Here is a 57671-nt window from a genome sequence, read left to right on the forward strand (position 1 = left end):
TGAGATGATAATCGTCACTTTATCTCCTTCTTTTAACGGCGTTCCTGGTTTTGGAGATTGCGAAATTACAAGTCCTTTATCAACAGTATCGGAGTACTCTCGTTTTATATCTGGAGTTAGTTTTCTCTCATTCAAATAACCATTTACACTATTTTCAGTCCATCCTGAAAAATCACCTGGTCTAATTTGATAAGGACCTTTACTTACCCAAATTTTCAGTTCTTGTTCCGCTTCTACTACCATTTGATCCGGCGTCGGAATTTGCTCAACGATTTCACCTTTTGGTCTATCATTTTCAATATAATTTATTGTAACTTGTTTATATTTTTCTTCTAATTCAGACCTTATGCTCTCAAAATCTTTTCCTGTGAAATCACTCATCTTACTTTTCTTTTTTCCACCTGATTGATAGATAGTAATTTTAGAGTTTTCTTTCACGACTCTTCCTGCCACAGGGTCTGTTTTTATCACATCACCGGTTTCAACATCATCAGTATATACAATATTAGGTTCCGTAACCTCAAAACCCTTTTCAACTAATGTATTTACTGCTGTCGTATATTTCATTCCAGCCACATCAGGAACCTTCACATCTTTTGGAATAAAGAATCCCGGAATAACAGTAAGCGCTAACGTTATTCCAATCGCTAAAAGTAAAAATGTCGTAATTAAAACTTTAAGCCATTTATTACTTCGTTTTTTCTTCTTATTTAAATCAGTTTCTTCTTTTCTTTTCTGTTCATCCACTTTACTTCCTTTTAAAACAATTGTTTCATCAGTTACATTTTCGAATAATTGTTCCTGTTGAATAATCGGAATCGCTTTTGTCGCTTCCATATCTTCCGGTATGTAAAATGGCTGCTCATTTATCCTCTCTGGATATAGCGCAGTTTCAATATCTCGTTTCATCGCATTGGCAGATTGATATCGATGAAACGGATCTTTCGCAGTTGCCTTTAATATAATATTTTCGACACTTTGCGGAATATTTTCATTCCATCTTTTTGGAGACGGAATTTCACTTTGTAAATGTTTTAAAGCTATAGCAACAGCAGATTCGCCAGAAAACGGTTGTCTTCCTGTTAACAACTCAAACATAACAATCCCTAGGGAATAAATATCTGATTGTTTATTTGCTATCCCGCCGCGTGCTTGTTCTGGTGATAAGTAATGCACCGAACCGAGTACCGAATTTGTATGTGTAATTGTTGTTGCACTTGTAGCTGTCGCAATTCCAAAATCTGTTACTTTTATTACTCCATCAGCTCGAATTAAAATATTGTGCGGTTTAATATCACGATGCACAATTTCAAAATGATGGGCGTGCGCCATGGCGGATGTTAACTGCTCCATTATATCAAGAGCTTCTCCTATCGGTAACATCCCTCGCTCAATTATGTATTGCTTCAATGTTTGTCCTGGTACATACTCCATTACAAGATAATATATACCATCTTCTTCTCCGACATCATACATATTCACAATATTTGGATGCGACAACGTTGTAACAGACTGCGCTTCTCGATGGAAACGTTTAATAAACTCTTCGTTATTTGAATAGTCGAGTCTTAATATTTTTACCGCTACATCCCGGCCCAGTATATCATCATGAGCTAAATACACATTGGCCATTCCACCGCCACCTATCATTTTCAGCAGCTTATAACGGTCATTTAAGCGTTTTCCAATCAGCACGTTGACTTCACCTACTTTCGTTTGTCGAACCCGCATAATCAATAAGAACAAGGGTGATATTATCTTCCCCGCCACGATCATTCGCCAATTGAATGAGACGTTGTCCCTTAGTTTCAAGCTGTTCATTTAACTGTAAAATTTGTTGCATATCAGCGATAGAAACTTTGTTAGATAATCCATCAGAGCAAAGAAGTAACTGATCATCTTCCTCAAGCACCAACGTTTTAACATCTAATCCGACTTTCTCTTCTGTTCCTAATGCTCTTAACAAAACATTCTTTTTGGGGTGATATTCTGCGTCTTCTTTTGAAATTTCACCATGTCTCACAAGTTCATTCACAAGTGAGTGATCTTCCGTCACAAGCGAGATTGCCCCCTCTGACACCATATAACAACGACTATCTCCTATATGACCTATTGTCACAAAATTTGGCGTACAAATCGCTATTATAAGTGTTGTTCCCATGCCATTACATTCTACATGTTGCTTAGAGTACTCATATATACGCTCATTAATAATCCCAACACTAGTATGTAACCACTCTTCTACTTTTTTCGGTTCATTCATATTATGCGTTTGCTTCCAATAATCATGGAATAATTGAATGGTCATCGAGCTAGCTACATCACCAGCTCGATGACCTCCCATTCCATCTGCTACTACCGCTAAAATATTTCCATCTAAATTGTGAAAAACTCCTGCACTATCTTCATTATGTTGACGAACTTTTCCTTTATCTGATAGAAACACGGCCTTCATCTCGTCACCTCGTCTCTTCTTTGCGCTCCTTCGCACGCAACTGACCGCAGGCTGCATCAATATCATGACCTTGTTCACGGCGAATTGTTACATTCACTCCACGATCTTTTAACGTTTTTTCAAATAAGAAAATTTGTTCACGTGGGGTACGTACATAATCACGTTCAGGTACGTAGTTTACCGGAATTAAGTTCACATGACATTTTACACCTTTTAAGAGCGCAGCAAGCTCTTCAGCATGCTCAACTTGGTCATTTTCGCCTCCAAATAGTCCATATTCAAAAGTAATACGACGCCCTGTTCTATTTACATAGTATTTAATAGCTTCCATTAAATCAGGTAGCTTATAAGCACGGTTAATCGGCATTAATTTTGAACGTAATTCTGAGTTTGGAGCATGCAATGAAATCGCAAAATTAATTTGTAAGTCTTCTTCAGCGAACTTATAAATTTTCGGGATAATTCCACTCGTCGAAACTGTCATATGTCTTGCACCAATATGAAGTCCTTTCTCATGGTTAATGATGCGTAAGAATCCCATTAAATTATCGTAGTTATCAAATGGTTCTCCAATTCCCATAACAACAAGAGAACTTACACGTTCTTCTGATTCATCAAGTGCACGCTGCACTTCTACTACTTGCGCTACAATTTCTCCAGCTTCTAGGTTTCGTTTTAAACCGCCAAGCGTCGAAGCACAGAACGTACAGCCAATACGGCAACCCACTTGCGTTGTTACACAAATGGAATTTCCATATTCATGTCGCATTAATACCGTTTCAATAGAATATCCATCATATAATTGGAATAAGAATTTAATTGTTCCATCCGAAGACGTTTGTTTTACTAACGTGTTTAAAGTAGTAATATCAAAGGAATTCGACAATTTATCACGCAATCCTTTAGAAAGGTTTGACATATCCTCATAATTTTTTACACGTTTTTTATATAACCAGTCAAAAATTTGTCCAGCACGGAATTTTGGTTCTCCTTGCTCCTTTAACCAATCTTGCATTTCATGAAGTTGTAAAGAGTAAATTGATGGTTTTTTCGTTTCTAAATTTTTCTTTTGTTTTCTCACAGTCGTTTCCACGATGCTACACCTTCTTCCTTAAACAAGCAATATAAAAGCCATCTGTTGCAAAATAATGCGGTAAAATTTGTAATTGACCTTTATCCATATACGGACTTAGCTTTTCTGGCATACGATCTTTTATCGTAGTATCCCACTCAAACTCAGGATGCTCTTGTAAAAATCGTGCTATTACTTGTTCATTTTCTATTTTTTCAATTGTACACGTACTATAAACAAGGCGACCACCTTGTTTTAATAACGGTGCGATTTTTTCTAGTATTGCAAGTTGAATCGTCGATAATCTTTCACTATCGCCTTTATCTTTACCTAACTTAATATCAGGCTTACGTCTAATTACACCAAATCCAGAACATGGGGCATCTACTAATATTTTATCAAACGTTTCATTTGCAAAGTGTTCTTGCACTTTTCGAGCATCTAATGCCTTTGTTTCGATATTTTCTAGACCGAGTCGCTCTGCTTGTTGTTTAATTAAACGTACTTTGTGTGCATGTAAATCAAGGGACATGACTTGACCAGTTCCTTTTAATCGCTCTGCAATATGCGTTGTTTTTCCGCCTGGAGCAGCACAGCTATCAAGAACTACATCTCCCTCATTCGGTCCCAAGGCACGTGCTACCAGCATAGAACTTTCATCTTGAATAGAAAGAAAACCTTTTTTAAACGCATCTGTGTGCGCTATATTCCCTTTTTCAATTTGAATTGCATCATCTGATAAATCGCCACGCTTCGCTTCTATACCTTCACTAGCCAATAATTTAATTGCTTCTTCTATTGTTATTTTATCAACATTTACACGCGCTGTTGGTACAGGTGGTAACATGTTAACTTCACAGATTTTCTCGGCTGTCTCTAAACCATATTCAGAGGCCCAATCTTGTACAAGCCACCTTGGATGACTTGTTGCAATCGCCAGACGTTCTACTGGATCCTTGATTTCATCTACAGAAGGTACACCTTCTCTTTGAATCGAACGTAATACACCGTTTACCATACCAGCAATTCCTTTATGCCCGCGACGCTTTGCAATCTCAACTGCTTCATGAATAGCCGCTCTTTCGGGCACTCGGTCTAAATAAATCATTTGATATAAAGATAAGCGAAGCAATACTCTTACCCACGCCTCAACCTTCTTTTTTAAAAAAGGCTGTAAATAATAATCTAATGTGTCACGACGTTGAATCGTTCCATATACAATTTCAGTTAATAAACCAATATCTTTTCTATCAATTGTACTTTTTTCAATTAGATTATTTAAAAGTAAGTTACTATATGCACCACTTTTTTCTACTTGAATTAAACCATCAAGAGCTAATTCACGAACATTTTGTCTCATGCATTTTCTCCTAACTTCGTTCCAATTTCAGGTTTTGTACCACGTAAAAATTGTGAACAACTCATACGCTTTTTACCAGAAGGTTGCAACTCAGTAATTTTAACACCTGTTTCATTGCCAGTTGCTACAACAAAACCATCTTCTTCGATCGCAATAATCGTACCTGCTTCAGCCGCTTCGGTTACGGGTACTTTTTCTCCCCACCATACTTTAACAACTTGTCCTGCTAAAGTTGTATAAGCAACTGGCCATGGATTCAATCCGCGAATGTGATTGTATACTTCTTCACCTGTTTTTGTCCAATCAATTTTCTCTTGCTCACGTTTTATATTATATGCAAACGTTACTTCTTCTTCGTTTTGTTTAATTGGTTCTAACTTACCTTGTATTAGTAAAGGTACTGTTTTAGATAGAAGATGTGCCCCTGCTTCGCTTAACTTATCAAATAATAAGCCTGTCGTTTCACGCTCTTCAATCTCCACTTCTACTTGCGTTAAGATATCTCCAGCATCCAATTTTTCTACCATATACATAATTGTAATACCTGTTTTTTCTTTCCCTTCCATAATTGCATAATGGATTGGTGCACCGCCACGAAGTTCAGGAAGTAAAGAAGCGTGGACGTTAATACATCCATACTTCGGTGCTTCTAAAATTTCATTTGGTACAATTTGACCAAACGCAGCTGTTACAATTAAATCTGGCTCTAATGCCAATACTTTTTCATATTCGTCTTTTTCACGAATTCTTAACGGCTGTAACACCGGAATACCATGTTTTTCTGCTTCAACTTTAACAGGTGTAGGTGTTAATACTTTTTTTCTACCTACCGGACGATCCGGTTGCGTCACAACACCTATTACATCATAGCCATCTTCAATAAGACGACGAAGCACCGGCACTGAAAAGTCCGGTGTTCCCATAAATACTACTTTTATCATTTAAAAACCGCTCCTTTTAACACCTATTCTAATTCGTTTTCCTCATAATATCTTGTCACTTTCGATGTAAATAACACACCATGTAAATGATCGATTTCATGTTGAATTGCACGCGCTAAAAACCCTTCTGCTTCTAGTAAAAATACTTTACCTCGGCGATTTTGCGCGCGTACTTTAATATAATCCGCACGTTCCACTTCACCATAAAGTCCCGGGAAGCTTAAACAGCCTTCGGGACCTACTTGTTCACCACGTTTTTCTAGTATCGATGGATTAATTAACTCGATTTTTCCCGTATCATCACCGATATCAACTACCGCCACTTGCAAGCTTACCCCGACTTGAGGCGCAGCTAAACCGACTCCGTCCGCAATTAACATTGTTTCATGCATATCTTTCAACAATTTCACTAACTTTTTATCAAAGTTAATTACTCTTTCACACGGTGCTTCTAACACTTCATTTGGATGCTTTACTATTTCTAAAACTGCCATATTTCCCTCCGCTACATTAACATTGTTGGATTAAAATCAATTGAGATTTGTAGCTCTTTTTGCATTTCTGCTTGATAATGTTCATTTACCATTTTGAGCACGTTCTTTAAGTTTGGTTCCCGTTTGTATTTTATCATGCATTGATAACGATATCTATCTTTTATCCTTGGAATTGCTGAAGCAACCGGTCCTAACACCATTGTTTGCTCTGTGCAGTGCGACCGTAAATGACCGACAATTTTTTCCGTCACTTGTACTGCTTTTAATAATTCCGGGTGAGATACCGTCACAAGTACAACATAGTAATAAGGTGGATATTGTCTCGTTCGTCTCATCAGCATTTCTTGGTCAAAAAACACATCATATTGTTGGTTCTTTGCTAACTCTATACTGTAATGTTCTGGCGTATACGTTTGAATTATAACTTCCCCGGGCAATTCATGTCTGCCTGCTCGTCCACTTACTTGCGTCAATAACTGATAAGTCTTTTCGCTCGCCCGAAAATCAGGTAAGTGAAGCATCGTATCTGCAGTTAAAACCCCAACAAGTGTTACTTTAGGAAAATCTAATCCTTTCGCAATCATTTGTGTTCCAAGTAATATATCTGCTTTTTCTTCCCCGAACGCCTTTAATAATTTTTCATGCATTCCTTTGCGACTTGTCGTATCTACATCCATCCGAATGACTCGTGCCTCTGGAAATAGTTTTGTAATTTCTTCTTCTACCTTTTGTGTACCTGTACCAAAGAAACGAATATATGTACTTTGACAAGCAGGACACGCATTCGGCATATTCTCTTCGTAACTACAATAATGACATTTTAAACGATGGTTCATTTTATGATATGTCAACGATATATCACAATGCGGACATTGTACAACGTACCCGCAATCCCGGCACATTACAAATGTAGAATGACCTCTTCTATTCAAAAAGAGCACCATTTGTTCTTTCTTTTCTAATCGATCTGCTATTTTTTCATGCAGTGCCTTCGAAAACATGGAACGATTTCCATCACGAAGTTCTTCACGCATATCAACAATTTCTACTGTTGGTAAAGCTTGTTCGTTCATACGCTTTTCCATCGTTAGTAATTCGTACACACCTTTTTTTGCTCTTGCAAACGATTCAAGTGTTGGTGTTGCACTACCAAGAACGATAGGACATTTATGATACTGTCCCCTCCACACAGCTACATCCCTTGCATGATACCTCGGATTATCTTCTTGCTTATAGCTCGATTCATGCTCCTCATCAATAATAATAATCCCTAAATTTTCAAAAGGAGCAAATACAGCTGAACGTGCACCAACTACAACTTTCACTTCTTTTCTTAAAATCTTACGCCATTCATCATATTTTTCTCCAACAGACAACGCACTATGAAGAACCGCAACTTGCGAGCCAAATCTACCTTTAAAACGATCTACCATCTGAGGCGTTAATGCAATTTCAGGAACAAGCACAATCGCTTCTTTTCCTTTCTCGAGCACCGCTGCTATAGATTGTAAATATACTTCTGTTTTTCCGCTTCCTGTAACACCATATAGTAAAAATGGATTGTAAGTTTCATTTGTAATTGATGATAAGATCGGTGCAATAACTTGCTGTTGTTCCTCCGTAAGCGGGAATGGTTTCGTTTGTTCAAAATCATCATCGTCATACGGATTTCGGTACACTTCCACATACTTTTCTGAGAGTAGCCCCTTTTTAACAAGAGCTTTAATCGGAGCCTCTGTTATTTGCAACTCTTCTGTTATCACTTTCAACGGCACGCTTTTATAATTTTCCACAAAATAATAGAGTACATCTTGTTGTTTTTTACTTTTCAGTTCAAATGCTGCTAATTCCAATTTATCTTCTGGCAATTCCGGTAGGACAACTCTTTGTTTCTTCTTTTGCACTTTATCTTTCACCTGATAAACAACTTCAATCGTACCATTTTTAATTTCTTGTTGAATAGTACGGTATAGATGTGGCTGCGTCTCAATCGCTTCCCAATCTATTGCTTCTTTGCCTTGAAATAAAAACGGTAGTTCAGGTGCTACTTCTTCTTGTTTACGAAGTTGAAGACGCTTTTTATACGTTGCTTTTATTGCTGTTGGAAGCATGACTTGAAAAGCTGAAATCATATAACATAACGTTTCACCTGTAAGCCAATATCCAAGCTTTAATAATTCCTCGTTTAGAACCGGCGTTACATCTAATATTTCATGGATTGTCTTTAACTTCTTGCTTTCTACTTCAGCCGAATCTTTGATCCCAATAATAAAACCTTGCAATTTCCTTGGGCCAAATGGAACTACTACACGCATGCCTGTCTGGACAATATCTTCCCATTTTTTAGGGATAATATAATCAAATGGTCGATCTGTCTGACGTGCAGGTACATCAACAATTACACTTGCAAATTTCATAGACGACCATCTTCTAACATCATTTCAATTTGCTTTAATATTTCACGAGCAACTTCTTTCTTCGTTAAAAGTGGTAACTCGATAATCTCTCCATCTTTTTTATACATTGTTACAATATTCGTATCTGTACCAAATCCAGCTCCTTGCGCTTTTACATCATTCGCAACAATCATATTTGCATTTTTTTCACGCAATTTTCTCGTTGCGTATTCTTCTACATTTGTCGTTTCAGCCGCAAAGCCGATAAGTAACTGTTGGTCTTTCTTTTCACCTAACGTTTTTAAAATATCTACTGTTCTCTCTAGTTCAATTACAGCATCACCATTTTTCTTTTTCATTTTATTATCATGAACATATTTCGGGCGATAATCTGCAACTGCTGCTGTTTTAATGACAACATCTACGTCTTGATAATGTTGAAGTACTGCCTCTAACATATCTTGTGCAGACTCCACTTGCACTGTTGTTACATGTACTGGTGGATTTAATGCTGTCGGTCCCGAAACGAGTATGACATCAGCACCTAAGTTCGCTGCCACTTCTGCAAGTGCATATCCCATTTTTCCAGAAGAAAAATTCGTCATAAAACGAACTGGATCAATCTTTTCACGAGTTGGACCAGCAGTTATTAATATCTTTTTTCCTTGCAATGGTTTTTTTTCTGAAAAGGCCTCTTCTAACCGTGCAATAATCGCTTCTGGTTCTTCTAATCTTCCCTTCGCTACATAACCACAAGCTAAAAAACCTTCTCCAGGCTCAATAAATGTATATCCTAACGTTTTTAACGTCATCATATTTTTGTGAACAATTTTATTTTCATACATATGCACATTCATAGCAGGTGCAATCCACACTGGGGCTGTAGTAGCTAACAAAGTAGTTGTAATCATATCATCTGCAATACCGTTAGCTAACTTTCCAATACAATTAGCTGTAGCAGGTGCAACAAGTACAACATCTGCCCAATCTGCTAAATCGATATGAGCAATAACAGCTGAGTCTTTCTCATCGAATGTATCTGTATATACATCATGGCGAGAAAGCGCTTGGAATGTAAGAGGTGTAACAAACTTCATTGCCGACTCACTCATCATTACTTTTACAATAGCACCAGCTTGTGTCAATTTACTCGTTAATGCAGCCCCTTTAAAGACTGCAATGCCTCCTGTTACACATAAAAGTATCTTTTTCCCTTTTAGCATATGGCTCGTCCTCTTTCTTTTTCAAACTTATAATACTGAAACAAAATTCTCAGCTCGTCAGTACCAATATTTCTTCCCTACCGTAAAAAAATAACAACCTACTTGTAAATAGGTTGTTACCGTTACATAGAAAATTATAAAGTCTATGTTTTAATTTGTCGAAAAGAAGGTCTTAATCAATTATTTTGCCTTCACTTGGTACATATTTTAATACTTCTGCATCGATTTCTTCTAATGATTTACCCACACATTTATGAGAAACAGGCTTTTCAATAACACAATTGTCCGCAAGTTGCATTTCACGTGCACGCTTTGCAGCTACTGTTACAAGTGTATATTTAGAATCGATTTTTGTTAATAATGAATCAATTGATGGATTTAACATAATTATAGACCCTCCGTCATTTCTTTATAATATTTTGCTACTCTTTCGCGGCGGCAATGTTCACCAACCACAATTGCTTTAATTCTTTCACAAGCTAATTCAACTTGATCGTTTTCTACAACATAGTCGTAAGCGTCCATCATTTCGATTTCTTCTTTCGCTACCGTTAAACGATTTTCAATAACATCTTCAGTTTCTGTACCACGGCCGACAATACGGTTCTTTAGTTCAGATAAACTTGGGGGTGCTAAGAAAATAAATACACCTTCTGGGAAAGCTTTCTTAACTTGAATTGCTCCTTGCACTTCAATTTCTAAGAATACATCTTTTCCTTCTTGTAATGTTTTTTCAACATAGTCAATCGGTGTTCCGTAATAATTACCTACGAACTCAGCCCACTCAAGTAATTTTTCATTACGAATCATTTCCTCAAATTCTTCTCTCTCTTTAAAGAAATAATCCACACCATCCACTTCACCTTCACGTGGCTTACGTGTCGTTACTGAAATGGAGTACTGAAAACGTGTATCCTCATGACTAAACAGCTCTTTTCGAACCGTTCCTTTACCAACCCCAGAAGGTCCTGAAAGAACGATGAGCAATCCTCTTCTACTTCTCATAAATATGTAAAACCTACCCTTCCTCACTTAAATCTTCTTTATTATTCAAACGATGTGCAATCGTCTCTGGCTGAATTGGACTTAATACAACATGCCCATCATCCATAACAATAACCGCCCTTGTTTTTCTCCCATACGTAGCATCAAGTAAAGCATTATGTTCGCGTGCTTCCTGTACTGTTCGTTTAATAGGAGCTGACTCCGGACTTACAATAGCAATAATTCGATGAGCAGATACAATATTTCCGTATCCAATATTTAAAAACCGCATGGCCATAGTTTGCGCCTCCTAGTAAGTCTATCCGATTTCTCCACCACGTATAACTTTATATATTTTTTGAAAGCTACTCAATATTTTGTACTTGTTCACGAATTTTTTCAAGGTTATTTTTCATTTCTACAACATATTTTGAAATTGTTAAGTCATTTGCCTTAGAACCAATCGTATTAATTTCTCTATGCATCTCTTGCACGATGAAATCCATTTTTCTTCCAACAGGTTCTTCAATCTGCAGTGTTTCACGAAATTGCTCTAAATGACTTTGCAAACGAACTAACTCTTCGTGAATATCACAACGTTCTGCAAAGATTGCGACTTCTGTTAACAATCTTTGTTCATCTAGATCTTGATTATGTAATTCTTTTAAGCGATTTTCTAATCGTTCACGATATTTTTGTGTAACAATCGGTGCATGCGGAATAACTGCATTTACACAATTGTGAATCTCTTGTAAACGATACGCTATATCTTTATGTAATCGTTCTCCTTCGCCATCTCTCATCATTTTTAACATATGAGCAGCTTGGTGAACAGCCTCATATAAACTGTTCTCAAATTGTTCATTTACATTTTCAGCTTCTTCAATCGCTGTTACTTCTGGCATTGTCATTAATTGCGCCAGTGTAATAGAATCTTGTAATTGAAATTTTCCTTTTATATCTTCCATAATTGATTGGTACTGCTCAAGAAGCGACCAATTCACACTTAATTTTCTTTCAACAAGCCCTTCACCCGTTATACTAATAGACACTTCAATGCGTCCACGTCGAACTTGCTGTGCAATTATTTTACGAATTTTGTCTTCAAATACCATCATTTGCTTCGGAAGTCGAATACTCATCTCTAGAAAACGGTGGTTCACTGATTTCATTTCTACTGTAATTTGAAAAGCATCATTTTCCACTTTTGACCTTCCAAATCCTGTCATACTACAAATCATTTTTATCACATCCAAGCCATGAAATAACTCAATGAAAAAGGTAATAGAGACAAGGCTCTACTACCTTCTGTAAATTATATCACATTTTCATATCATTGACTATTTCAAGTTTAATCCCTTCTTATATAATATTGGCTTTTCCTTTTTCCCTTTTTTCCCTGTTAATAAAGAACCTACTAATAAGAAGGTCGGAATTGATGACAAACCTCCAATTAACAACCAATCTCTTGCTTGTATTGGCATCGTGCTAAAAATCGGTTGTAACGGTGGGTAATATATAACGACGAGCATTAGTAGTAATGAAATGATAACCGCCCCTACTAAATACACATTTCCAAACGGATTGCGGTGAAAAACAGAATGCTCACTTCGGCAATCAAATACATGAATAAGCTGAGCAAGTACTAACGTTGCGAATGCTACAGTTTGTGCATATTTCAGCTCATTTGGATGTTGATTATATGCAATAATAAACGCCACTAACGTCACTGCTCCAATTAGAAAGCCACGGCTTAAAATTTTCCACGCAAGCCCTCTAGCAAATACCCCTTCTTTCGGATGACGCGGCGTCCTCTTCATCACGTCTCCTTCAGCTTTATCCAAACCTAGTGCCATCGCTGGTAAACCGTCTGTAACTAAGTTCACCCATAAAATTTGGATTGGAACCATCGGCAGCGGTAATGCAAGTAACATCGCAAATAACATGACTAAAATTTCTCCTACGTTCGATGCTAATAAATAACGAATAAACTTACGTATATTCTCGTATATATTTCTACCTTCTTTAATTGCCGATTTAATCGTAGCAAAATTATCGTCCAACAAAACAAGAGATGAAGCTTCTTTCGCAACGTCTGTCCCTGTAATTCCCATCGCTATTCCAATATCCGCTGTTTTTATAGCTGGAGCATCGTTCACTCCATCACCTGTCATCGCTACTATATGTCCTTTATTTTGCAACGCCTTAACAATTTTCAATTTATGTTCTGGTGATACACGAGCAAATACATACGTATCTTCTACAACATTTTCTAGTTCTTCTACATCCATATTTGCGAGTTCTACTCCTTCAACAACGCGTCCTCCTTGTGGTAAAACCCCTAATTGTTCCGCAATCGCCATTGCTGTAACTTTATGGTCACCTGTAATCATCACTGTTCGAATACCAGCTTCTCTGCACTCTTTTACAGCCTGCTCTACCTCTGGTCTTGGCGGATCAATCATACCTTGTATCCCAACTAACATAAAATCCTTTTCAACGTCTCTTTCATGTTCAATAGAGTCCGTTGCTTTTAATGGCTTAAATGCAACTGCAATTGTTCGCAGCGCTTGACTACCTAAACTATGAATAGCCGCCTGTACTTCTTTTCTATACAACTCACTTAGTGGTTGCTGCTTATCTCCCCATAAAATCGTTTGACTCATTTGCAGGAGGACATCTGGTGCTCCCTTCGTAACGACAAACTTTTTCCCTTCTCTATCTCGTACAATAACACTCATCATTTTCCGAGTTGAATCAAACGGAAATTCACGAATAATTTCAAATTTCCCTTTCAGTGCCTCACGCGTTATCCCCGCTTTCATTGCTGCAGCTACAAGTGCTCCCTCAGTTGGATCTCCATCTAATACATACGCCTTTTTCTTTTGAATAATATTTGCATTATTACATAGTGAACCAAATGTGAGTAGTTGATAAAGTGCTTTCGTCTTAGCTGGATTAACTTCTTTTTCACCTTTCAGAAAAGATCCATTAGGTTCATACCCTTGACCTGTCACTTTCCACAACTCTCCACCTGACCACATATGTGTTACCATCATTTTGTTTTGCGTCATCGTTCCTGTTTTATCAGAGCATATAACAGAAGCACAACCTAACGTTTCTACCGCTGGTAACTTTCTTACAATCGCTCTCTTTTTTATCATACGCTGTACACCAAGCGATAAAGCTACTGTAACAATTGCTGGCAACCCTTCTGGAATAGCAGCAACAGCTAGCGACACGCCAGCTAAAAACATATGATACACTTCATTTCCTTGATACACCCCGGCTAATACGACAAGCGCTGTCAAAACAAGAGCCACAATAATTAATATTTTTCCGAGTTGCTCTAATCTTCTTTGCAGTGGTGTTTCCATTTGCTCTGCATTTTGTAACATGTTTGCAATTTGGCCCATCGCTGTATTCATACCAGTTGCTACAACGACTCCTGCTCCAGAGCCTCGCGTAATCATCGTACCCATGAAAGCCATATTTTTTTGATCACCAATTGAAACATCTTGCACTTGCAATGCTTCTACCTTTTTCTGCACCGGTACGGACTCTCCTGTCAAAGCTGATTCTTCGATATATAAACTCGATGCCTCAACAAGACGTACATCAGCTCCAATACGATCGCCACTAGAAAATTTAATAACATCACCTAAAACGAGTGCTTTAGACGGTACCTTTACCCACTTTCCATTCCGCAGTACAGTAACTTGCGGGGCGGCTAGCTCTTTTAAAGCTTCTAATGACTTTTCAGCCTTTCTTTCTTGAAAAAAGCCAAGAATACCATTGATAATAACAATTGCTACAATCGCAATAGAATCAATGTATTCCCCTAAAAAAGCAGAAACTATTGTTGCACCAAACAAAACAAGTACCATAAAATCTTTAAATTGTGCCAAAAATACCATCAGCGCAGAAGGCCTTTTTGCTTCATCTAATTCATTTGTACCAAATTTTTTTATTCGCCCCTCTGCTTCTTTCTCTGTAAGTCCAACCTTCACATTCGTATTCGTTCTTTCTTCCACTTCATTTGCGCGCATTCCATACCAGTTCATCCCGCTATCGACCTCCTGATTCCAGACATACTCTATTGAAAGCTTATTCAGCCTCGTCCAAAAAAATGCTATAATTAACTTTTAGTTAGAAAGGAGTGTTCATTTATGGCATTCGATGGATTATTTACAAGAGCAATTACACATGAAATTGCAAATTCTCTTTACACGGGACGAATTTCCAAAATATACCAACCTTCAAAATACGAGATTTTATTACATATTCGAGCAAACGGAAAAAATCAAAAACTGATTCTTTCCGCTCATCCGACATATGCACGTTTACACTTAACAAATCAAAATTACGATTCACCTGCACTTCCGCCAATGTTTTGTATGCTTCTCCGTAAACATCTAGAAGGTGGATTCATTGAAAAAATTGAACAAATTGATTTAGAGCGTATTATTCAAATCACAGTTCGTAGCAGAAATGAAATTGGTGATGAATCGCTAAAAACATTAGTAATTGAAATAATGGGACGACATAGTAACATCATTTTAGTAGACACAAAAACAAATAATATTTTAGATAGCTTAAAACACGTTTCTTTAGCAGTAAACCGACATCGAACTGTATACGCTGGAGCTGAATATATTGCACCACCAGCACAACATAAGATTAACCCACTTCAGATTGGAACAAATGATGAATTTATTAGACCGCTAGACTTTCTATCTGGAAACATGGATAAACAGCTTGTTGGCACCTTTACGGGAATATCGCCGTTATTCGCAAAAGAGGTAGTGAAAAAGGCAGGTATGGTAAATGAAAAAGCATTAGCTGATGCATTTTTCTCCATACAAAAACCATTATTAACTCATACATATTCACCAACAATGACTACTTCAAATGGGAAAGAATTCTTTTATCTTTTCCCTCTTGCACACTTGCAAGGAGAAAACAAAACATTCTCATCTGTTAGTGAATTGCTAGACCGATTCTTTTTTGGAAAAGCAGAGCGCGACCGCGTAAAACAACAAGCTCATGATTTAGAACGCTTTATGCAAAACGAAAAAAATAAAAATGAGAAAAAACTCATTAAACTAGAAAAAACATTACAAGATGCCGGAAAAGCAGATAAATATCAACTATTTGGAGAATTACTTACAGCCAATATGTACGCTTTGAAAAAAGGGGATAAAGATATTGAAGTCGTTAACTATTACGACAAAAATAGCGGAACTGTAAAAATCACATTAGATCCTTTAAAAACACCATCTGACAATGCGCAACGTTATTTCCAAAAGTACCAAAAAGCGAAAAATTCAGTTGTTGTTGTAGAAGAACAAATCAAAAAAACAAATGAAGAAATTCTTTATTTTGATAGCTTACTTCAACAAATGGAAGCTGCTTCTTCAAAAGATATTGAAGAAATTCGTGAGGAATTAGCTGAAGAAGGTTATATGCGCAATCGTAAAACGAAAAACGCAAAGAAAAAGCCTACTAAACCAGTATTAGATAAATATGTAGCTAGTGATGGCACAGAAATTTTCGTCGGTAAAAACAACAAGCAAAATGATTATTTAACAACGAAATTTGCCCGACGTGATGAAATTTGGTTACATACGAAAGACATACCTGGTTCTCACGTTGTCATTCGTTCTTTAGAACCTGCTGAAGAAACTTTACTAGAAGCTGCCAAAATTGCTGCTTATTACAGTAAAGCAAAAGAGTCTAGCTCTGTACCTGTTGATTTCACCAAAATACGTCATGTGAAAAAACCGAGTGGTGCAAAACTTGGGTTTGTTACGTACGACAATCAGCAAACCGTATATGTAACACCGGATGTTGACACTGTAATGAAATTAAAAGCTTAAATACAAAAATGCGTTGCTAATAAGCAACGCATTTTTGTATTCGTTCAGACTAGTTCATATACCCATTCACTAATTCATAACATCTTTCTTTTGTCATCTTGTATTTCTCTTCTGAAGCTTCTATACGTCTCATCGTTCCGTTATTTGTATCAGTACCAATTGCTTTAACCTTACTTTCCTTTTCTTTAACCCACGCAATTTGTTTCGTTTTTAATGACTGAAATGCATCAGGGGACATCGTATTTTTTAATGTACTGTAAATTTCATTTAGTTTATTATCCCACAGTTCATAATTTCCTTCTATTTCATTTACTATGTCATTTGTTGACATGACATTTGTATGTTTTTCTTGGTTTTCTAGAGCCGCTAACTCATTTAAAACCTTATTTTTACCTACTGCTGACGAAGTTTCTTTTTTAGTCTGCTTCTCTTCTTTAGAAGTAGCATGCGTATTCATGCTATTTCCCTTAATGTTTTCGTGTTCTTGACTACTATTTTCTTTCGCTTCTTTTTCCTGTTTTTGCTCATCTAAATTATATGTAATAACCGATGTTTTTGCATCCACAGCTATTGATCTAGTATTTTCTTTAAAAATATATTTTTTGTCACCACTGTTTTCTTCTTTAACAAAATCGACATTCTTAAAGCCTCGAATCTTCAGAAACTCACTAGCTTCTTCCTTCGTAAGTTTTAAATCGCCCGGTGTATGTGCTGACCATTTATCTAGTAACCATCTTCCATCTCTATAAACGAAAATAAATTCCCATATCTCTGCTTCATTTCCCATATCATTTGAAGGTATAATAGTTTCAATCGTTAAATTTTTATCTTTCTGTGCATACGTTACTCTCATTTCTGGTTCAATATTAATAGGGAATGGCAACATATCTGTCTCTCTAGATCTATTAAATGTTTCAAGCGAATTAGGAAGCTGGTTCTCTACAAATTTTTCTGTAACTAATCCCTTAACTCCTTTTTTCGCTGTCGCCAAATCTCCAGGATTATTTCGACTCCATCCATTTTCTTTTTCCATCTCACTAAATGCATTTGCTATTGCATCTACACTCTTTCTTACAATCTTTTTCGCTTCTTTTTCTGTCACTTCTGGGGCTTCATCAAGCTGTTCAATCGTTTCATTTGCTTGAACTTTGATTTCACTTTTTTCACACCCTGTTACAACTAGCATACTAGCAGCGAAGCAAAATGACATGACTTTACTTAATTTCTTCATATACTCACATTCCTTATTCCTATTTATTCGTTACGCACCTTTATCTACAAGAAAACATAACGACCTCTTATTATACCAATTCCCATCATTTATTTATACAAAAAACATAATATTAAAATTAAAAGTTTATGTTCTACAAGTCTATATTACTGTAAATTTTTTTGACATATTCATTTTATATGTGTCTAGTTTTTTTGACACGCAACTCCCTCTCCTCTTTTATTGTAAATAAACATACTGGCACAATTCTTGCTTTATTAATATAAAAAGGAGGAATTAAAATGAATATAAGAATAACTAATATACAAAAACAACTACATAATTATGGAATTGACGGATTACTCATTACCAAAAAAGAAAATCGCCAATATGCAACAGGCTTTACTGGTAGTGCTGGCGTCGTCTTAATCTCTGCGGATACAGCTGTTTTTATAACTGATTTTCGCTATGTAGATCAAGCGAAGTCACAAATAAAAGATGCGGAAATCATTATGCATAAAGGAAATTTAGAAAAAGAAATTGCAAATCAAGTATCGAAATTAAACATTCAAAAACTCGGAATTGAAGAAAACAACATGACATTGCAACAATATAAAAACTTACAAAAATACGTACATGCGGAAATGGTTCAAGTATGCGAAATCATCGAAAATATTCGTATTATTAAAGACACTCCTGAAATAGAAACAATGAAAATCGCTGCTAATATCGCTGATGAAGCATTTCACCACGTCCTTACGTTTCTAAAACCAGGACTAAGTGAAAATGATGTACGAGATGAGTTAGAATTTTTCATGCGAAAAAAAGGGGCTACATCCTCATCATTTCAAATTATTGTAGCTTCTGGCGTTCGTTCTTCTCTTCCTCATGGAGTTGCATCAAATAAAATAATTGAACGAGGAGACATCGTCACATTAGATTTCGGTGCACTTTACGAAGGATATTGTTCCGATATAACTCGTACTGTAGCGATTGGGGAACCATCGGAAGAATTCAAAAAGATATACAATGTTGTACTTGAAGCATTAAAACGTGGAACGGAAGCAATTAAACCTGGAGAGACTGCGAAAAGTATCGATGATATAACAAGAGATTACATTACAGCGCATGGATATGGTCAATATTTTGGCCACTCTACCGGGCATGGTCTTGGTTTAGAAATACACGAACCTCTTCGCCTATCCCAAGAAAGTAAGGCTACTCTAGAAGAAGGTATGGTTGTTACAGTTGAACCAGGTATTTACATACCAAACTGGGGCGGTTGTAGAATTGAAGATGATATCGTCATTACAAAAGATGGCTATGAGGTTATTACAAAATCAAATCGGGAACTAATTGTTATTCCTTGTTAAAATCATGCCGCTTTTTAAAAGGAGTTCTTCTCTACACATAGAATTCTTTCTCTGGAGTCATCGTTTAAAGAGGGGGAATTTTAATTGAATTTTGTAATCGACAAGATAGATGGTTTACAAGTTGAATTTTCCAAACTTGTTTCCATGATGAATTACGCACGCTATACAACAATGCAAGCGGTGGAAGGTTTAACAATGGAAGAACTTGATTATTTATATGATGAGGAAGCAAATTCAATTGGCATGTTATTATACCATATGGCCGCTATTGAATTTTACTACCAAATTCATACTTTTGAAGACCGTGAACCTACGGAAGTCGAATTGGAACGTTGGTTACCTGGTATTGAATTAGGAAATCTTGGACGCGAGAGAATACAAGGAAACTCGATAGAATTTTACATAAATACATTACAAGAAGTACGTTCCAAAACGATCGAAACTTTTCAATCGTTACCTAATGAATGGTTATTTAAAACGACAAACTTTTGGTATGACAAACCAGCAAATAACTATTTTAAGTGGTTTCACGTATTTGAAGATGAGATCAACCATCGCGGACAAATTCGTTTAATTAAAAAGATGCAAAAAGCTCATTCAGTAAAGTAAGAAAATGCCACCGAATAAGGTGGCATTTTCTTTTATTCATTAACGAATAACTTTTCGTTTACTTTTTTAGCAACTACCGCTACCGAAATTAAAATACATATTAAATATAGCAATTTCACAATAAATAACCAACCTTGAAACATTACAATGCCATCTATTATTTCATTTCCTTTCAATAACAAAAACGGAATCGTGCTAATTATAATGACGAACTCGATGCTAAAAATAATTTTCTTTTTTCGACTATATGCTTTCCACTCATCCCAGCGATACATAGGAGCAAAAATCAATACTCCTATACATAATATAACTGGTACCCATTCACTTTTAAGAAATTGCCCTGAAATAACTGATAATAGTATACAAACGAGCACACCATAATAACCTATTTTCTCTCTCATTCGTACTCCCCCATTCTACTTCTCCTTTAATATGTAACTTGCTATGCTTATAACAATTCTTAGAAAAATAACTACTACAATTACAATATAAAGACCTTTTGCAGAAGACATCCATTCTTGAAAAATAGACATTTTCTCCATCTGTTTCTGCCCTTCTATTAAAATAAACCCTATGAAAAATGAGCAAATAACAATGATACCTATCATAATTCCAATACTTTTCTTGTTATATTGTTTTATATCATCCCAGTTATATAGCAGTACAAAAACAAATCCGAAAACAGGTATAATACTGATCCATTCATTGCTTGTAAACAAATTTAAAATGATTAATAAACTACAAGAGAGGATAAATCCCCAAAACCCAATTATTTTGCGCATAAGCCCTCCTTAAATTCCATTTTTAGGATTAATTGTATTCCAACATCCATTTCCTCTCCTTACCATTACAGTACATGAAATTTCGCATTTTTCTTTTCCCTATACTCACATACTTTCACTGCTTTCATACAATAAACTACACGAATGCCTAAAGGATGTGAATGTTATGGGAGTTGAATTAACGCTGTTGCACGCTCTCTATATTCTTTGTTTACTCACTATTATTACCTTCTTTATTCTCCGAAAAGATACGACTATTATTTGTATCTTTTTTATCTTTTTATTAGCATTAACCGCTACAAGCTCTATCCCTCTTGCTATTAGCGGTATTTTTCAAAGTTTCATTTACGCCATCACTGAGCTATTACCAACTATATTAATCATCTCCATTATCGTATCTATGAGCAATCTACTCGTTCATACCGGCATAAATGATACGATGATTTCACCATTTACAAAGATGATTCGTACACCTACCCTCGCCTACTGGATTATAGGTCTTTTGATGATGACAATTTCTTTCTTCTTTTGGCCTTCTCCGGCTGTCGCCTTAATGGGAGCTATTTTATTACCCGTCGCTGTACGCGTCGGTCTTCCGCCAATTGGAGTGGCAATTGCTATGAACTTATTCGGTCATGGGATTGCTTTATCCGGCGACTTCGTTATACAAGGCGCACCAAAATTAACCGCAGACGCTGCTGGTCTTCCTGTTTCTAGCGTTGTTTCTGCCAGTGTTCCGCTCGTAATTGTTATGGGCATTGTGACAACTTCCGTCGCATTTTTCTTCTTACGAAAAGAATTTCATACAGGACTATCCTTACAAGATTCCTCTTCATCAACTGAACCATCTAAAACTACTATTTTATTATCTCCTCACATAAAGAAATGGCTCGCCATATGTATCCCTATCATATATATCCTTGATATCCTTTGTATGATTAAATTTAAACTGCAAGGAAGCGATGCAACTGCACTTATCGGCGGAACGACTGTTATTATGATTATCATTATTTCTCTCATCGCCTACAAAGGAAATAGATTAAATAAAACGACCGATTATTTCATAGAAGGGCTTCAATTTGGATTTAAAATTTTCGGACCTGTTATTCCAATTGCTGCACTTTTTTATTTAGGAGATAGCGGCTTTGTGAAAATTATCGGGGACTATTTACCAAAAGGTTCACACGGAATCATTAACGACTTAGGAATCGCCTTATCTCAAACTGTTCCTTTAAATCAATATGTATCAGCAGGGACATTAACTATCGTTGGTGTCATTACCGGCTTAGATGGATCTGGTTTTTCAGGTATATCACTTGCTGGTTCAATTGCAAATCTTTTCGGCACAGCACTTGGTCATGGAACAGCTACATTAACAGCACTCGGGCAAATTGCAGCAGTATGGACCGGGGGCGGGGTGTTAATCCCTTGGGCACTTATTCCTGCCGCTGCGATTTGTAAAGTCGACCCATTTGAACTTGCACGCCGAAACTTTTTACCGGTTGTTATCGGTTTAATTGTCACAACTATCGTTGCGATGTTTATCCTATAACGTAAGCAAGTGTTTTCTTGCTTACGTTTTTTGCTTGTAAAATTCATCATGAATTACTCGTTTTCAAGAGGGATTCGTTATTACTTAGCGAAATTATATTAGGAGAGTAATTATTTCAAAACGCTTACGAGAAACAGATTACTGCAATTAGAAAAGGGGACATACCTATGAATGACTTGATTTTCGTCTTATTAATTTGTCCATTACTTATCTTTATCGTTTCTGTTATTGGAACACGTAGAACGAAAACGTATTACGTAATGCCGATTGTAACGTTTGCTACTTTTTTAATAATAGGTGTTATCGCCTTCACTCCAAAATTTTTCTTTTGGGTTGGCATGTACAGCATCTTCTCATTTATTGTTTCTTACATGACGCTCTTGTTTGTGAGAGGGTATGAGGTTGTGGAAAACGCTAAATAGTTGTTAGCAGGGAGATTGTAATATGATTTTCTTTGATATTGCTGGAACTTTACTTGATTACGACACTGCTGAGAATAATGGCATCTCACATTTCTTCCAAAAGTATAATGATATTTTTTCAGGAAACGAATTAGAGTCTATGAATCTATGGCATGAATTATCCGAGAAATATTTCAACAAATTTTTATCCAAAGAATTATCTTTTCAAGAACAACAAGGGATGCGAATGTACCATTTATTTAAAACATATGGAATAAACTTATCACCCGAGGAATCTCAGCACAGATTCAATCAATATATAGAACTATATAAGAACAACTGGGCCGCGTTTGAAGATGTACACTATACATTACAGACCTTAAAGCAAGAAGGGCACTCATTAGGTATTATTAGTAATGGTGACTATGAACAACAAGTCGAAAAATTAACTGCTCTAAACATTCTACAATATTTCCAATACATATCTACTTCTAGTGAAATTGGTGTATCGAAACCAGACCCTGAAATTTTTCAAAGAACTGTATTACAATTGAATCTTGAAATGAAAGATTGCTATTATATTGGTGATCGATTAGAAACAGATGCCATTAGTAGTACAGTAGCTGGAATGCAAGGGATATGGTTAAATCGGGGTAACTCGCCACTCAAATGTGATGTTCCTACTATCTGTTCGTTACATGAAATTATAACAATGATATAAAAAGACGACCGCGTTCCCCCGCGGTCGTCTTTTTTGGTGTTACGCTGTGATCCAAGCTTCGTTTGCTGGATTTTTACGCCACTCTTGTAATTTTTTCGTTTCAGCTTGTCCGATCATACCTTTTTCTGCTGCTACTTCAGTTAATGCACTGTAGTCGCTTAAAGAGTATGATGCTACGTTAGCTGCTTCTAGTTTTTCTTTTCCTGCTTCTAACTCATATGTGAAGATTGATACGATTCCTAATACTTCACAGCCAGCTTCGCGAAGTGCTTCTACACATGTAATTGCACTACCGCCAGTTGAAATTAAGTCTTCTACTACCACTACTTTTTGACCTTTTTCAGCTTTTCCTTCGATTTGGTTCCCTTTACCGTGACCCTTTGCTTTACTACGTACGTAGCACATTGGTAAATCCATACGATCGCTTACCCATGCAGCGTGCGCAATACCAGCAGTTGCTGTTCCTGCAATAACTTCTACAGTTGGGAAGTGCTCTTTAATTAACTCTTCTAATCCAGCTGCAATCGCTTGACGTACTTTTGGATAAGATAAAGTTAAACGGTTATCACAATAAATTGGTGATTTCATACCTGAAGACCATGTGAATGGATCATTCGGTTGTAAAAATACTGCTCCAATTTCTAATAAATGCGATGCGATTTCTTTTTTCATACTGTTACACCTTCCCACTGTTGTTTTACTGTTTTATACGCTTCAAGCGGATTTTCTGCTTTTGTAATACTACGTCCAACTACGATGTAGCTTGAGCCAAGTTCCCTCGCACGTTTCGGTGTTGCTACGCGCACCTGGTCATTTACATCATCGCTTGCAAGACGAATCCCCGGTGTTACTGTTACAAATTCATTTCCGCATACTTCACGTAATTTTGGAACTTCAAGCGTTGAGCAAACAACGCCATCCAGTCCACTTTCTTTCGTTAATTTTGCATAATGAGCAACCGCTTCTTCTAACGTTTTCTCAATGCCGATCTCTTTTTTCATCATAGCTTCCGAAGTGCTTGTTAGTTGTGTAACTGCAATACAAATCGGTCTCTCTTTTCCTTCTTGCTTACCTTCCTCTAATCCCTCAATCGCAGCTTTCATCATACTACTTCCCCCAGCAGCATGAACATTTACCATATCAACATCTAGACTAGCTAGGCTACGCATAGCGCTTTTTACTGTATTCGGAATATCATGAAGTTTTAAGTCTAGAAAAATCTTATGCCCTTTTTCTTTTAAGTACGTAATAATTGCAGGGCCTTCTTTGTAAAATAACTCCATACCAACTTTGACAAATAACTCTTCCCCTTCAAAGTGGCGCAAGAATTGTTCTACATCTTGTTTCCCTGGAAAATCTAGTGCAACGATTAACGACTGTGACATGTTTGCTTCCAGCTCCTTCCTTGACATTCCGAAATGTGATCAAATCCTAATTCATCTAGTAATGCTGGTAGCTCTTCAATAATTGTCGGACATACGAACGGATCGATAAAGTTTGCTGTACCTACTGCAACTGCGCTTGCGCCAGCGTAGAAGAATTCAATTACATCTTCCGCTGTTTCAATACCACCCATTCCGATAATTGGAATGTTAACCGCTTGGCTTACTTCATGTACCATACGAATTGCTACTGGCTTAATCGCAGGACCTGATAATCCGCCTGTACGGTTTGCTAAAATTGGTTTAGCTGTTTTTAAATCTAGACGCATACCAAGCAATGTATTAATCATCGTTAAACCGTCTGCACCTGCATTTTCAATTGCTTTTGCAATTTCCACAATGTTTGCCACGTTCGGTGACAACTTTACATATACAGGTACTTCAGAAACCTCTTTTACTCGCTTCGTTAAATCAGCAGCAATTTCAGGATTTGTACCAAAGGCAATACCACCTGTTTTTACGTTCGGACAAGAAATGTTTAATTCTAGCGCATGGACATTAGGCGCTTTAGAAATTTCCTTTGCAACCGCTACGTAATCCTCAGCTTGTGAGCCTGCAACGTTCGCGATGATTGGAAGATCAAATTGTTCGAGAAAAGGTAATTCAGAATTCATTACTTTTTCTAATCCTGGGTTTTGAAGTCCGATTGCATTTAACATGCCGCCCGGTGTTTCAGCAACACGAGGCGTCGGATTTCCATAGCGTGGTTGTTCTGTCGTCGCTTTAATCATGATTGATCCTAGTACACTTAAATCGTAAAACTGTGCATATTCACGACCAAATCCAAAGCATCCAGATGCCGGTATAATTGGATTTTTTAATGATAATCCTGGTAATTCAACTTGCAATCTGTTCATAGTACAACCTCCCCGATTGGAAATACTGGTCCGTCGCTACACACCTTCTTGTAAGAATGTCCACTTGGATCTTCTTGTAAGTGGCATACACATGCGAAACAAGCTCCAATACCACAACCCATACGTTCTTCTAATGAAATATAGGCTTTTTTCTCTTTGTAACGTCCTTCTAATGCACGAAGCATCGCTAACGGACCACATGAATAAAGAATATCAAAGTCAATTCCGTAATTATCAATTACATCTGTGACAAATCCTTTTGTACCGTGTGTACCGTCTACTGTCGCAACGTACGTATCACCAAGTTCTGCAAATTTTTCTTCATAAAAAACAACATCTTTCGTTTGAAAACCTAAGATGTGAATTACGCGTACACCTTTTGCAACGAGGCGCTGTGATAATTCATAAAGTGGTGGTACACCAATTCCCCCGCCTACTAGTAAAGCTGTTTGACCAGCTTCTGCTTCTTCTACAGGAAAACCGTGTCCTAATGGTCCTAGTACGTCTACCATTTCACCTTGTTTTCTAGTTGCTAATGTTTTTGTCCCTTGTCCTTCTGCACGATATAGCATTGTAAATTCGTTCTTCTCTTGATCTACATTACAAATACTAATCGGGCGGCGCAGAAGGGGCGCAATGCCCTCTGCTACCTTAATGTGCACAAACTGCCCTGGTTCGTTCATTTGCTGTACTAAAGTTCCTTGAAGCACTAATTCGTAAATGTTTTTTGCGATTTCTTTTTGATTAACGACGATCATATTTTGCTTTTGCATCATGCATGTACCACCTCGTGACGCTTTGTTTGCGTAATTTCTTTCATTGAATGAGCTGAGAATGTCATAGATTCTAATACTCGTAAGATTGCTCTCGTTGTATCAAGTGATGTTAAGCAAGCTACACCATTTTCTACTGATTCACGGCGAATGCGGAAACCATCACGCGCTGGTTGTTTGCCTTTTGTTAATGTATTGATTACAAACTGTGCTTTTCCTTGACGGATAATATCTAGTAAGTTGTAGTCTTCAGAATCAATTTTGTTTACAACTTGTACTGGGATATTTTGCTCTTCTAATGATTGTGCTGTTCCAGCTGTTGCTAATAAGTTATAGCCGATTTCGTGGAAACGTTTTGCAATTTCCATCGCCTCTTCTTTATCTTTATCCGCTACAGTAATGATTACTGATCCGTGCGTTGGGATGTTAATTCCAGAAGCAACTAACCCTTTGTATAATGCTTTTTCAAGCGTTAAGTCTTTACCCATTACTTCCCCTGTTGATTTCATTTCAGGTCCTAATGTTGTATCAACTGAACGTAGTTTCGCAAATGAGAATACCGGAGCTTTTACATATACTTCTTTCTCTTCTGGGTGATAACCCGTTCCGTATCCTTGCTCTACTAGGTCTTGCCCTAAAATAACTTTCGTTGCAACGTTCGCCATCGGTACACCTGTAATTTTACTTAAGAACGGTACTGTACGGCTCGCACGTGGGTTTACTTCAATTACATACACTTGATCTTCGAATACTACAAACTGGATATTTAGTAACCCAACGATGTTTAATCCTTTTCCAAGTGCAATTGTATGTTCAATAATTTGTTCTTTTAATTTTTCAGATAAGCTTTGTGGTGGATATACTCCAATTGAGTCACCAGAGTGAACTCCAGCGCGTTCAATATGCTCCATAATACCTGGAATGAATACATTCTCACCGTCTGAAATTGCATCTACTTCAATTTCTTTACCAACCATGTATCGGTCGATTAATACTGGGTGATCAGCGTGAACTTTAACTGCATTTTTCATGTAGTGCAGTAGTTCTTCTTGACGATATACGATTTCCATCGCACGTCCACCTAGTACGTAAGATGGTCTTACTAATACTGGGTAACCAATTTTGTCAGCGATTGCTACCGCTTGCTCTACAGTCGTTGCCGTTTTACCAACTGGTTGCGGGATACCAAGCTGTGTTAGAGCTGCCTCAAACTTATCACGATCTTCTGCACGGTCTAAATCTTCAAGTGATGTTCCTAAGATTTTCACACCATGAGCCTCTAATTTAGCAGCTAAGTTAATTGCCGTTTGTCCACCGAATTGGACGATAACACCTTCTGGCTTTTCTAAATCGATAATGTGCATTACATCTTCGATTGTTAATGGTTCAAAGTATAATTTATCAGAAATACTGAAGTCTGTTGAAACTGTTTCTGGATTGTTATTAACAATGATTGCCTCATAGCCAGCTTCTTTAATTGCCCATACAGAGTGAACTGTTGCGTAGTCAAACTCAACCCCTTGACCGATACGGATTGGGCCAGACCCTAGTACAACAACACTCTTACGATCTGTTCTAACCGATTCATTCTCGTCACCATATGTGCTGTAGTAGTATGGTGTTGCAGATTCAAACTCTGCTGCACAAGTATCTACCATTTTATAAACAGGAGTTATATTGCTTTCTTTACGCATATCGTAAATTTCACGCTCTGTTTTGTTCCAAGCCGCTGCAATGTAGTGATCGCTGAAGCCCATTTCTTTCGCCGTTTGTAGTACTTCCATATTTCCTACATTCGCTTTTACTTCACGTTCCATATTTACGATGTTTTCAACTTTTTGTAAGAAGAAGAAGTCCATTTCGCACCATTCGTTAATTTCTTCTTTCGTTACACCTTGACGAATTGCTTCTGCTACAATAAACAGTCGCTCATCGTCTGCTTTAATAATGCGTTTTTTCATTGTCTCTTTATCAAGTTCTTTTAAGTGGTCTAATTCTAAGTGATAAATGCCAAGCTCTAAAGAACGAACCGCTTTTAATAATGATTGCTCTAAGTTACGTCCGATTGACATAACTTCACCAGTTGCTTTCATCTGCGTTCCAAGCGTTCTGTTTGCTGATTCAAACTTATCAAATGGCCAGCGTGGAATTTTTGAAACAACATAGTCTAATGCTGGTTCGAAACAAGCGTATGTTTTTTGTGTAACTGGGTTTATAATTTCATCTAATGTTAAACCGACTGCAATTTTTGCCGCTAACTTCGCAATTGGATATCCAGTTGCTTTAGATGCTAGTGCAGATGAACGACTTACACGCGGGTTTACTTCGATTACATAGTATTGGAAACTATGTGGATCAAGTGCAAGCTGAACATTACATCCACCTTCAATTCCTAATGCACGAATAATTCGTAATGAAGTGTTTCGTAACATTTGATATTCGCGGTCACTTAATGTTTGGCTCGGTGCTACAACGATAGAATCACCTGTATGAACCCCAACTGGATCGATATTTTCCATGTTACATACTACAATCGCGTTATCATTCGAATCACGCATTACTTCATATTCAATTTCCTTACAACCAGCAATGCTCTTTTCTAATAAACATTGTGTTACTGGACTATGTTTTAATCCACCTGATACGATTTCAATCAGTTCTTCTTCATTACTACAGATTCCGCCGCCTGTTCCCCCCATTGTAAATGCTGGGCGAACAATAACTGGATAACCAATTTCTTTTACAAATTCATGTGCTTCTTCTAGCGTATGAATAATGGTACTAGATGGAATTGGTTCATTTAATTCCTGCATTAATGTACGGAATAAATCACGATCTTCTGCTTGCTCAATTGCTGATAATTTTGTTCCTAAAATTTCAACTCCACATTCTTCAAGTATGCCTGATTTCGCAAGTTCGACAGCCATATTTAAACCTGTTTGACCACCTAATGTTGGCAGGATTGCATCTGGACGCTCTTTACGAATGATACGGCTTACGAATTCTAGTGTTAATGGTTCTATATATACTTTATCTGCTGTTGCAGTATCTGTCATAATTGTTGCTGGGTTAGAGTTAACAAGGATTACTTTGTAACCTTCTTCTCTAAGAGATTGACAAGCTTGTGTACCAGAGTAATCAAACTCTGCTGCTTGCCCAATTACAATTGGTCCTGATCCGATTACTAAAATTGTGTTAATGTCTAGGCGTTTTGGCATAACTCTTCCCCTTCTTTCTTGAAGTTTTCAATCATTTCTAAGAAATCTTCGAATAAATCATTTGCATCTTCTGGTCCTGCTGAAGCTTCTGGATGATACTGTACTGTAAATGCCGGGAACTTCGTATGACGAAGACCTTCTACTGTTCCATCATTTAAAGCGACATGTGTAATTTCAAGTTCTGTATTTTTAACTGATTCTTCTTCTACTGCATAACCATGGTTTTGAGATGTAATTGCTACTTTTCCAGTTGCAAGATGTTTTACTGGATGGTTTAAACCACGGTGACCAAATTTCAACTTACTTGTATTCGCACCAGATGCTAGAGCGAATAGTTGATGTCCTAAGCAAATTCCGAATAAAGGAACTTTACCGATAATGTCTTTTAACATTTCAATCGCTTCTGGTACATCTTTTGGATCTCCAGGCCCGTTACTTAACATGATTCCATCTGGGCTAAGGCGTAAAATCTCTTCCGCTGTTGTATTGTAAGGTACTACAATTACATCACAGTCACGTTTATTTAATTCTCGTAAAATACCATGTTTCATTCCGAAGTCTACAAGTACAACACGATGTCCACGGCCTGGGCTTGGGTATGGATCTTTCGTTGATACGCGTTTCACGTGATCTGTAAATACTGTCGCTTTTAATTGGCTCACGATGTATTCTACATCTGCATCCATGTTACATAGACGTCCGCGTAATGTACCGTATTGACGAATTTTTCTCGTTAATTTTCTTGTATCAATTCCTGCTAAGCCTGGGATGTTTCTTTCTTTTAAGTAATCATTTAACGAAATTTCATTACGGAAGTTTGATGGGTGATCACAAATTTCGTTTACGATTAAACCATTTACAGATGGGTGAATCGATTCAAAATCGTCACGGTTAATGCCGTAGTTTCCGATTAATGGGTACGTGAATGTTACGATTTGACCGCAATATGATGGATCAGATAATGTTTCTTGATATCCAGTCATTCCTGTTGTGAATACAACCTCACCTGACTTTTCAATTTCTCCTCCGAAACCTTTTCCAATTAATACTGTTCCATCTTCTAAGATAAGTTGTCTTTTCATACTAATGCACTCTCCTTTTGCCATGCGATCTTACCACCAACGATTGTCATTACCGGCCATCCTTGGCATTTCCAACCTGCGAATGGTGTATTTTTTCCTTTTGATAAGAATGTTGTTGGGTCAATCTCTTCTTCTTGTTCTAAATCAATGATTGTAATATCAGCTGTTCTACCTTCTTTCAGGCGACCTGCTTCTAAGCCGAATGTATCAGCTGGCTTTTCTGTTAAGAATTGAATTAACTGCTCTAGTGTAATGATTCCTTTTTTCACAAGGTTTGTGTATAGAAGTGGGAATGCTGTTTCAAAACCAGTAATTCCGAATGGTGCTCTTTCAATTCCTTGTGCTTTCTCTTCCGCTGTATGCGGTGCATGATCAGTTGCGATCATATCGATCGTTCCATCTAATAAACCTTCAATTAGTGCTGCGTGGTCTTCTTTTCCACGAAGCGGTGGGTTCATTTTAAAGTTAGGATCAGCTGATGGAATATCATCTTCACATAACACTAAGTGATGAGGTGTTACCTCTGCTGTTACTTTAATTCCAGCGCGTTTTGCATCACGGATTACACGTACAGATCCTTTCGTACTTACGTGACATACGTGATAGTGACAATCTGCCGCTTCAGCAAGCAGTATATCCCTTGCAATATGTACAGATTCACATACAGATGGGATACCGTTTAATCCGTGTTTCTCAGAAAACTTCCCTTCATGTACACAACCTTTATTAATAAGAGTATTCTCTTCACAGTGCGCAACTACTGCCATATTTAATTTCGCTGCACGCTTCATAGCAGCTAACATCATGCTAGCATCTTGTACGCCTACACCGTCATCTGTGAAAGCAAATGCTCCAAGTTCTTTTAACGTTTCGAAATCTGTCATTTCAGAACCCGCTTGACGTACTGTAATTGCTCCATATGGTAGTACGTTGACATGCGCTTTTTCTTTAATACGATTTTGCAAGTCTTCCATATGTTCTCTGCAATCTGGCACTGGGCGTGTATTTGGCATTGCACAAATTGTAGTGAATCCACCTTTTGCCGCTGCTAGTGTACCTGTTTCAATTGTTTCTTTATGTTCACCACCTGGTTCACGAAGGTGTACGTGTACATCTACTAATCCAGGTGCGATTAACTTTCCGTTCACATCGATTACTTCAGCATTATCTGCCGTAATATTTTCTGCTACCTTAGCGATTTTACCGTCTTGTACGAGAAGATCCGTTGCTACGATTTTTCCTTCTTCATTCATATAACGACCATTTTTAAACAAATAATTCATGTTTCATTCCTCCTAATACATTTGGTAAGGCGCGTTTTAGTACAGCCATTCTTACGTAAACTCCATTTTCCATTTGTTTAAATATGCGTGAACGCTCACACTCAACAAGTTCACTTGCAATTTCAACATCACGGTTTACAGGAGCTGGATGCATAATAATGCTTCCTTCTTTCATACGCTTTTCTCTTTCCACTGTTAATCCGTGTTTCTCATGATACTCTTTCATAATGTCTGTTTCATAATGATCATGACGCTCATGTTGTACACGAAGTAACATCATTACATCCACTTCTGGAACAAGTTCATCTAATGGTTTGTATGTTCCAAATGTGTTGTCTTCATCTTTCCACTCTTCTGGGCTTGCAAAGTAAATTGTTGCACCCAGCTTCGTTAATGCTTCTGCATTAGAACGTGCTACTCGGCTATGACGAACATCTCCTACTATTGCAATCTTCAAACCTTCAAATCTTCCAAACTCTTGTTTAATTGTAAGAAGGTCGAGTAGGCACTGTGTTGGGTGGTTTCCACATCCATCTCCAGCGTTTAAGATTGGAATATTCACCTGATCTTTTAGTTCATCGAAGTAGCGATCTTGCTCGTGGCGGATGACCACTGCTTTTGTTCCGATTGATTCTAGTGTTCTTATCGTATCGTATAAAGTTTCTCCTTTTTGTACGCTAGATGCATCAGCTGAAAAGTTTAAAACATCAAGTCCTAATCTCTTCTCAGCAACTTCAAAGCTAAATCTCGTTCTCGTACTATTCTCAAAGAACAAGTTCGCAACAAAAGTTTGCTCTGTCGTTTTGCTCTCTTTCCCATTCGCAAAATCTTCTGCGTCTTTTAGGATTTCTGAAATTTCTACTTCCGATAATTCACTCATCGTTAACAAATGGCTCATCGTCATCCCTCATCTTTCTGGTTTTTATGTTACCACTTTTGTATTTTTATAACAACCTTTGCATAAAAATACCCTAGTCGTGTGAGACTAGGGTGCAAGAAAGAAGCCACCCTTTCCGGTCTCACAGGACTGAATTAAAAGGTTATTATTATGAAGCAATCTGCTTAGATTGTTTTATTTGTTTTGTTTCCGGTAGTAGTAGATTTAACAGCACACCTACAATTGCTGCTAGTGCCATTCCTTCTACTTGGAATGATTCCCCTACGTGAAGTACCGCTCCACCAATACCGATTACTAGTATTACTGATGCAATCATTAAGTTTCGTTTGTCACTTAAATCTGTTTTATCGTCTACCATCATGCGTAATCCGCTTGATGCGATTACACCGAATAGTAAGATTGATACACCACCCATAACTGGTGTTGGGATCGAATGAATCAGTGCAGAAATCTTACCGATAAATCCGAACATGATTGCGAATACTGCTGAACCGATGAATAAGTATACACTGTACGCTCTCGTAATTGCTAGCACACCGATGTTTTCACCATACGTTGTATTCGGTGGCCCACCGATTAGTGATGCGATTAATGTTGCTATCCCATCACCGAAGATTGAACGGTGTAAACCTGGTTTTTCAATTAGATCTCTTTTAATAACATTTCCTAGTACAATTTGATGTCCGATATGTTCTGAAATTGTTACTAGTGCAACTGGTACCATCAAGAGTACAATCTTCCATGAAAACTCTGGTGTGTATGTTACAAATGGTACTGTGAAATCTGGTACAACAAACCATTTCGCCTCAGCTACCGGCTTTAAGTCTACTAGCCCTTGGAAGTAAGCGAAGATATATCCACCGATAATGCCAAGTAACACTGGTATGATACTGAAAAATCCTCTTCCGAATATCGAGCATATAATTGTAATTGCTAATGTTACTAATGCTACTGAAAAGTGTGTAAAGCTATATTTGCCATCCGCACCGTTCATCGCCATGTTCACTGCTGTATGTGCTAAAGCTAGACCGATTACCATTACTACTGGACCAACTACGATTGGCGGAAGTAATTTCATAATCCACTCTGATCCTGATTTCTTAATTCCGAGTGAGATTAAGATGTACACAAGTCCTGCTAGCAAACCACCGAGCATTGCCGCTCCAGGCCCCCCTGCTGTTTTCGCTGTAATAATCGGTGCGATAAAGGCGAATGATGATCCTAGGTAGGCCGGTACTTGACCTTTCGTTATAAGAAGAAACGCTAACGTTCCTAATCCACTTGATATTAATGCTACTGACGGATTCAATCCTGTTAAAAACGGAACAAGCACTGTTGATCCAAACATCGCGAACAAATGTTGTATACTTAAAAATAACCATTTTCCCGGTTTCGGTACTTCATTAACGTCTAACACTGGCTTTTGTTCCATTGTTACATCCTCCTTCAGTTTAATTCTTTGCAATAAAAAAACTCTTTGTGCCTGTGCACAAAGAGTCCTACACTTTCGTATGCCAAATTTGACATATGAAAGCCAAGACCCTTTGGCAGCCTCACAGGACTACATTTAAAAGGGCTTTACTTATCGTATATGCTTACTCGATCTTGTTGATCTGTCTCTTGCAAATCAACTTCGATACGCTCTTCACTTGATGTTGGAATGTTCTTTCCTACATAATCAGCGCGAATTGGTAGTTCACGATGACCTCTATCAACAAGAACTGCTAGTTGGATTTGTGATGGTCTACCTAAATCCATAAGAGCATCCATTGCTGCTCGAACTGTTCTGCCTGTATATAATACATCATCCACAAGGATAACTTTTTTCTTCGTAATATCTACAGGGATATCAGAACCTTTTACAAGTGGTTCTTCATTTTTCGATTGTAGTGTTAGGTCATCACGGTATAACGTAATATCTAACTCTCCAACTTCCATTTCTTTTCCTTCAATTTGACCAATTCGTTCTGCCAAACGTTGTGCAATAAAAATTCCACGAGTTTTAATTCCGACAAGAACACAATTATCGACACCTTTATTTCGTTCCACGATTTCATGACTAATTCGTGTTAAAGCGCGGCGAATCATTTGGTCATCTAAAACGACAGCTTTCTCTTGCATGCTCTACACCTCCAAGCTTTTTTTCTTGCGTGAGAGTAATGGTATAAAAAAAGTCCTCTCAGCGTGTGCGAGAGGACTTTTGAAAAAAGGGTACAACTACCCTAAGCATTTCAAACCGTTACCTTCTCAACCTCACGGGGCTGTGTTAAAGGATCATTATTTAACTGTTGTCAGTATCTCAGTTTTCTTATGATTTGTCAATACTATTTTCGTAAAACATTTAATGCATCTTCAAACACTTCTGGAATCGGTGCCTCAAACTGAATATATTCACCAGTACGAGGGTGATCAAATCCTAAAATACCTGCATGAAGTGCTTGTCCATTCATATCTAATGTTTTCTTTGGTCCATACTTTGGATCTCCAGCAAGTGGATAGCCAATATATTTCATATGAACACGAATTTGGTGCGTACGTCCTGTTTCTAAGCGACATTCTACAAGTGTAAAATCTTTGAAACGCTCTAACACTTGGAAGTGAGTAACAGCGTTCTTACCGTTTTCATCAACTGTCATACTTTGACGCTCTTTCTTATCGCGACCAATCGGAGCATCAATCGTTCCCTTATCATGCGGGATAACACCGTGTACAATCGCTTTGTAACGTCTTGTTACTGTTTTTGCTACAAGTTGATTTACAAGTGATTCGTGTGCCATATCATTTTTAGCGACCATTAATAGGCCAGATGTATCCTTATCAATACGATGCACGATACCAGGACGCATTACACCGTTAATACCTGATAAATCTGTACAATGATGCATAAGACCATTCACAAGCGTACCACTTGTATGACCTGGTGCTGGATGTACAACCATACCACGTGGCTTATTTACAACAAGTACATCTGCATCTTCATAATAAATTTCTAAGTTCATATCTTCTGCTTGAATATCTAACGCTTCTGGCTCAGGAATCGTTACTGTAATTTCATCATTCTCTTTAACTTTATAATTTACTTTTACCGATTTCCCATTAACTGTTACAACATCATCTTTAATCCATTGCTGTACTTGTGAACGTGACCATTCACTGTTTATTTCTGCAACGAATTTATCAATTCGCTCATTTTTTTGCTCTTCTGCAACTGTTACTTGTACTACTTCACTCATTCAATTACTCCTTCGCTTTCTTACCTTCTAATAATGTTTGAATAATAATTAATACAACACCAATACATAATGCTGAATCAGCTATATTAAATACTGGATAGTTGTACGAGAAAATATACACGTGAATGAAATCCACTACTTCTTGTCTAAATACACGATCAATAAAGTTACCAATTGCTCCGCCTAATATTAGACCTAATGAAATTCCTAGAAGCTTGTCTGTTTTCGCATATTTTTTCATATAAAATACGATAAATACTACAAAAATGACTGTAATAATGTAGAAGAACCACATTTTATTTTCTAAAATCCCCCAGGCAGCTCCTCTATTTCGATGTGATGTTATGTATAATACATTATCGATAATCGGAATGCTCGTACCCAATTCCATGTTCTTTACAATTAGCCATTTCGATATTTGATCGATGGCAATGACAAATAACGCTATTACATAATATATCATTTTCATTTCCCCCACAAAGACAGTGTACCTCAAAATTTTAGCATAGCTGCAACCTTTTCACAATGAACCTTTATAGAAGAATAAAATAAATTAAAAAAAGGTAATATAATATCGTTGTGCACATTCATACATTTACTTTTTCATAGAAAAATTCATGGATAGTACGGGCAGTCGGCATCGTTTTCATTTGTTTTACCGAAATTACTCTCCCTGTTTCTTCACAAATACCATACATATCTATTTCCATTTTAAATAATGCACGTTCTACATCTTTTAAATCCTCTTTTATATCATGTAATAGCAGTTTTTTCTTTATCTCTTCCTTAATTTCATATCCAAGCTCTTCGCTAAACTCTGTATCATATTTGTGCATGACCTCTTTAGCTAGTCTCTCTTGCAATTCTTTTCTCATCAATTGCAATTCTTCTTTTATTTCCATATACATTTCATTCACGTGTACATTCCTCCCAGCTGCAATGTACGATTAGTGTGTCCGAAATTTATATGCTTACCTCTCACACATTTTTCCTTCATAGGAAAGAGAGTGAAAGTTATTTCAATATACCATCAATAAAAAATGACTGCACTTTACGTGCAGTCATTTTTTATTATTTTACATAATTTTCTTTAACAACTGTTGCACAACGCTCACATAATGTTTCATGTTCAGCATCTTTACCAATTGTTTCTGAAACTACCCAACAACGTTCACATGTTTCACCAGTTGCTTGAGCAACAACAACCGCTGTATGTTCATACTTAGGCGCATCTGCTGGCGCTTCTTCCATCAGACCACCAAGCTTATACTCAGAAACGATGAATAATTGCTTTAAGTCTTCGCTAATAGACTCTAACATAGCCTTCATTTCTGCAGTTGGATATAACGTAATGCTTGCATTTAATGACTTACCGATTACTTTTTCATTACGCGCTACTTCTAACGCTTTTAATACGTCATCACGTAATGTCATAAATGCATCCCATTTTGTTTTCAATGCTTCCGCACCATCTAATTGTACAGCTTCTGGCATATCAGTTAATTGTACACTTTCTTCTGTTACACCCGGAACATATGGCCATACTTCATCAGCTGTATGCGGTAAGATTGGTGTTACAAGTTTTGTCAATGCAACAAGAACATCATATAATACCGTTTGAATTGCACGACGATCTTCATGGTTTGCACCTTCAATGTATAAAATGTCTTTTGCAAAGTCTAAGTAGAATGAACTTAAATCAATTGTACAGAAGTTATGAATTGCATGATATACAGCAGCGAAGTCGTATGTTTCATATGCTTCTTTTACTTTTGTAATTAAGTCATTTAATTTCACTAACATGTAACGATCTACTTCACGAAGTTCAGCTACTGCCACTGTATTTTCACTTGGCTTAAAGTCATCTAAGTTTCCTAATAAGAAACGGAATGTGTTACGGATTTTACGATACACTTCTGCTACTTGTTTTAAAATATCATCTGAAATACGTACATCAGATTGATAGTCAACAGAAGATACCCATAAGCGTAGAATGTCCCCGCCTAATTGATCCATAATTTTCTTCGGTACGACGATGTTTCCAATCGACTTACTCATTTTACGTCCTTCACCATCTAATACGAAACCATGGCTTAATACGCCTTTATATGGAGCTTTACCTGTTACAGCAACTGCTGTTGATAATGAAGAGTTAAACCAACCACGATATTGGTCAGATCCTTCTAAATATAAATCAGCTGGACGTTGTAAGTCTTCGCGCTCTTCTAATACCGCTTGGTGAGAAGAACCTGAGTCGAACCATACATCCATGATGTCTGTTTCTTTACGGAATTCACCATTTGGGCTACCTGGATGTGTAAATCCTTCTGGTAATAGATCTTTCGCTTCACGCTCGAACCATACGTTAGAACCGTGTTCACGGAATAAATCTGCTACATGGTTAATTGTTTCATCTGTAATAATTGGATCACCATTCTCAGCATAGAATACAGGAATTGGCACACCCCATGCACGCTGACGAGAAATACACCAGTCACCACGGTCACGAACCATGTTATGAAGACGAGTTTCGCCCCACGCTGGTACCCATTTTGTTTCCGCAACAGCTTCTAATAACTCTTTACGGAATGCTTCAATAGATGCAAACCACTGTGCTGTCGCACGGAAAATAATTGGTTTTTTCGTTCTCCAATCATGTGGGTATGAATGCGTAATGAATGTTAGTTTCAGTAACGCGCCTACTTCTTCTAATTTTTCTGTAATTGGCTTGTTAGCTTTATCATAGAATAAGCCTTCAAATCCAGGTGCTTCCTCTGTTAATACACCTTTATCATCAACTGGGCAAAGTACTTCTAATCCATACTTTTTACCAACAACGAAGTCATCTTCCCCGTGTCCTGGTGCTGTATGAACACACCCTGTACCTGCATCTGTTGTTACGTGATCTCCTAGCATAACTAATGAATCACGATCGTAGAATGGATGTTTTGCAACTGTATACTCAAGTTTGCTACCTTTTACAGTTTTCACAACTTCAGCATTTTCCCATTCTAACGTTTTTGCAACTGTCTCAAATAGTTCAGACGCAATAATATATTTTTCATCATTTACTTTTACAATGCTGTATTCAAGTTCTGGGTGAACAGAAATACCTAAGTTTGCAGGTAACGTCCAAGGTGTTGTTGTCCAGATAATGAATTTCTCATCACCTTCTAATACGTTCTTTCCATCTTTAACAGGGAATGCTACGTAAATAGATGCTGATTTTTTATCTTGGTATTCAATTTCAGCTTCTGCTAAAGCTGATTCACTCGTTGGAGACCAGTAAACTGGTTTTTGCCCTTTATAGATATAACCTTTTTTCGCCATATCACCAAACACTTTAATTTGTTGTGCTTCATAAGCTGGCTCTAAAGTAATATATGGGTTATCCCAATCAGCACGTACACCTAAACGCTTAAATTGTTCACGTTGACGTTCTACTTGTTCATATGCATACTCTGCACATAACTTACGGAACTCAGCAACTGTCATTTCTTTACGCTTTACACCTTTATTTGTTAAAGCTTGCTCAATTGGTAAACCGTGCGTATCCCAACCTGGAACATATGGTGCACAGTAACCAGTCATTGATTTATAACGAACAATAAAGTCTTTTAATACTTTATTTAATGCATGTCCCATATGAATGTCACCATTTGCATATGGAGGTCCATCATGCAGTACGAATAAAGGACGACCTTTTGTATGTTCTTGTACCTTTTCATAAATATTCATTTCAGCCCACTGTTCTTGCATTGCAGGCTCACGTTTTGGTAAATTCCCACGCATTGGGAACTCTGTTTTTGGCATTAGTAATGTATTTTTGTACTCCATGCTCAATTCCTCCTTACATGTATAAAAGAAAGACTTAAAAAACGGAATAAAAAAGAGACTTTCTCATCCCAAAAAGGGACGAGAAAGTCTCCCGCGGTACCACCCTAGTAGATCCTATACGTATGTATACAATCCTCTTTATATTCTTAACGCGAATATACGCCTACGCTTACTCTATTTGTTCAGCGCGGAACTCCAGGGTGATATTCCCATTATCTCCTTATCCTGAGCTTACACCATCCTCAGTTCGCTATATAAGGTATGAAAAAGGTACTTATCCCTATCTTCGTTTTTCTTAATAAATATGTTGTTTAAAATTATATGTAATAATGAGAAAAACGTCAAGCTTACACTGTTTCTTCTTTTTTCAACAGTTCATCTACTTCGTCTTCTAACTCAATTAGTTTATCCCAATCATCGTTGTTTAACATTTCAAGCTGTGTTTCTAATAACATACGGAAACGAGTGCGGAATACTTTCGCTTGTTTCTTCAGCTCTTCAATATCAAAAGCAACCTTTCTTGATTTTACTAATGCTTCGTTAATAATACGGTCTGCATTCTTTTCCGCTTCACGTACGATTAATTTTGCTTCTTTTTGTGCATTACGTTTTACTTCTTCCGCTGCTTCTTGTGCAACAACGATAGATTTGTTTAGCGTATCTTCAATATTAGAAAAATGATCTAACTTTCCTTCTAATTGCGCAACTTTTTCTTCTAAAGCTTTTTTCTCACGAATGACTAATTCATAATCTTTGATAATTTGATCAAGAAACTCATTTACTTGATCCTCATCATAGCCACGGAATCCGCGACCAAATTCTTTGTTATGAATATCTAATGGTGTTAACGGCACAACGCCACCTCCAAGTAGTTATCTAAATTTCCTCTTTCAATTATATCTTTTCTTCGACAAAATAGGAGGATTTCCTTCTAAAAAACCAATCATTTTAGTATACCATACAAAATTCTCCATTTGTCGCGCTTTGTTCTACCTTCTACAGAAAACAATTTACTTCGTCCATATCCTCTCACTGAAAAAACATCTCCTGGATAACATTCATAAGAGGTTTGCTCCACTGTTTTCCAATTCACTTTTACTAGTCCATTTTTTATGAAAGGTTGTACTTTCTGTCTGGATATATGTAACATTTCAGCTAACATAACATCTAAACGAAGTGAAGAAACCGTTCCAGATTTCTCTCCCCACGTTTCTTGCATCTGTAGAATTTTTTCTCCTTGCACTGGTGATAAGGAAACTTTCACTTTCCCTATCGATTGTAAGTTAATCTCAATATAAGATACAACTTCTTTCGCGACTATAATTTGGGCACGATTTTCTTGAAGCAAAATATCTCCACATTTTTCTCTCGTTAAACCAAGAGACATAAATGTACCTAATATTTGCCTATGTTCTAGCGTATAAAACTTGGAAGGATAGTCAATTTCTAATACCTCTACTTGAAATTCCTCTTCATTTACTACTAGATAGTCCGGATAAATGAGTGCTCTTTTACGCTCTGCATGAGGTGTTGCACCATCAAACTGTACAGCAACATCCCCTTGTCCTATTACCATAGTGACAATTTGTTGTTGCCTTGGATCAAGGAAATCTGTTAGTTTCACTTGATGGTACTCCGCTGCTCGCTTCCACTCTAACACCTTATCCACAAAGACCTCCTCATCGGGTCTGAAATGTTCATAGATGCTCATGTATTTAACCTCTTACTATAAGAAATAGCGGAATATACTTACTAAACCATTCGTAGCAAGCTTTAACGCAAAAATCGCAACGAGTGGAGAGATATCAATCATACCAAGCGGCGGAATAAATCTGCGAAATGGTTCTAAATACGGTTCACAAATACGCGCAAGAAAATCTCCGAAAGTTGATTCCTTTGCACCTGGGAACCATGATAGGAGAATGTAAATAATAAGTGCCCACGAGTAAATCTCGATAGCAGTAATTAAAACGTTTAAAACTGTTACCATGGCGTATTACCACCTCTTTATATTTGTGTCTTCTTCTTCACCGAATAACTCTGAAATTGCACCAACAATATCTACATTTTCAGGCGTACACATAAATGTTTTCGGTCCTATTTTTTGAATGTCCCCGCCTATAGCGTATACAGTACCACTTAAAAAGTCAACGATACGTACAGCTTGATCAGTAGACATTCGTTGTAAATTAATCACAACAGCTCGTCTACCTTTTAAATGGTCCGCAATCCCTTGCGCTTCCGAATATGTGCGTGGTTCTAATAAAACAACTTTTGAAGATTGCTTTGCTGTTTCAATGCTCACAACATTTTGTTTCGGTTGCGCTTTTGGAAACGTAACATCTTGTTGTTCTGGCGGATCTTGCTGCTTCTTCATGTCTGTTTGCTCCTTTTCATAACTATATTGAGCTGCTTCTTTTTCTTCCGGTGTATCAAAAAAGAAGTACTTTACTTTTGACCAACTCATAATAAGATTCTCCTTCCTTTTACGCTTTTCCTACTAAAATCGTCCCCAAACGAATATATGTAGCACCTTCTTCAATCGCAATCGTGTAATCATTAGACATTCCCATTGATAATTCTTTACATGGCGCATGTAATAATTCTAGCTCCTGCACCTCTGTTTGTAGCATACGTAACTCCTTAAAACAGCGTCTGATTTCTTCTTCTTCTTCTGTAAACGGAGCCATTGTCATTAGTCCCACCACTTCAATCTTATCCAATTCTTGCAAACTTTGAATAAAAGAAATGGTTTCTTCTATTGCCAACCCTTGCTTTGATTCTTCAGATGATGTTTTCACTTGAATAAAACATTTCACTTTCTTATCCGCACGTTTTTGAATTTCTTTTGCAAGTGAAAGACGATCTAACGAATGTAAATAATCGATTTCATTAATGATTTCTTTTACTTTTCTCGTTTGTAATGATCCAATAAAATGCCAATTCACTTTTGAACCGAAATGCTCGTACTTCTGTAAGAAACCTTCATTTCTATTTTCACCTAAATCGATAATTCCAGCTTCAATTACTTCATTCGTTTTTTCAATTCCTACCGTTTTTGTAACCGCAACGAGTTTAATATCTTGCAACGAACGTCCCGCTCGTGCGCAAGATTGTTTAATTGCTTCGTTTACAGTTGTTAAATTTTTTTGTACTGTCACTTGCTTTCTTCCTCCTTAAAACCTATGAAACTCAACATTCTCCCCGTCTTACCTTGATCACGACGATGAGAGAAAAATAGTTGTTCTTCACAGCTTGTACAAAGAGATGACATTACAATATTCTCTTCTTTTATGCCTGCTTGTACACATAATATACGATTAATTTCTTTTAAATTAATTGCATACTGCCCATCAGAAATTTTTTTATAAGGGACAGAACCGTTTACTACTTGTTCTGCCGCTGTTAACACTCGATCATCAACAACGTAACAACAAGATCCAATTGCTGGTCCAATTGCAACTTGAATTTCATCACTTGAAATCCCTTCTGCATTCCATTTTTGAATCATTTCTTTTGCAATCTCTTTTACAGTCCCTTTCCATCCAGCATGCGCAAGTCCTATCATACCATGTGATGGTGCATAAAAATAGAGTGGAACACAATCCGCGTAACAAGATGTTAGAAGAACATCATTATTAGTCGTATAAATGCCATCTGTTTTTGAAATGCCGTCTTCATATGAATAGACGCCGCTTCCTTTTTCCTGTTGTCCTACTTTTTCAACATGATGATCATGAACTTGTTCAGAGCAAATCCAGTTTTCTAATGGTTTTTGTAACTTATTAGCTAAAATGCGTCTGTTTTCATGAACGTTCTCCACGATATCATTCACATGTAATCCTAAATTCATCGCATGAAAGGAGCCCGTACTTACCCCACCATCTTTTGTCGTAAATCCAGCAGTAATGTTTCCAAGTTCTTTCCACGCTTGTAAATACAGTATATCGTCCACATATTTAAATGGTTCTCTCATAAGGCTGCTCCTTTTAATTAAAATAACATAAAAAAGCATGGTACTTCCTGTCTATTTTACCATACTTTTATTTTTTCATAATCCTAACAGAAAAAAAAGAGGAATTTGTAATATTCTTTATGAAATTGTCGGTGTTTGTATTGATTCTGTTACAGAATTAACAGGATTTACTCTAACAAGTATGACATCTTCCCCAATTTTCATAATTTCCTCCCAAGGAATTACAATTTCTACATCTTTCCCAAAAATCCCTAACATACGTGCCTGTTTGGAAATAATGATAGATTTAATCTTCCCTGTGTTCATATCGATTTCGATATCTCCAATATTTCCAAGCCTTTTTCCATCTGACACATTTATTATGTCTTTCATCTGCAACTCCGAAATTCGTATCACTTTCATCCCCCCTTATATATGACGAATAAAAAAATACTGTTTCTCAAATTAACAGGAAGCACCCTTTACTAATTCCATACTATTTTCATTATATGAACACAGCTACCCTACTATGAGTGCAAACAAACTATATTACATATAAAAAGGTCTCACCATAAATGGTGAAACCTTATCCTTGAATCGTCTTATTCATTTGTTTAATAGCTGATTTCTCTAAACGTGACACTTGCGCTTGAGAAATCCCAATTTCTTCTGCAACTTCCATTTGTGTTTTGCCTTGAAAGAAACGTTTTCTAATAATCATTTTCTCACGATCATTTAAACGCTTCATCCCTTCTTTCAGTGCTAGCTCTTCAACCCACTGCTCGTCCTTTTGTTTTTCATCACTTAACTGATCCATAACAAAGATGGGATCTCCTCCATCGTTATAAATCGGCTCAAATAATGAAACTGGATCTTGAATCGCATCTAAAGCAAAAACAATTTCTTCATGAGTCACTTCAAGTACTTTTGCAATATCCATCGCTGTTGGTTCTTTTGAATTTTCTGCAATCAACTTTTCTCTTACTTGTAACGCTTTATACGCAATATCTCGTAATGAGCGAGATACGCGAATTGGATTGTTATCACGCAAATATCTGCGTATTTCCCCAATAATCATCGGCACAGCATACGTTGAAAATTTTACATTTTGGCCTAAATCAAAGTTATCAATGGATTTCATAAGTCCAATGCAACCAACTTGAAATAAATCGTCAACATATTCTCCTCTGTTATTAAATCTTTGGATGACGCTCAGTACAAGACGTAAGTTTCCATTCACTAATTTCTCTCTTGCGCTTATCTCTCCACTTTGCATTTCACGAAATAATTTACGCATTTCATCATTTTTTAGTACGGGAAGTTTAGCTGTATCAACACCGCAAATTTCTACTTTGTTTCTCGTCAAAGTGTTCCCTCCTATCGGGAGTTGCTGTACAGTGTAAAGTATTTCCTTTGAAGGGGATTTTATGCATGCGGTTTTCTCTTCATTTTTCATTTTAGTTGTCTCTCCTCATACAACTAAAGAGAATAAGACCAGCCTAGATAACGGCTGGTCTTATTCTTACACCATTTTATTAAATTCTTTTCGTAATCTTTTTATGATTCTTTTTTCTAAACGCGAAATGTATGACTGTGAAATCCCAAGCATATCCGCCACATCTTTTTGCGTCTTTTCCTCTCCTCCAGCAAGCCCAAACCGAAGTTCCATAATTTGTTTTTCACGATCATTTAATTGATGTAATGCTTTCATTAGAAGATGACGATCCACAGTAGCTTCTAAATCTTTTGTAATAATATCATCGTCTGTACCTAATACATCAGATAACAAAAGTTCATTCCCATCCCAATCGATGTTAAGCGGTTCATCAAAAGAAACTTCTGAACGATTTTTGTTATTTCGGCGCAAATGCATTAAAATTTCATTTTCTATACAACGCGAGGCATATGTTGCTAATTTTATTTTCTTTTCTGGATTAAATGTATTGACTGCTTTAATAAGACCGATTGTTCCTATACTAATTAAATCTTCAATATTTATCCCTGTATTTTCAAACTTTCTTGCTATATATACAACTAGCCGTAAGTTGCGTTCAATTAGTAATGATCTTGCTGCCTGATCGCCTTTTGGCAATTTATTCAAAAGAACTTCCTCTTCTTCTTTCGTTAACGGCGGTGGCAATGCTTCACTTCCACCAATATAATAAATTTCATCGGTCTTAATTCCTAATTTCAACAATACTTTATACCAAAGATATACTAAATAAAATTTTAATTTCATCATATTATCCCGCCTCCCATTATTAAGCAATTACCATTTTTTGCGAAATTAACATTTTCGGATGCACAATACATTGATACTCTCCATTGGTTGACAACTGTTGTGTATTTAATCCAATCAATACTTTGTCCACGGCAATAGAACTACCTTCATGATAAATTTGCACACTGTCTGGCTTAATTGCCCATAAAAATTGATTCTCTACTCCTACTGCTCGGAAAGGAATTAAGCGTAATTTTGTCGCCCACCCAGAATCATTTTCTGGTATTTGAGGAATCTCTGTTTTGGAATAAATTTGTTCTGTTAACCAAGCTGGTAAGCAATGTTCTAATGATGAAATATGCATAATCATAACGGGTGTTTTTGTTAACGGGTCGTAAAGTTGGTTCCCACTATCAATTAAACCTGCGAGTTCTAGTTCCTCTTCAGCTAATTGAATTTTCAATTTCACAATTTGATCATAGTGTATTTTTGTAACCTCTACGCTTTCAATACGCTTTTTAGAAAAATAATAAATTACTGGAAAACCAAAAACAACAAACAACCAGCTAATTGGGTCACCGTAAGAAATTGATTGAGATTGGACCAATCCACTTACCATTTCATTCGTTTGCAAAAAGAAATGAGTGCCAATTAACCCTCCGCCAACCATAAAGGTGACAAAGTAAAAAGTAAAAACAGTTTGTGTATAATTTCTAAACGTTGTAAACCCAAATGCTGTATACACAATAAGTAACGAGTACAGTAGTTTCATAATTGGATGTGTCATCATAGAAGCGAAAGGAGTAAAGGCAAAAATAACAATGGTTGAACCTATAAATGCCCCTAACACAAGCCTCCATCTTTTGATCTTCTTTTTTAACACGGTGGCTGTTAATAAAAGTAAAAGAAAATCAATGCAGGCGTTTAACAACCAAACAACGTCGGCGTAAACAACCAAACAATTCACCTCTTTATTTAAGTTGAGACTAGTATAATGCATATCCAATAGGAAAGTGTGTCAATTTGCGGAGGTGTTTTTTTGTTATTTTGTGATTTCTAGACATAATCTGTCGGTAAAAAATAAAAGTATAGTTTCATAGAATGATATACTTTTATTTTTAACTGGCAAATCCATTGAACTATATGTAAAGAAAGTTAAAAATCCTTTACTACAGCTATAAAACGGAATTTTAATCAGTAGGATTGGTTTCTTTTAGCTCATATAAACTGGAATTTTATAGGTAATTAATGCGAGGTAAATTAAAATATACAAAATAAAAAAGACCTGCTTACCAGATCTTTTCCCTATATAAAACAAAAAAGGAGCATAAAAGCTCCTTTTCTTTTATCGTCTACGACGATTACGTAAAAATGCTGGAATATCGATATCATCTGAATCTGAATGACGTTCATGTACAACCGGCTCTTCACGCTTCATTTCACGTTTTACTTCACGTTGTTTTGAAGGTTGAGCTACTGGCTGTTGCTGTTGTTGCGTGTGATTCACATTCGGACGGATAATTGGTTTTGGTGGTTGAGTTGCAATGCTATCATCAAAACCAGTTGCAATTACAGTTACAACGATATCATCTTTTAATCCTTCATTAATAACCGAACCGAAGATCATATTTACTTCTGGATCTGAAGCTGAAGCTACAATGTCTGCCGCTTCTTGTACTTCATATAAGCTTAAGTTAGCTCCACCCGTAATATTCATGATAACACCTTGAGCTCCATCAATAGATGTTTCTAATAATGGACTAGAAATCGCTTTTTTCGCAGCTTCAGCAGCACGATTTTCTCCATTACCAGAACCAATACCCATTAAAGCAGAACCTCTATTAGACATAATTGTCTTTACGTCTGCGAAGTCTAAGTTAATTAAACCTGGTGTTGCAATTAAATCAGAAATACCTTGAACACCTTGACGTAATACGTTATCTGCTTCACGGAACGCTTCTAACATCGGCGTATTTTTATCAACAATCTCTAATAAGCGATCGTTTGGAATTACAATAAGTGTATCTACATTTTCTTTAAATGCCGCAATACCAGATGCTGCTTGTGTTGCACGCTTGCGTCCTTCAAATGTAAATGGACGTGTTACAACACCAACTGTTAATGCACCTAATTCTTTTGCAACTTGAGCAACAACTGGAGCTGCACCAGTTCCAGTTCCGCCGCCCATACCAGCAGTTACGAAGACCATATCTGCACCACGAAGTGCTTCTTGGATCTGTTCTTTACTTTCTTCTGCAGCTTTTTTCCCTACTTCAGGGTTTGCACCTGCACCAAGTCCACGTGTTAATTTTCCACCAATTTGCATCTTTGTTTCAGCTTTTGATAGATTTAATGCTTGTGCATCAGTATTCACAGCGATAAAGTCTACGCCTTGTACACCGTGTTCAATCATACGGTTTACAGCATTGTTTCCGCCACCGCCGACACCGATAACTTTTATATTCGCTAATTGATCTTGAGTAGTATCAAACTCTAACATGTCGAAATCCCCCTAGAACCTCATTTTTCGTGTCCAATTTTAATCCCATAAATAACGGAATACACGTTTTACTTTTGACATCATACGGTCATCATTTTGATTATTATTGTTTTGATTACGAGTTTTTTGTTTCGCAGGTTGCTGTTGTACCGGCGTTGGTGCTGGTGCTGGTACTGGTTCAAAATGCTCTTGCTTTTCCTGCACATTTTTCCCACGTAATTTAGCTTTTTGATAAGAATGTTTAATTAATCCCACTCCACTTGTATATTGGGGCTCACGCACACCAATATAATCAGGAGTTGCTATACGAACATTTTCATGTAAAATATCATATGCAAGATCAAGGACACCTGGCATAGAAGCAATTCCACCAGTTAGCACATAACCAGAAGCTACTTGCTTTACTCCTAACTTACGCACTTCATCTTGAACAAACATTAAAATTTCCTCTACACGAGCCTCTATTATATCCGATAATTCCAACTGAGAATATTGTTCTGTTTGATCGCTTCCCATAATAGGAACCGTAAACATCTCTTCTTCAGATGCTGTATCATAAAAAGCATGTCCATATTTCAACTTAATTTGATCTGCATTTTCTGTTGAAGTTTTCAACCCAATCGCAATATCCTTCGTTATATGGTCTCCACCTAATGGTAATACGCTCGTCGCTTGTAACTCTCCATCTTTAAAAATAGATAAAGTTGTAGATCCTCCCCCCATATCAACAAGGGCTACTCCTCTATTTTTTTCATCTGAAGATATAGCAACTGTTGCAGCCGCTAAAGGTTGAAGACAAATATCAACAATTTCAAGACCTGCTTTTTCTACACAACGAAGTAGGTTATGTAGTAAAGTTCTCGAGCCTGTAATAAGTGTACCTTCCATTTCTAATCTTACACCGATCATCCCGCGTGGATCGTTAATCTCGTCAAGACCGTCTACAATGAACTGTCGAGGTACCACATCAATAAACTCACGTTCTGGAGCAATTGACACAACTTGTGCTGCATCTAGAACGCGTAAGACATCTTCATTCCCGATTTCACGATCTTCATTTGAAACAGCGACTACTCCGTGACAAGGAAGTAGTTGTACCTGGTTTGCATTGACACCTACTACAACTTGCTCAATGTGGATTCCCACCATGCGCTCAGCTTGTTCAATTGCTTTTTTAATTGATCGAACAGTCTCATCTATATCAACTATCGATCCCTTCTTTAAACCATTTGATTTTACATTTCCAACACCAATAATGTTTAAGCTGTCATTAACCATTTCGCCAATGATGACTTTAACATTGGATGTACCGATGTCAAGACTAACATATATTTCATTGCTGTTCATTCTTTGGCACCTCCTTCTTTATTTATACCATACAACTCAATATATGGAACAACAATCGCAACTTTACTATTTATAAGAAAAATATTCAACGTCTTTATACGTTTCCCTTTTTTAACCCTATATTTTTCTTATTTTTATTTAACATTCATTTAAGAATATCGCAGTAAACTGTGAATAACTGCTTATCTTGAAATAATTCCATTTCAAGTGTAAAGATTACCGCCAAGTATAAGTCTACACTAAGATGTACTCATAGAAAAGTGAAACTTGTACCAATCCTAGTATGAATCTAAGAATTTTTACATCTTTTTCATCAAATGAACCATTCTTGTAAATTCAGATGCATTAAGAAGAACATTCGTTTCGTTTTTTCTACAGTAATGTAGTGAAAACTATCACTCTATTCTTTTTTTTCTTCCGCTCCTAATTCTTTCGTATATGCCCCTACTTCTAAGTCAATTAATACCTTTTTACCCGGCTCAATTGTTTTTAAGATAAGTGGATAAGCTTCCATACGCTTTGCGAAATTTTGTATCGTAGTGCTCACCTCGTACCCTTCATTCATATATAAAGTAAGATGGTCTTCATTCGCATTCGTCGGTGAATAACGAATTTCAGAAATAGACCTTAAAATAGTTGGTGTTAATTTTTCAAGCTCAGCAATTAACTCCTTCATTTTCTCCTCTTTAAAAGGTTCAAAAATTGGCGCTGCAACAGGAAGTTTTCCGTTCGGGAGGACATCAAGTGTTTTCCCGTTCTCTAATAGCGGTTGTAATTTCCCATCTTTGTTTATATAACCAATCGTTAAATATTCTTCAATATGAACATCAATTTTATTTGGAAAACGTTTTTTTACATTTACCGCTTTAATTTCTTTTCGTTTCGTTAGGTTTTCTTCTGCTTTATGTGCTGTCACTCGGAAATAACTTGTATCATACGTCACACCTGATTCCTTCATCACTTGCTCATCTGTCATATAATGATTTCCAAACACACTTATCTTTTTAATATTGCTAAGCGGAGACCGAAAATAAATTAAAAAGAGCACTAATAAAAATAAAATTGATATGTATAAAATCAACCGATGATTAACATTTTTTTTGTTTTTTTTCTGCTGATTTTTTAACTTTGGTACACGATCCTGTAGTTTAATCACTTTACTATTTTTCATGTACGATCCCCCTACGTAACATAAAGAACGGCATGTTCCTCATGCCGTTCTTATCTTCTTATTATAACATAAATGATAATGAGCGGAACGAATAACCGTTATCTTCCAATGATTTCTACTTCTGTATGCATTTCTACGCTAAATTTATCCTTGATTGTTTGTTTTATTAATGCAATTAAAGATAAGACATCTTGCGCGCTGGCTCCCCCAGTATTAATAATAAAATTCCCATGCATTTCAGAAATTTGAGCTCCACCTATTTGATAGCCACGAAGCCCAGCCTTTTCTATTAAATCTCCTGCATAGTATGGAATTGGATTCCGAAATACACTTCCTGCACAAGGATGATTCCATGGCTGTGTTTCACGGCGATAATCTTTATTCTTTTGCATGACACTTACGATTCCCTCACGCTCTCCTAACTGTAATTGAAACTCAGCTTCCAAAACAATACCAGGACGTTTCGTTTGTAATATAGATGTACGATAGGAAAACTCCATTTCTCCATGCGTTAACCAGTCAATTGTTCCGTTTTCAAACAAAATAAGAGCTTTTGATAATATGTGTGCTATATCCGATTTATGTGCTCCTGCATTCATATACACTGCACCACCAACACTTCCTGGAATACCACTTGCAAATTCCAGACCGGCTAACCCTTGACGACTAAGTAAAGTTGACAATTTAATAAGGGGGTATCCACCACCAACTCTTACTCTATGTTTTTCGACTTCTAAATGGTCTAATCCTTCTCCTAAACGAATAACGACACCTTCTATACCTAGATCAGATACAAGAAGGTTCGAACCGCGACCAATTACAGTCCACTTTGTTTTATATTTTTTTACTAACTGCAAAGTTTTTTCAATACCGGCAATATGCTTTGGCACAATTAAAATATCAGCTGGTCCACCTATTTTCATAGTGGTATAACGCGCTAACGGTTCATTCACTAATACGCGACCAACATTTGCTTCTATAAGCTCATTTACTAATTGCTCCATAAACAATCTCCCCCATACTAAGTATCCTTATTACAGTAGTATGCAGGGCGTTCACCTAACGTTATTTTTTTACAAGCTTATTCATTACTTCATACAGCTTATTTGCTGCATCTGGAATACCTAATTGTGTAGCAGCTAGCTTCATATTTTGTAATGTTTGTGCATCTAATAAAATCTCATCAATATCACGAATAAGCGTTTCAGCTGTTAAATCTTTTTCAAGCAACATTTTTGCTGCTCCTTTATCGACAACAGAACGTGCATTTTTTTCCTGATGGTTATTTGTTACGTAAGGACTCGGAATTAACACACTTGGCTTTCCTAATGCGGTTAATTCTGCAAGTGTTGTTGCCCCCGCTCTTGAAACAACAAGATCTACCCCCGTAAGTACCTCTGGCATATTATGAATGAAAGGTTTAATAATAACATTATTCGGATTCCCTTTTTGCTTCACTGCTTCCATTACTTTGTCATAATGAACTTCACCTGTTACATACAATATTTCGTAACTTTTATTTCCGAACTGTTCAATTGCTTCTACGAAAGCATCGTTAATCGGTCTAGCCCCACGGCTTCCACCAAAAATAAGTACGGATTTTTTAGGAAGAGATAAACCTACTGAACGTTTTCCTTTCATTCCATTCTGATCCATTACTTCTGATGCTCGTGGATTTCCTGTCATGACAACTTTTGACTGTGGAAAATGTTCTGCAGCCGCTTCAAAACAAACCGCAACTTTATCAACATAGCGACTTAAAAATTTATTCGTTACACCAGGTACACTATTTTGTTCATGTACAATAGTTGGAATACCTAATTTCGCCGCAGCATATACAACTGGTCCACATACATATCCACCCGTTCCAATCACAATATCCGGATTAAAACGACGAATATATCGTTTACTATCTTGTACACCCTTTAGAAAACGCATCACCGTTTTCACGTTATCTAACGATATTTTGCGCTTAAATCCACTTATAACAATCGATTGAAACGGTATACCTGCTTTTGGAACGATTGTGCTCTCTAATCCATTCTCCGTACCAATATATAAAAACCTTGCTTCCGGATTTAACTTTTTTATTTCTCTTATTAAAGCAAGAGCCGGATAAATATGACCTCCAGTGCCCCCACCACTTACTAATACTCGCACTACTAACTCCTCCGCTTCTCTTTTCTTATTTCAGTCGTATTTATTTCTATATACATAATGTTTCTTCGCGCACATACGAAAAACCCTGTCTTATAAAACAGGGTTTAGTAGCGAGAATGGCGACTTATATTTAATAATACACCTACTGCCATTAACATTAATGTCAAACTCGATCCACCATAACTTAAAAACGGCAAAGTAATACCCGTAACAGGCATCAATCCTGTTACAACACCCACATTAATCATTACTTGAATCGCAATCATCGCCACAATACCTACTGCTAAAAACGTACCATATAAATCTGGCGCTCCTAAAGCTATACGAATCCCACGCCATAATAATAGACTAAATAATAATAACACAAATGAACCACCAATAAAACCTAATTCCTCGGATAAGATTGCAAATATAAAGTCTGTTTGTGGTTCAGGTAAATAAAGAAACTTTTGTCTACTTTGTCCAAGTCCGAGCCCGAATAATCCACCAGGTCCAATTGCGAGTAACGATTGAATAATTTGAAATCCACTTCCAAGCGGATCTGACCACGGATCTAAATATGATGTAATACGTTTCATTCGATACGGTGCTGATGCAATTAACCCTACAAATCCTGCTATACCCAGCAAACCAAACATTGCAAAGTGAAAGACCCTCGCTCCCGAGATAAATATCATAATGATACATGTCCCAACCATTACCGTTCCTGTGCCAAGATCTGGCTGTAACATAATCATCCCAAAAGCAAGAAATACAAAGCCAAGAGCTGGTAGTAAACCACGTTTAAAAGAAGTAATTAATTTTTGTCGTTCCGCTAAAAATTTTGCTAAGAAAATAATCATCGCAAACTTCATAAATTCTGACGGTTGAATGGAAAATGCCCCGATTCCAATCCAACTTCGCGCTCCTCCTCGGACAAGTCCTACCCCCGGAATAAGAACAAGAATAAGAAGAATGAAGCAAACTAGCAAAATTACTTTTGAATACGTACGCCACACCCAATAATCAATTTTCATGATAAAAAACATAGCCATTACACCAAGACTTGCAAATAACAATTGCCTTTTTGCAAAAAAGAATGAGTCCCCCATTTTATAAGAGGCCCAAACTGCACTCGCACTATACACCATAATCATTCCGATTGTTAACAACGCAAGTGTAACGATGATGAGAATAAAATCAGGCGTTTTCTTCATTACCCATAAACACCACCTCTTTAGGCAGAAACTTTTGCCCTATGTAACAAAACATCAGTAGGTGTTAGCCTACTGATGTTTTGATTTACTTTATATAAGTTTATGCACAGCTTGTATAAAAATGTCTCCTCTTTCTTCAAATGTTTTAAATTGATCCCAGCTTGCACATGCTGGAGAAAGAAGAATTACATCCCCATCTGTAGAATGAGCATAAGCTTTCACTACCGCTTCATCTAAAGTATCGACACTTTCAATTGTATCTAATCCCGCTTTTTCTGCAGCTCTTACTAATTTTGGAGCTGTTTGTCCAAATGTTACAATTGCTTTTACATTTTTGAAATACGGAATTAAATCATTGAATTCATTTCCACGATCAAGCCCACCTGCTAATAACACAATCGGTTGTGTAAACGCAGATAAAGCTTTCTCAGTCGCTAACATATTCGTTGCTTTTGAGTCATTATAAAACTTACGGTTGTTAAGAGTTGTTACATATTCTAAACGATGTTTTACACCTGTAAAACGTTTTAACACCGCCGTAATCGCTTCATTAGAAACACCCAATAATTTTGCGATACTCATCGCTGCTAAAATATTTTCTAAATTATGCTGACCAGGTAAAACGATATCGCCTACTTCAACAACTTTTTCACCTTTAAAATAAAGAGCATTATCTTTTATACACGCACCATCTTTAATTTCTTTCGTTGTCGAGAATAGTACTTTTTGACCTTTACTATAAGCAGATAGAGCCATCACATCTGCATCATCTGCATTTATTACACTATAATCATTTTCTGTTTGGTTTTTAAAAATATTTGCTTTTGCTAAACCATATTCCTTCTTCGTCCCATGATAATCTAAGTGAGCCTCAAATAAATTTAAAAACGCAGCAATTTTAGGTTGGAACAATTCTACTCCCATCAGTTGGAACGATGAAAGTTCTGTAACTACAACTTCATTTTCTTTTGCATCCTGTGCTACTTCACACGCTACAGTTCCAATGTTCCCTGCAATTACAGGATGCTTTTGTCCTTCTTTTAGCATTTCAAATGTAAGCATTGTCGTCGTCGTTTTACCGTTAGATCCCGTAATCCCAACAAATGGCGCTTCTGCGATACGATATGCTAATTCAACTTCCGTAACAATTGGAATTTGCTTTTCTTTCGCAGCAACTAATATTGGATTAGAATACGGGATTCCTGGATTTTTTACTACAAGAGAAATATTTCTCTCTAATAACTCTAAAGGATGACCACCGCATACAACGTCCATTCCTTTTGCTTGTAATTCTGCAGCAAGTACATTTCCCGCTAAAGGTTTTCCGTCATTTACAATAACATTTGCCCCTAATTTTTGTAACAACGTAGCTGCTGCATAACCACTTTTTGCAATGCCTAATACAAGAATATTTTTATTTTGAAATTCAGTTACAGTTTTCAATTACATCCACACCCCGATATAAATTCCTAACACAGCTAATAAAAATCCTACAGACCAAAACGTCACAACAACACGCCACTCTGACCAACCACATAATTCATAATGATGGTGTAATGGACTCATTTTAAAGACACGTTTCCCTGTTGTTTTAAACGAAATGACCTGAATAATAACGGATAAAGTTTCCATTACGAATACGCCACCAATAATTACAAGTAACAATTCTTGTTTTAATAAAATTGCTACAGCTGCAATGGCTCCACCTAAAGCTAAAGAACCTGTATCTCCCATAAACACTTTCGCTGGGTTCGCATTGAATACTAAAAACCCAAGTACAGCTCCTACAACTGCCATACAGAATATCGCTACTCCAAATTGCTCTTGTGCTACAGCAATAATACTAAACGCTCCAAATGCAATAGCCGCTGTTCCTGATAATAAACCATCTAAACCGTCAGTTAAGTTAACTGCATTTGATCCACCAATAAGCATAAATAGTACAAGTACAAAATACGCCCAACCTAATTCAAACTTAACATCCGTTCCCGGAATCATAATATATGTGTGGAACGCTTGCCCTTTTCCAATTAAAAAGAACGCAATTGCAATAACAAGCTGACCTACTAATTTTTGTTTCGATGTTAAACCAAGATTTCTCTTCTTAACTACCTTTATGTAGTCATCTAAAAATCCAATCAATCCATAACCAAACGTCACTAATAGTAATAATGAAACCTCTGCACCTAAACGATTAAACTTAATCGCCATAATAAGTGAAGTTACCATCATAGATACGTATATGACAATACCACCCATTGTCGGTGTCCCTGATTTTTTTTGATGTGACTTTGGTCCCTCATCACGAATACTCTGTCCGAACTTTAATTTTCTTAAAAACGGAATAAACAATGGCGAAAGGGCAACAGAAATTAAGAATGCTACCCCAGCCGTTACTAATAAACCTTGCTCAAGCACATGCAGTCCTCCTCTCACGTTGTTACTCTTCGTTGTTTAAACGCTCTGTAATTGCTTCTTTAGCGACTTCACGATCGTCAAAATGATGAACGTCTTTACCAATAATTTGATACGTTTCATGACCCTTACCAGCAATAATGATGATATCTTCAGCTTTCGCGTTAGCAATTGCATGGTATATCGCTTCTTTTCTATCAATAATTACTTCATAATTATTCCCATTTGCACCCTGTACCATATCATCTAAAATAGCCCCTGGCTCTTCACTTCTTGGATTATCTGAAGTGTAAATTGCGTGAGTTGCATATTTTGTTGCAACACTTGCCATGATTGGTCTCTTCGTTCGATCTCTATCACCGCCACAACCGACGATACAATATACGTCACCTTTTGCAAACTGTTTTGCTGTTTTCAATACATTTTCTAGGCTATCTGGCGTATGTGCATAATCAACAATAACTGTATAATTTTGTCCACCATCAACCACTTCAAAACGTCCTGGAACTCCAGCCAGGTTCTTTATCACATCAATAACTGTTTCTAAACTTACACCGGAAACAAGTCCTGCTGCTGTTGCCGCTAGTACGTTATATACATTAAATTTCCCAATCAATTTCATCGTAACATT

The 57671-nt window shown here is 36.9% G+C and carries 55 protein-coding genes and 1 other annotated feature (2 of these 56 only partly in view); of the genes, 6 read left to right on the forward strand and 49 right to left on the reverse strand.

What is annotated here, in order from left to right:
• The 13 genes from prkC to DN390_RS09885 form a co-directional block, all read right to left on the reverse strand.
• Positions 1-1695, reverse strand: partial view of a serine/threonine protein kinase PrkC gene (gene prkC / locus DN390_RS09825; protein ID WP_097949890.1) — the 5' portion only. The gene continues 279 nt to the left of window position 1, outside the view; the window shows 1695 of its 1974 coding nt (coding positions 1-1695); its start codon is at positions 1693-1695; the stop codon falls past the left edge of the window.
• 7 nt (positions 1696-1702) lie between these two features.
• Entirely contained in the window at positions 1703-2455 is a 753-nt protein-coding gene (locus DN390_RS09830) for a Stp1/IreP family PP2C-type Ser/Thr phosphatase (RefSeq protein ID WP_147807270.1), read from the reverse strand.
• A gap of 4 nt (positions 2456-2459) precedes the next feature.
• Positions 2460-3548 (reverse strand): dual-specificity RNA methyltransferase RlmN, encoded by a 1089-nt coding sequence (gene rlmN / locus DN390_RS09835; RefSeq protein ID WP_001978968.1) that lies wholly within the window; start codon positions 3546-3548, stop codon positions 2460-2462.
• Positions 3549-3552: 4 nt separating this feature from the next.
• A complete protein-coding gene (gene rsmB, locus DN390_RS09840; protein ID WP_147807271.1) occupies positions 3553-4887 on the reverse strand; it encodes a 16S rRNA (cytosine(967)-C(5))-methyltransferase RsmB in 1335 nt (444 codons plus the stop codon).
• Positions 4884-5828 carry a methionyl-tRNA formyltransferase gene (gene fmt / locus DN390_RS09845; RefSeq protein WP_060632008.1) on the reverse strand — a complete coding sequence of 315 codons (945 nt, stop codon included), beginning with the start codon at positions 5826-5828 and terminating at the stop codon, positions 4884-4886. Before fmt ends, rsmB begins: the two co-directional genes overlap by 4 nt.
• A gap of 23 nt (positions 5829-5851) precedes the next feature.
• The gene (gene def, locus DN390_RS09850; protein ID WP_060632009.1) at positions 5852-6322 is read right to left on the reverse strand and encodes a peptide deformylase; all 471 of its coding nucleotides are present in this window, start codon (positions 6320-6322) and stop codon (positions 5852-5854) included.
• 11 nt (positions 6323-6333) lie between these two features.
• A complete protein-coding gene (priA, locus tag DN390_RS09855; RefSeq protein WP_147807272.1) occupies positions 6334-8739 on the reverse strand; it encodes a primosomal protein N' in 2406 nt (801 codons plus the stop codon).
• On the reverse strand, positions 8736-9941 hold the full coding sequence (gene coaBC, locus DN390_RS09860) for a bifunctional phosphopantothenoylcysteine decarboxylase/phosphopantothenate--cysteine ligase CoaBC (RefSeq protein WP_147807273.1): 1206 nt from the start codon (positions 9939-9941) through the stop codon (positions 8736-8738). Before coaBC ends, priA begins: the two co-directional genes overlap by 4 nt.
• 172 nt (positions 9942-10113) lie before the next feature.
• The gene (gene rpoZ / locus DN390_RS09865; protein ID WP_060632012.1) at positions 10114-10326 is read right to left on the reverse strand and encodes a DNA-directed RNA polymerase subunit omega; all 213 of its coding nucleotides are present in this window, start codon (positions 10324-10326) and stop codon (positions 10114-10116) included.
• A 2-nt stretch (positions 10327-10328) separates the two neighbouring features.
• The gene (gmk, locus tag DN390_RS09870; protein WP_001257740.1) at positions 10329-10946 is read right to left on the reverse strand and encodes a guanylate kinase; all 618 of its coding nucleotides are present in this window, start codon (positions 10944-10946) and stop codon (positions 10329-10331) included.
• 13 nt (positions 10947-10959) lie between these two features.
• The gene (remA, locus tag DN390_RS09875; protein ID WP_001251456.1) at positions 10960-11223 is read right to left on the reverse strand and encodes an extracellular matrix/biofilm regulator RemA; all 264 of its coding nucleotides are present in this window, start codon (positions 11221-11223) and stop codon (positions 10960-10962) included.
• Between the two features lie 67 nt (positions 11224-11290).
• Positions 11291-12166: a YicC/YloC family endoribonuclease gene (locus DN390_RS09880; RefSeq protein WP_147807274.1), complete on the reverse strand. Its 876-nt coding sequence runs from the start codon at positions 12164-12166 to the stop codon at positions 11291-11293.
• A 99-nt stretch (positions 12167-12265) separates the two neighbouring features.
• Entirely contained in the window at positions 12266-14989 is a 2724-nt protein-coding gene (locus DN390_RS09885) for a calcium-translocating P-type ATPase, SERCA-type (protein WP_147807275.1), read from the reverse strand.
• Between the two features lie 105 nt (positions 14990-15094).
• On the opposite strand from DN390_RS09885, the gene DN390_RS09890 reads away from it, so the two are divergent.
• The gene (locus DN390_RS09890) at positions 15095-16804 is read left to right on the forward strand and encodes an Rqc2 family fibronectin-binding protein (RefSeq protein WP_147807276.1); all 1710 of its coding nucleotides are present in this window, start codon (positions 15095-15097) and stop codon (positions 16802-16804) included.
• Between the two features lie 49 nt (positions 16805-16853).
• Here the strand turns inward: DN390_RS09890 and DN390_RS09895 are convergent, their stop codons facing one another.
• A complete protein-coding gene (locus DN390_RS09895) occupies positions 16854-18035 on the reverse strand; it encodes a lysozyme inhibitor LprI family protein (RefSeq protein ID WP_147807277.1) in 1182 nt (393 codons plus the stop codon).
• Between the two features lie 281 nt (positions 18036-18316).
• Between DN390_RS09895 and DN390_RS09900 the strand changes: the two genes are divergently transcribed.
• Together DN390_RS09900 and DN390_RS09905 are read left to right on the forward strand one after the other, a co-directional pair.
• A complete protein-coding gene (locus DN390_RS09900) occupies positions 18317-19387 on the forward strand; it encodes a M24 family metallopeptidase (RefSeq protein WP_147807278.1) in 1071 nt (356 codons plus the stop codon).
• A gap of 84 nt (positions 19388-19471) precedes the next feature.
• Positions 19472-19996, forward strand: coding sequence for a DinB family protein (locus tag DN390_RS09905; RefSeq protein WP_147807279.1), 525 nt, complete (start codon positions 19472-19474; stop codon positions 19994-19996).
• 32 nt (positions 19997-20028) lie between these two features.
• Here the strand turns inward: DN390_RS09905 and DN390_RS09910 are convergent, their stop codons facing one another.
• On the reverse strand, positions 20029-20397 hold the full coding sequence (locus DN390_RS09910) for a YoqO family protein (protein ID WP_098288840.1): 369 nt from the start codon (positions 20395-20397) through the stop codon (positions 20029-20031).
• Positions 20398-20412: 15 nt separating this feature from the next.
• Positions 20413-20778 (reverse strand): YoqO family protein, encoded by a 366-nt coding sequence (locus DN390_RS09915; protein WP_147807280.1) that lies wholly within the window; start codon positions 20776-20778, stop codon positions 20413-20415.
• A gap of 166 nt (positions 20779-20944) precedes the next feature.
• Between DN390_RS09915 and DN390_RS09920 the strand changes: the two genes are divergently transcribed.
• The 3 genes from DN390_RS09920 (at position 20945) to DN390_RS09930 (ending at position 23452) form a co-directional block, all read left to right on the forward strand.
• The gene (locus DN390_RS09920) at positions 20945-22330 is read left to right on the forward strand and encodes a hypothetical protein (RefSeq protein WP_147807281.1); all 1386 of its coding nucleotides are present in this window, start codon (positions 20945-20947) and stop codon (positions 22328-22330) included.
• Positions 22331-22497: 167 nt separating this feature from the next.
• A complete protein-coding gene (locus DN390_RS09925) occupies positions 22498-22752 on the forward strand; it encodes a YbeF family protein (protein ID WP_147807282.1) in 255 nt (84 codons plus the stop codon).
• A 22-nt stretch (positions 22753-22774) separates the two neighbouring features.
• A complete protein-coding gene (locus tag DN390_RS09930) occupies positions 22775-23452 on the forward strand; it encodes an HAD family hydrolase (RefSeq protein WP_147807283.1) in 678 nt (225 codons plus the stop codon).
• A gap of 39 nt (positions 23453-23491) precedes the next feature.
• On the opposite strand, the gene pyrE is transcribed toward DN390_RS09930, so the two are convergent.
• The 33 genes from pyrE to murE form a co-directional block, all read right to left on the reverse strand.
• Positions 23492-24124, reverse strand: coding sequence for an orotate phosphoribosyltransferase (pyrE, locus tag DN390_RS09935; protein ID WP_000711449.1), 633 nt, complete (start codon positions 24122-24124; stop codon positions 23492-23494).
• Positions 24121-24837, reverse strand: a complete 717-nt coding sequence (gene pyrF, locus DN390_RS09940; protein ID WP_000083496.1) for an orotidine-5'-phosphate decarboxylase — start codon at positions 24835-24837, stop codon at positions 24121-24123. The genes pyrE and pyrF overlap by 4 nt, the downstream gene beginning before the upstream one ends.
• Positions 24822-25751 (reverse strand): dihydroorotate oxidase B catalytic subunit, encoded by a 930-nt coding sequence (gene pyrD / locus DN390_RS09945; RefSeq protein ID WP_001081053.1) that lies wholly within the window; start codon positions 25749-25751, stop codon positions 24822-24824. The genes pyrF and pyrD overlap by 16 nt, the downstream gene beginning before the upstream one ends.
• Positions 25748-26527 (reverse strand): dihydroorotate oxidase B electron transfer subunit, encoded by a 780-nt coding sequence (gene pyrK / locus DN390_RS09950; protein ID WP_000983359.1) that lies wholly within the window; start codon positions 26525-26527, stop codon positions 25748-25750. The genes pyrD and pyrK overlap by 4 nt, the downstream gene beginning before the upstream one ends.
• Positions 26524-29742 (reverse strand): carbamoyl-phosphate synthase large subunit, encoded by a 3219-nt coding sequence (carB, locus tag DN390_RS09955; RefSeq protein ID WP_097950735.1) that lies wholly within the window; start codon positions 29740-29742, stop codon positions 26524-26526. The genes pyrK and carB overlap by 4 nt, the downstream gene beginning before the upstream one ends.
• The gene (locus DN390_RS09960; protein WP_000828669.1) at positions 29727-30824 is read right to left on the reverse strand and encodes a carbamoyl phosphate synthase small subunit; all 1098 of its coding nucleotides are present in this window, start codon (positions 30822-30824) and stop codon (positions 29727-29729) included. The genes carB and DN390_RS09960 overlap by 16 nt, the downstream gene beginning before the upstream one ends.
• Positions 30821-32107, reverse strand: a complete 1287-nt coding sequence (pyrC, locus tag DN390_RS09965) for a dihydroorotase (protein WP_001108374.1) — start codon at positions 32105-32107, stop codon at positions 30821-30823. The genes DN390_RS09960 and pyrC overlap by 4 nt, the downstream gene beginning before the upstream one ends.
• On the reverse strand, positions 32091-33005 hold the full coding sequence (gene pyrB, locus DN390_RS09970) for an aspartate carbamoyltransferase (RefSeq protein WP_000018849.1): 915 nt from the start codon (positions 33003-33005) through the stop codon (positions 32091-32093). The genes pyrC and pyrB overlap by 17 nt, the downstream gene beginning before the upstream one ends.
• A 148-nt stretch (positions 33006-33153) precedes the next feature.
• Complete coding sequence (gene uraA / locus DN390_RS09975; RefSeq protein ID WP_025148300.1) at positions 33154-34437, reverse strand: uracil permease; 1284 nt, start codon at positions 34435-34437, stop codon at positions 33154-33156.
• A 146-nt stretch (positions 34438-34583) separates the two neighbouring features.
• Positions 34584-35126: a bifunctional pyrimidine operon transcriptional regulator/uracil phosphoribosyltransferase gene (gene pyrR, locus DN390_RS09980; protein ID WP_001156490.1), complete on the reverse strand. Its 543-nt coding sequence runs from the start codon at positions 35124-35126 to the stop codon at positions 34584-34586.
• A 203-nt stretch (positions 35127-35329) separates the two neighbouring features.
• The gene (locus DN390_RS09985; RefSeq protein WP_060632025.1) at positions 35330-36238 is read right to left on the reverse strand and encodes an RluA family pseudouridine synthase; all 909 of its coding nucleotides are present in this window, start codon (positions 36236-36238) and stop codon (positions 35330-35332) included.
• A 4-nt stretch (positions 36239-36242) separates the two neighbouring features.
• Complete coding sequence (gene lspA, locus DN390_RS09990) at positions 36243-36701, reverse strand: lipoprotein signal peptidase LspA (RefSeq protein WP_063221166.1); 459 nt, start codon at positions 36699-36701, stop codon at positions 36243-36245.
• Between the two features lie 124 nt (positions 36702-36825).
• Positions 36826-37155, reverse strand: coding sequence for a TraR/DksA C4-type zinc finger protein (locus tag DN390_RS09995; RefSeq protein WP_001004659.1), 330 nt, complete (start codon positions 37153-37155; stop codon positions 36826-36828).
• A gap of 154 nt (positions 37156-37309) precedes the next feature.
• Positions 37310-40075, reverse strand: coding sequence for an isoleucine--tRNA ligase (ileS2, locus tag DN390_RS10000; protein WP_147807284.1), 2766 nt, complete (start codon positions 40073-40075; stop codon positions 37310-37312).
• A gap of 71 nt (positions 40076-40146) precedes the next feature.
• Positions 40147-40371, reverse strand: a binding site (T-box leader).
• A gap of 51 nt (positions 40372-40422) precedes the next feature.
• A complete protein-coding gene (gene divIVA, locus DN390_RS10005; RefSeq protein ID WP_001131611.1) occupies positions 40423-40929 on the reverse strand; it encodes a septum site-determining protein DivIVA in 507 nt (168 codons plus the stop codon).
• An 89-nt stretch (positions 40930-41018) separates the two neighbouring features.
• Positions 41019-41786, reverse strand: coding sequence for a YlmH family RNA-binding protein (locus DN390_RS10010; protein WP_147807285.1), 768 nt, complete (start codon positions 41784-41786; stop codon positions 41019-41021).
• Positions 41787-41801: 15 nt separating this feature from the next.
• A complete protein-coding gene (locus DN390_RS10015; protein ID WP_060632029.1) occupies positions 41802-42065 on the reverse strand; it encodes a YggT family protein in 264 nt (87 codons plus the stop codon).
• Between the two features lie 6 nt (positions 42066-42071).
• Complete coding sequence (locus DN390_RS10020) at positions 42072-42542, reverse strand: cell division protein SepF (RefSeq protein WP_000119136.1); 471 nt, start codon at positions 42540-42542, stop codon at positions 42072-42074.
• Positions 42543-42561: 19 nt separating this feature from the next.
• On the reverse strand, positions 42562-43236 hold the full coding sequence (locus tag DN390_RS10025) for a YggS family pyridoxal phosphate-dependent enzyme (protein WP_063221169.1): 675 nt from the start codon (positions 43234-43236) through the stop codon (positions 42562-42564).
• The gene (gene pgeF, locus DN390_RS10030) at positions 43233-44051 is read right to left on the reverse strand and encodes a peptidoglycan editing factor PgeF (RefSeq protein ID WP_098264578.1); all 819 of its coding nucleotides are present in this window, start codon (positions 44049-44051) and stop codon (positions 43233-43235) included. The genes DN390_RS10025 and pgeF overlap by 4 nt, the downstream gene beginning before the upstream one ends.
• Before the next feature lie 117 nt (positions 44052-44168).
• Complete coding sequence (locus DN390_RS10035) at positions 44169-44453, reverse strand: YlmC/YmxH family sporulation protein (protein ID WP_097950731.1); 285 nt, start codon at positions 44451-44453, stop codon at positions 44169-44171.
• Positions 44454-44616: 163 nt separating this feature from the next.
• Complete coding sequence (gene sigG, locus DN390_RS10040; RefSeq protein WP_000197753.1) at positions 44617-45396, reverse strand: RNA polymerase sporulation sigma factor SigG; 780 nt, start codon at positions 45394-45396, stop codon at positions 44617-44619.
• A 156-nt stretch (positions 45397-45552) separates the two neighbouring features.
• Positions 45553-46272, reverse strand: a complete 720-nt coding sequence (sigE, locus tag DN390_RS10045; RefSeq protein WP_000976948.1) for an RNA polymerase sporulation sigma factor SigE — start codon at positions 46270-46272, stop codon at positions 45553-45555.
• Between the two features lie 19 nt (positions 46273-46291).
• Positions 46292-47209, reverse strand: a complete 918-nt coding sequence (gene spoIIGA, locus DN390_RS10050) for a sigma-E processing peptidase SpoIIGA (RefSeq protein WP_147807286.1) — start codon at positions 47207-47209, stop codon at positions 46292-46294.
• A gap of 387 nt (positions 47210-47596) precedes the next feature.
• Positions 47597-48751 (reverse strand): cell division protein FtsZ, encoded by a 1155-nt coding sequence (gene ftsZ / locus DN390_RS10055; protein ID WP_047956547.1) that lies wholly within the window; start codon positions 48749-48751, stop codon positions 47597-47599.
• Between the two features lie 39 nt (positions 48752-48790).
• Positions 48791-50098 (reverse strand): cell division protein FtsA, encoded by a 1308-nt coding sequence (gene ftsA, locus DN390_RS10060; protein WP_001087553.1) that lies wholly within the window; start codon positions 50096-50098, stop codon positions 48791-48793.
• 400 nt (positions 50099-50498) lie between these two features.
• A complete protein-coding gene (gene divIB, locus DN390_RS10065) occupies positions 50499-51269 on the reverse strand; it encodes a cell division protein DivIB (protein WP_000798232.1) in 771 nt (256 codons plus the stop codon).
• Positions 51270-51367: 98 nt separating this feature from the next.
• On the reverse strand, positions 51368-52273 hold the full coding sequence (gene murB / locus DN390_RS10070; RefSeq protein ID WP_060632037.1) for a UDP-N-acetylmuramate dehydrogenase: 906 nt from the start codon (positions 52271-52273) through the stop codon (positions 51368-51370).
• A gap of 61 nt (positions 52274-52334) precedes the next feature.
• Complete coding sequence (gene murG / locus DN390_RS10075; RefSeq protein WP_016086554.1) at positions 52335-53429, reverse strand: undecaprenyldiphospho-muramoylpentapeptide beta-N-acetylglucosaminyltransferase; 1095 nt, start codon at positions 53427-53429, stop codon at positions 52335-52337.
• Between the two features lie 104 nt (positions 53430-53533).
• Positions 53534-54625, reverse strand: a complete 1092-nt coding sequence (gene spoVE / locus DN390_RS10080; protein ID WP_060632038.1) for a stage V sporulation protein E — start codon at positions 54623-54625, stop codon at positions 53534-53536.
• 90 nt (positions 54626-54715) lie between these two features.
• Complete coding sequence (gene murD, locus DN390_RS10085; protein WP_147807287.1) at positions 54716-56068, reverse strand: UDP-N-acetylmuramoyl-L-alanine--D-glutamate ligase; 1353 nt, start codon at positions 56066-56068, stop codon at positions 54716-54718.
• On the reverse strand, positions 56069-57043 hold the full coding sequence (gene mraY, locus DN390_RS10090) for a phospho-N-acetylmuramoyl-pentapeptide-transferase (protein ID WP_000893059.1): 975 nt from the start codon (positions 57041-57043) through the stop codon (positions 56069-56071).
• Between the two features lie 22 nt (positions 57044-57065).
• On the reverse strand, positions 57066-57671 hold the final stretch of the coding sequence (gene murE, locus DN390_RS10095) for a UDP-N-acetylmuramoyl-L-alanyl-D-glutamate--2,6-diaminopimelate ligase (protein WP_060632040.1). Its footprint extends 870 nt past the window's final position; the window shows 606 of its 1476 coding nt (coding positions 871-1476); its start codon lies off the right edge, out of view; its stop codon occupies positions 57066-57068.

The sequence above is a fragment of the Bacillus sp. SH7-1 genome (assembly GCF_008042405.1).
Classification (GTDB): Bacteria; Bacillota; Bacilli; order Bacillales; family Bacillaceae_G; genus Bacillus_A; species Bacillus_A thuringiensis_N.

Coding starts and splice junctions, on each gene's coding strand:
- DN390_RS09830 (WP_147807270.1), bottom strand. CDS start 2,455: ATGAAGGCCGTGTTTCTATCAGATAAAGGAAAAGTTCGTCAACATAAT.
- rsmB (WP_147807271.1), bottom strand. CDS start 4,887: ATGAGACAAAATGTTCGTGAATTAGCTCTTGATGGTTTAATTCAAGTA.
- fmt (WP_060632008.1), bottom strand. CDS start 5,828: ATGATAAAAGTAGTATTTATGGGAACACCGGACTTTTCAGTGCCGGTG.
- def (WP_060632009.1), bottom strand. CDS start 6,322: ATGGCAGTTTTAGAAATAGTAAAGCATCCAAATGAAGTGTTAGAAGCA.
- priA (WP_147807272.1), bottom strand. CDS start 8,739: ATGAAATTTGCAAGTGTAATTGTTGATGTACCTGCACGTCAGACAGAT.
- coaBC (WP_147807273.1), bottom strand. CDS start 9,941: ATGCTAAAAGGGAAAAAGATACTTTTATGTGTAACAGGAGGCATTGCA.
- rpoZ (WP_060632012.1), bottom strand. CDS start 10,326: ATGTTAAATCCATCAATTGATTCATTATTAACAAAAATCGATTCTAAA.
- gmk (WP_001257740.1), bottom strand. CDS start 10,946: ATGAGAAGTAGAAGAGGATTGCTCATCGTTCTTTCAGGACCTTCTGGG.
- remA (WP_001251456.1), bottom strand. CDS start 11,223: ATGGCCATGCGGTTTTTAAATATTGGATACGGAAATATTGTATCTGCT.
- DN390_RS09880 (WP_147807274.1), bottom strand. CDS start 12,166: ATGATTTGTAGTATGACAGGATTTGGAAGGTCAAAAGTGGAAAATGAT.
- DN390_RS09885 (WP_147807275.1), bottom strand. CDS start 14,989: ATGAACTGGTATGGAATGCGCGCAAATGAAGTGGAAGAAAGAACGAAT.
- DN390_RS09890 (WP_147807276.1), top strand. CDS start 15,095: ATGGCATTCGATGGATTATTTACAAGAGCAATTACACATGAAATTGCA.
- DN390_RS09895 (WP_147807277.1), bottom strand. CDS start 18,035: ATGAAGAAATTAAGTAAAGTCATGTCATTTTGCTTCGCTGCTAGTATG.
- DN390_RS09900 (WP_147807278.1), top strand. CDS start 18,317: ATGAATATAAGAATAACTAATATACAAAAACAACTACATAATTATGGA.
- DN390_RS09910 (WP_098288840.1), bottom strand. CDS start 20,397: ATGAGAGAGAAAATAGGTTATTATGGTGTGCTCGTTTGTATACTATTA.
- DN390_RS09915 (WP_147807280.1), bottom strand. CDS start 20,778: ATGCGCAAAATAATTGGGTTTTGGGGATTTATCCTCTCTTGTAGTTTA.
- DN390_RS09920 (WP_147807281.1), top strand. CDS start 20,945: ATGGGAGTTGAATTAACGCTGTTGCACGCTCTCTATATTCTTTGTTTA.
- DN390_RS09925 (WP_147807282.1), top strand. CDS start 22,498: ATGAATGACTTGATTTTCGTCTTATTAATTTGTCCATTACTTATCTTT.
- DN390_RS09930 (WP_147807283.1), top strand. CDS start 22,775: ATGATTTTCTTTGATATTGCTGGAACTTTACTTGATTACGACACTGCT.
- pyrE (WP_000711449.1), bottom strand. CDS start 24,124: ATGAAAAAAGAAATCGCATCGCATTTATTAGAAATTGGAGCAGTATTT.
- pyrF (WP_000083496.1), bottom strand. CDS start 24,837: ATGTCACAGTCGTTAATCGTTGCACTAGATTTTCCAGGGAAACAAGAT.
- pyrD (WP_001081053.1), bottom strand. CDS start 25,751: ATGAACAGATTGCAAGTTGAATTACCAGGATTATCATTAAAAAATCCA.
- pyrK (WP_000983359.1), bottom strand. CDS start 26,527: ATGATGCAAAAGCAAAATATGATCGTCGTTAATCAAAAAGAAATCGCA.
- carB (WP_097950735.1), bottom strand. CDS start 29,742: ATGCCAAAACGCCTAGACATTAACACAATTTTAGTAATCGGATCAGGA.
- DN390_RS09960 (WP_000828669.1), bottom strand. CDS start 30,824: ATGAAAAGACAACTTATCTTAGAAGATGGAACAGTATTAATTGGAAAA.
- pyrC (WP_001108374.1), bottom strand. CDS start 32,107: ATGAATTATTTGTTTAAAAATGGTCGTTATATGAATGAAGAAGGAAAA.
- pyrB (WP_000018849.1), bottom strand. CDS start 33,005: ATGAGCCATTTGTTAACGATGAGTGAATTATCGGAAGTAGAAATTTCA.
- uraA (WP_025148300.1), bottom strand. CDS start 34,437: ATGGAACAAAAGCCAGTGTTAGACGTTAATGAAGTACCGAAACCGGGA.
- pyrR (WP_001156490.1), bottom strand. CDS start 35,126: ATGCAAGAGAAAGCTGTCGTTTTAGATGACCAAATGATTCGCCGCGCT.
- DN390_RS09985 (WP_060632025.1), bottom strand. CDS start 36,238: ATGAGTGAAGTAGTACAAGTAACAGTTGCAGAAGAGCAAAAAAATGAG.
- lspA (WP_063221166.1), bottom strand. CDS start 36,701: ATGATATATTATGTAATAGCGTTATTTGTCATTGCCATCGATCAAATA.
- ileS2 (WP_147807284.1), bottom strand. CDS start 40,075: ATGGAGTACAAAAATACATTACTAATGCCAAAAACAGAGTTCCCAATG.
- DN390_RS10010 (WP_147807285.1), bottom strand. CDS start 41,786: ATGAGCATCTATGAACATTTCAGACCCGATGAGGAGGTCTTTGTGGAT.
- DN390_RS10015 (WP_060632029.1), bottom strand. CDS start 42,065: ATGGTAACAGTTTTAAACGTTTTAATTACTGCTATCGAGATTTACTCG.
- DN390_RS10020 (WP_000119136.1), bottom strand. CDS start 42,542: ATGAGTTGGTCAAAAGTAAAGTACTTCTTTTTTGATACACCGGAAGAA.
- pgeF (WP_098264578.1), bottom strand. CDS start 44,051: ATGAGAGAACCATTTAAATATGTGGACGATATACTGTATTTACAAGCG.
- DN390_RS10035 (WP_097950731.1), bottom strand. CDS start 44,453: ATGAAAGTGATACGAATTTCGGAGTTGCAGATGAAAGACATAATAAAT.
- sigE (WP_000976948.1), bottom strand. CDS start 46,272: ATGATGAAATTAAAATTTTATTTAGTATATCTTTGGTATAAAGTATTG.
- ftsZ (WP_047956547.1), bottom strand. CDS start 48,751: ATGTTAGAGTTTGATACTACTCAAGATCAATTAGCGAATATAAAAGTT.
- ftsA (WP_001087553.1), bottom strand. CDS start 50,098: ATGAACAGCAATGAAATATATGTTAGTCTTGACATCGGTACATCCAAT.
- divIB (WP_000798232.1), bottom strand. CDS start 51,269: ATGAAAAATAGTAAAGTGATTAAACTACAGGATCGTGTACCAAAGTTA.
- murB (WP_060632037.1), bottom strand. CDS start 52,273: ATGGAGCAATTAGTAAATGAGCTTATAGAAGCAAATGTTGGTCGCGTA.
- spoVE (WP_060632038.1), bottom strand. CDS start 54,625: ATGAAGAAAACGCCTGATTTTATTCTCATCATCGTTACACTTGCGTTG.